The 46,838-nt window shown below is 42.6% G+C and carries 42 protein-coding genes and 8 tRNA genes (1 of these 50 cut by a window edge); 19 read left to right on the forward strand and 31 right to left on the reverse strand.

Annotation, left to right across the window (positions count from 1 at the left end):
* From apt to dusC, 3 genes are all read right to left on the reverse strand, one after another.
* Positions 1–520 carry the 5' portion of an adenine phosphoribosyltransferase gene (gene apt / locus K6Y31_RS12915; protein ID WP_233053385.1) on the reverse strand. It extends 26 nt beyond the left edge of the window, so the window shows 520 of its 546 coding nt (coding positions 1–520); its start codon is at positions 518–520; its stop codon lies off the left edge, out of view.
* 90 nt (positions 521–610) lie between these two features.
* Entirely contained in the window at positions 611–946 is a 336-nt protein-coding gene (locus K6Y31_RS12920) for a YbaN family protein (protein ID WP_233053423.1), read from the reverse strand.
* A gap of 202 nt (positions 947–1,148) precedes the next feature.
* A complete protein-coding gene (dusC, locus tag K6Y31_RS12925) occupies positions 1,149–2,096 on the reverse strand; it encodes a tRNA dihydrouridine(16) synthase DusC (protein ID WP_233053386.1) in 948 nt (315 codons plus the stop codon).
* A gap of 305 nt (positions 2,097–2,401) precedes the next feature.
* On the opposite strand from dusC, the gene K6Y31_RS12930 reads away from it, so the two are divergent.
* Entirely contained in the window at positions 2,402–2,791 is a 390-nt protein-coding gene (locus K6Y31_RS12930) for a TraR/DksA family transcriptional regulator (protein WP_233053387.1), read from the forward strand.
* A 171-nt stretch (positions 2,792–2,962) separates the two neighbouring features.
* Here K6Y31_RS12930 and K6Y31_RS12935 read toward each other — a convergent pair whose 3' ends face one another.
* Together K6Y31_RS12935 and K6Y31_RS12940 are read right to left on the reverse strand one after the other, a co-directional pair.
* Entirely contained in the window at positions 2,963–3,661 is a 699-nt protein-coding gene (locus K6Y31_RS12935; protein WP_233053388.1) for a YccT family protein, read from the reverse strand.
* A 78-nt stretch (positions 3,662–3,739) separates the two neighbouring features.
* Positions 3,740–4,816 (reverse strand): porin, encoded by a 1,077-nt coding sequence (locus K6Y31_RS12940; RefSeq protein WP_233053389.1) that lies wholly within the window; start codon positions 4,814–4,816, stop codon positions 3,740–3,742.
* Between the two features lie 566 nt (positions 4,817–5,382).
* Between K6Y31_RS12940 and dinG the strand changes: the two genes are divergently transcribed.
* Genes dinG through K6Y31_RS12965 form a run of 5 tightly spaced genes read left to right on the forward strand, consistent with a single transcriptional unit; the run spans position 5,383 to position 9,549 of the window.
* Positions 5,383–7,449, forward strand: a complete 2,067-nt coding sequence (gene dinG, locus K6Y31_RS12945) for an ATP-dependent DNA helicase DinG (RefSeq protein ID WP_233053390.1) — start codon at positions 5,383–5,385, stop codon at positions 7,447–7,449.
* Entirely contained in the window at positions 7,449–8,234 is a 786-nt protein-coding gene (locus K6Y31_RS12950; protein WP_233053391.1) for a sulfite exporter TauE/SafE family protein, read from the forward strand. The genes dinG and K6Y31_RS12950 overlap by 1 nt, the downstream gene beginning before the upstream one ends.
* Positions 8,228–8,794 (forward strand): primosomal replication protein PriC, encoded by a 567-nt coding sequence (gene priC / locus K6Y31_RS12955; RefSeq protein ID WP_233053392.1) that lies wholly within the window; start codon positions 8,228–8,230, stop codon positions 8,792–8,794. Before K6Y31_RS12950 ends, priC begins: the two co-directional genes overlap by 7 nt.
* Positions 8,795–8,800: 6 nt before the next feature.
* Entirely contained in the window at positions 8,801–9,385 is a 585-nt protein-coding gene (locus K6Y31_RS12960; protein WP_282560175.1) for a DUF2057 family protein, read from the forward strand.
* Positions 9,382–9,549: a YbaM family protein gene (locus tag K6Y31_RS12965; protein WP_233053394.1), complete on the forward strand. Its 168-nt coding sequence runs from the start codon at positions 9,382–9,384 to the stop codon at positions 9,547–9,549. The genes K6Y31_RS12960 and K6Y31_RS12965 overlap by 4 nt, the downstream gene beginning before the upstream one ends.
* Before the next feature lie 97 nt (positions 9,550–9,646).
* Here K6Y31_RS12965 and K6Y31_RS12970 read toward each other — a convergent pair whose 3' ends face one another.
* The 3 genes from K6Y31_RS12970 to K6Y31_RS22175 form a co-directional block, all read right to left on the reverse strand.
* Positions 9,647–10,147, reverse strand: a complete 501-nt coding sequence (locus K6Y31_RS12970) for a DUF6622 family protein (protein ID WP_345790261.1) — start codon at positions 10,145–10,147, stop codon at positions 9,647–9,649.
* 110 nt (positions 10,148–10,257) lie between these two features.
* Positions 10,258–10,545 carry a type 2 periplasmic-binding domain-containing protein gene (locus K6Y31_RS22170; protein ID WP_251080843.1) on the reverse strand — a complete coding sequence of 96 codons (288 nt, stop codon included), beginning with the start codon at positions 10,543–10,545 and terminating at the stop codon, positions 10,258–10,260.
* A complete protein-coding gene (locus K6Y31_RS22175) occupies positions 10,536–11,039 on the reverse strand; it encodes a substrate-binding periplasmic protein (RefSeq protein ID WP_251080844.1) in 504 nt (167 codons plus the stop codon). Before K6Y31_RS22175 ends, K6Y31_RS22170 begins: the two co-directional genes overlap by 10 nt.
* A gap of 305 nt (positions 11,040–11,344) precedes the next feature.
* Between K6Y31_RS22175 and K6Y31_RS12980 the strand changes: the two genes are divergently transcribed.
* On the forward strand, positions 11,345–12,166 hold the full coding sequence (locus tag K6Y31_RS12980; RefSeq protein ID WP_233053396.1) for an arylamine N-acetyltransferase family protein: 822 nt from the start codon (positions 11,345–11,347) through the stop codon (positions 12,164–12,166).
* A gap of 56 nt (positions 12,167–12,222) precedes the next feature.
* On the opposite strand, the gene rluF is transcribed toward K6Y31_RS12980, so the two are convergent.
* The 4 genes from rluF to K6Y31_RS13000 all read right to left on the reverse strand — a co-directional run bounded on the left by rluF (position 12,223) and on the right by K6Y31_RS13000 (position 15,017).
* The gene (rluF, locus tag K6Y31_RS12985) at positions 12,223–13,206 is read right to left on the reverse strand and encodes a 23S rRNA pseudouridine(2604) synthase RluF (protein ID WP_233053397.1); all 984 of its coding nucleotides are present in this window, start codon (positions 13,204–13,206) and stop codon (positions 12,223–12,225) included.
* Positions 13,207–13,289: 83 nt separating this feature from the next.
* Entirely contained in the window at positions 13,290–14,201 is a 912-nt protein-coding gene (locus K6Y31_RS12990; RefSeq protein ID WP_233053398.1) for a pyridoxal-phosphate dependent enzyme, read from the reverse strand.
* Positions 14,202–14,212: 11 nt separating this feature from the next.
* Entirely contained in the window at positions 14,213–14,512 is a 300-nt protein-coding gene (locus tag K6Y31_RS12995) for a BolA family protein (RefSeq protein ID WP_232800586.1), read from the reverse strand.
* Positions 14,513–14,558: 46 nt separating this feature from the next.
* Positions 14,559–15,017 carry a methyltransferase family protein gene (locus tag K6Y31_RS13000; protein WP_233053399.1) on the reverse strand — a complete coding sequence of 153 codons (459 nt, stop codon included), beginning with the start codon at positions 15,015–15,017 and terminating at the stop codon, positions 14,559–14,561.
* Between the two features lie 323 nt (positions 15,018–15,340).
* Between K6Y31_RS13000 and purE the strand changes: the two genes are divergently transcribed.
* From purE to pyk, 4 genes are all read left to right on the forward strand, one after another.
* Positions 15,341–15,826, forward strand: coding sequence for a 5-(carboxyamino)imidazole ribonucleotide mutase (purE, locus tag K6Y31_RS13005; protein ID WP_232800508.1), 486 nt, complete (start codon positions 15,341–15,343; stop codon positions 15,824–15,826).
* A 1-nt stretch (position 15,827) separates the two neighbouring features.
* Positions 15,828–16,967, forward strand: a complete 1,140-nt coding sequence (locus K6Y31_RS13010) for a 5-(carboxyamino)imidazole ribonucleotide synthase (protein ID WP_233053400.1) — start codon at positions 15,828–15,830, stop codon at positions 16,965–16,967.
* A 455-nt stretch (positions 16,968–17,422) separates the two neighbouring features.
* The gene (locus K6Y31_RS13015; protein ID WP_233053401.1) at positions 17,423–18,274 is read left to right on the forward strand and encodes a MurR/RpiR family transcriptional regulator; all 852 of its coding nucleotides are present in this window, start codon (positions 17,423–17,425) and stop codon (positions 18,272–18,274) included.
* 95 nt (positions 18,275–18,369) lie between these two features.
* The gene (gene pyk, locus K6Y31_RS13020) at positions 18,370–19,806 is read left to right on the forward strand and encodes a pyruvate kinase (RefSeq protein WP_233053402.1); all 1,437 of its coding nucleotides are present in this window, start codon (positions 18,370–18,372) and stop codon (positions 19,804–19,806) included.
* A 99-nt stretch (positions 19,807–19,905) separates the two neighbouring features.
* Here pyk and K6Y31_RS13025 read toward each other — a convergent pair whose 3' ends face one another.
* From K6Y31_RS13025 to topA, 4 genes are all read right to left on the reverse strand, one after another.
* Positions 19,906–22,179, reverse strand: coding sequence for an acyl-CoA dehydrogenase (locus K6Y31_RS13025; RefSeq protein WP_233053403.1), 2,274 nt, complete (start codon positions 22,177–22,179; stop codon positions 19,906–19,908).
* A 236-nt stretch (positions 22,180–22,415) separates the two neighbouring features.
* Complete coding sequence (glgC, locus tag K6Y31_RS13030; protein ID WP_233053404.1) at positions 22,416–23,735, reverse strand: glucose-1-phosphate adenylyltransferase; 1,320 nt, start codon at positions 23,733–23,735, stop codon at positions 22,416–22,418.
* A gap of 228 nt (positions 23,736–23,963) precedes the next feature.
* Positions 23,964–24,428 carry a hypothetical protein gene (locus tag K6Y31_RS13035; protein WP_233053405.1) on the reverse strand — a complete coding sequence of 155 codons (465 nt, stop codon included), beginning with the start codon at positions 24,426–24,428 and terminating at the stop codon, positions 23,964–23,966.
* Positions 24,429–24,650: 222 nt separating this feature from the next.
* A complete protein-coding gene (gene topA, locus K6Y31_RS13040) occupies positions 24,651–27,296 on the reverse strand; it encodes a type I DNA topoisomerase (protein ID WP_233053406.1) in 2,646 nt (881 codons plus the stop codon).
* Positions 27,297–27,597: 301 nt separating this feature from the next.
* On the opposite strand from topA, the gene astB reads away from it, so the two are divergent.
* Entirely contained in the window at positions 27,598–28,923 is a 1,326-nt protein-coding gene (gene astB, locus K6Y31_RS13045) for an N-succinylarginine dihydrolase (protein WP_233053407.1), read from the forward strand.
* 7 nt (positions 28,924–28,930) lie between these two features.
* On the opposite strand, the gene K6Y31_RS13050 is transcribed toward astB, so the two are convergent.
* The 3 genes from K6Y31_RS13050 to K6Y31_RS13060 all read right to left on the reverse strand — a co-directional run bounded on the left by K6Y31_RS13050 (position 28,931) and on the right by K6Y31_RS13060 (position 32,945).
* The gene (locus K6Y31_RS13050; protein WP_233053408.1) at positions 28,931–30,112 is read right to left on the reverse strand and encodes a methyltransferase; all 1,182 of its coding nucleotides are present in this window, start codon (positions 30,110–30,112) and stop codon (positions 28,931–28,933) included.
* 91 nt (positions 30,113–30,203) lie between these two features.
* Positions 30,204–31,166, reverse strand: coding sequence for a 6-phosphofructokinase (gene pfkA / locus K6Y31_RS13055; RefSeq protein WP_233053409.1), 963 nt, complete (start codon positions 31,164–31,166; stop codon positions 30,204–30,206).
* Between the two features lie 912 nt (positions 31,167–32,078).
* Positions 32,079–32,945, reverse strand: a complete 867-nt coding sequence (locus K6Y31_RS13060; RefSeq protein WP_233053410.1) for an META domain-containing protein — start codon at positions 32,943–32,945, stop codon at positions 32,079–32,081.
* A gap of 190 nt (positions 32,946–33,135) precedes the next feature.
* Between K6Y31_RS13060 and K6Y31_RS13065 the strand changes: the two genes are divergently transcribed.
* Positions 33,136–33,780 (forward strand): hypothetical protein, encoded by a 645-nt coding sequence (locus K6Y31_RS13065; protein WP_233053411.1) that lies wholly within the window; start codon positions 33,136–33,138, stop codon positions 33,778–33,780.
* 129 nt (positions 33,781–33,909) lie between these two features.
* On the opposite strand, the gene K6Y31_RS13070 is transcribed toward K6Y31_RS13065, so the two are convergent.
* The 7 genes from K6Y31_RS13070 to K6Y31_RS13100 form a co-directional block, all read right to left on the reverse strand.
* Positions 33,910–34,590: a DNA-3-methyladenine glycosylase I gene (locus tag K6Y31_RS13070; RefSeq protein WP_233053412.1), complete on the reverse strand. Its 681-nt coding sequence runs from the start codon at positions 34,588–34,590 to the stop codon at positions 33,910–33,912.
* Between the two features lie 403 nt (positions 34,591–34,993).
* Positions 34,994–35,069 (reverse strand) — tRNA-Val (locus tag K6Y31_RS13075).
* Between the two features lie 33 nt (positions 35,070–35,102).
* A tRNA-Val gene (locus K6Y31_RS13080) sits at positions 35,103–35,178 on the reverse strand.
* A 165-nt stretch (positions 35,179–35,343) separates the two neighbouring features.
* A tRNA-Val gene (locus K6Y31_RS13085) sits at positions 35,344–35,419 on the reverse strand.
* Positions 35,420–35,452: 33 nt separating this feature from the next.
* Positions 35,453–35,528, reverse strand: a tRNA-Val gene (locus tag K6Y31_RS13090).
* A gap of 43 nt (positions 35,529–35,571) precedes the next feature.
* Positions 35,572–35,647: transfer RNA gene (locus K6Y31_RS13095), tRNA-Val, on the reverse strand.
* A gap of 47 nt (positions 35,648–35,694) precedes the next feature.
* Positions 35,695–35,770 (reverse strand) — tRNA-Val (locus tag K6Y31_RS13100).
* Between the two features lie 263 nt (positions 35,771–36,033).
* Between K6Y31_RS13100 and gltX the strand changes: the two genes are divergently transcribed.
* From gltX to K6Y31_RS13115, 3 genes are all read left to right on the forward strand, one after another.
* Positions 36,034–37,446 (forward strand): glutamate--tRNA ligase, encoded by a 1,413-nt coding sequence (gltX, locus tag K6Y31_RS13105; protein ID WP_233053413.1) that lies wholly within the window; start codon positions 36,034–36,036, stop codon positions 37,444–37,446.
* Positions 37,447–37,689: 243 nt separating this feature from the next.
* Positions 37,690–37,765 (forward strand) — tRNA-Ala (locus K6Y31_RS13110).
* 24 nt (positions 37,766–37,789) lie between these two features.
* Positions 37,790–37,865 (forward strand) — tRNA-Ala (locus K6Y31_RS13115).
* Positions 37,866–37,896: 31 nt separating this feature from the next.
* On the opposite strand, the gene K6Y31_RS13120 is transcribed toward K6Y31_RS13115, so the two are convergent.
* Entirely contained in the window at positions 37,897–38,958 is a 1,062-nt protein-coding gene (locus K6Y31_RS13120) for an HD-GYP domain-containing protein (RefSeq protein WP_233053414.1), read from the reverse strand.
* 272 nt (positions 38,959–39,230) lie between these two features.
* On the opposite strand from K6Y31_RS13120, the gene K6Y31_RS13125 reads away from it, so the two are divergent.
* Genes K6Y31_RS13125 through K6Y31_RS13135 form a run of 3 tightly spaced genes read left to right on the forward strand, consistent with a single transcriptional unit; the run spans position 39,231 to position 41,600 of the window.
* A complete protein-coding gene (locus K6Y31_RS13125; protein WP_233053415.1) occupies positions 39,231–39,710 on the forward strand; it encodes an NfeD family protein in 480 nt (159 codons plus the stop codon).
* 10 nt (positions 39,711–39,720) lie between these two features.
* Complete coding sequence (locus K6Y31_RS13130) at positions 39,721–40,641, forward strand: SPFH domain-containing protein (RefSeq protein WP_233053416.1); 921 nt, start codon at positions 39,721–39,723, stop codon at positions 40,639–40,641.
* A complete protein-coding gene (locus K6Y31_RS13135; RefSeq protein ID WP_233053417.1) occupies positions 40,641–41,600 on the forward strand; it encodes an SPFH domain-containing protein in 960 nt (319 codons plus the stop codon). The genes K6Y31_RS13130 and K6Y31_RS13135 overlap by 1 nt, the downstream gene beginning before the upstream one ends.
* Positions 41,601–41,917: 317 nt before the next feature.
* Here the strand turns inward: K6Y31_RS13135 and K6Y31_RS13140 are convergent, their stop codons facing one another.
* From K6Y31_RS13140 to K6Y31_RS13155, 4 genes are all read right to left on the reverse strand, one after another.
* A complete protein-coding gene (locus K6Y31_RS13140) occupies positions 41,918–44,362 on the reverse strand; it encodes an AAA family ATPase (RefSeq protein ID WP_233053418.1) in 2,445 nt (814 codons plus the stop codon).
* Entirely contained in the window at positions 44,355–45,227 is an 873-nt protein-coding gene (locus K6Y31_RS13145) for an ABC-three component system middle component 1 (protein WP_233053419.1), read from the reverse strand. The genes K6Y31_RS13140 and K6Y31_RS13145 overlap by 8 nt, the downstream gene beginning before the upstream one ends.
* Entirely contained in the window at positions 45,220–46,077 is an 858-nt protein-coding gene (locus K6Y31_RS13150; RefSeq protein ID WP_233053420.1) for a hypothetical protein, read from the reverse strand. Before K6Y31_RS13150 ends, K6Y31_RS13145 begins: the two co-directional genes overlap by 8 nt.
* 93 nt (positions 46,078–46,170) lie before the next feature.
* A complete protein-coding gene (locus tag K6Y31_RS13155) occupies positions 46,171–46,728 on the reverse strand; it encodes a hypothetical protein (RefSeq protein WP_233053421.1) in 558 nt (185 codons plus the stop codon).
* Between the last annotated feature and the right edge of the window lie 110 nt (positions 46,729–46,838).

The raw sequence follows: 46,838 nt of genomic DNA on the forward strand, positions 1-46,838 counted from the left end.
TAAATAGCTCTACATTTTGAGCATCTAGTTTGGCTTTGCCGTTTAATTCTGGTAGTTCAATCACCACGCCAGCACCCACCACATCGCCTTTAAGCTCATGGATCAATTTTATGGTGGCTTCTAAGGTGCCACCCGTTGCTAACAAGTCATCAATCACCACCACTTTTTCGCCCGGTAAAATGGAATCCTTATGAATTTGCAGCATGTCGGTGCCGTATTCTAAGTCATACACCTGCACCACGGTGGCTCGAGGTAATTTGCCCGGCTTACGCGCGGGCACAAAGCCTGCACCAATGGCGGCAGCCACTGGCGCACCAAAAATAAAACCGCGCGCTTCGGTGCCCACTACTTTATCAATACCCTTGCCTTTATAGTGCTCAGCTAATAACTCAACCGTTTTAGCAAAAGCCGCCGCGTTTTCAATCAAACTCGTGATATCGCGAAAGGTGATCCCCGCCTTTGGGTAATCTTCGATAGATTTTATGCTATCAGTGAGAAGCTTGAGCGTGGCTGAGTCCATGATGGGTCCTATTTGAAGAGTGAATTTAACAAGCCGTAAGCTTATTCACTTGGCCTGCCCCTTTCAAGAGATTGCCAAGCAATTTGCGGCTTAAGTTTCTTTTAACCTGAGCATCCAGAAAAACAAGCATAAAAAACAAACCAGTAATAATGCTTTTATCCATAAAAGTGGCGCCCAATATATTGAAATACAGAAAGCACAGCTCATCATCAGCAGTGCTTTTTGTTTAGTAGGTTTGGCAATTGAGCGATTTTTTTGCCAATTGTGGATCATTGGGCCAAACCATTGATGATTTAACAGCGCTTGATGAAAGCGTGGTGAGCTTTTGGCAAAGCAAAATGCGGCTAATAAAATAAAAGGGGTGGTTGGCAACACTGGCAAAGGAATACCAATCAGCCCAAGAACAAAAGCCAGGCTGCCAAGCACAAAGTAAAATGGCCGTTTTAGCAATTTGATATGTCCTTAGTCACGCTATATTAACCTCAGTTCTGTTTAAGCCTAGCCAGATAGAGTATGTGTTATGGCAAAATTACGTTTTCAGAGATGAAAGCGCAAAGCGTATAGAGGTATATTTACAGCGTTTTTGCCGGAAAGCATACTATTTTGCTTATCTTGCATTCGGGTTATATTAACCCGCCCACTGATGTTGATGGCGGTCTAAAATCGCCAAGATCTCGTCAGCTTTACGGCATGGACGAATATCTGAAAACAACACGTCAGCCTCCGGGTAGCTGTACACCACGTACTTTAGCCATTGTTTAATTCGATTACTAAAATACAAGTGTTTATCACCACGACACTCTAAACCGGAATAACGAATTAATAAATCAAGCACCTCTCGCCAAGGCATCGGCGCTTCTTTTAGTTTAATCACATTGGCTAAGTTTGGCATCGCCAATGCGCCACGCCCTAGCATTAAATCGTCACAACCACTTAAGGCTAAGCAACGCTCGGCGTCAGCAAGTTGCCAAATCTCACCATTAGCAATCACCGGAATAGCAATCGCTTGGTTCATATCACTGATCGCAGGCCAATCAATGCGATCAGCGCGATAACCGTCGGCGCGGGTACGCCCATGCACGGTTAATTCACTGGCACCGCCTTGGTACGCGGCATCGGCAATTTCTAATCGCTGTGATTTACACTCCCAACCTAATCGCACTTTTACCGACACGGGTTTGTCTGGCACTGCCCCTCGCATCCCCTTGACCGCTTGATAAATCACTTCCGGCTCTTTTAATAGTGCCGCGCCTCCATTCGATCCATTGACCGTTTTCGACGGGCAGCCGCAATTTAAATCAATACCCGACGAGCCGAGTTCAACCGCACGATAAGCGTTTTCTGCTAGCCATTGCGGTGCTTGTCCAAGCAGCTGTACTCGTACATCAGTACCCGAGTCGGTTTTGCCACCTTGATGCAATTCAGGACATAAGCGATAAAACACTTTTTTCGGTAACAGCATGTCAACCACACGAATAAATTCGGTGACGCATAAATCATACTGATTAATGCCCGTTAATACTTGCCGCATTAAGGGATCAACGACCCCTTCCATCGGGGCTAACACAATACGCATAGCTTGCCTCATTATAATAGAGCGCGAATTTTAGGGACTTATAACGACTTTGTCACTCACTTGCGGAAATCTTAACCTTTGCGAAATTGGCAGCACTGGTTCCGCTTTGTGGCATCGCGCATCTGCGCCTGTCACATTCCCCTTTATTGCCGTCCAGCTACAGTCTCAAAACGTCCCACAATAGATCTAAATCAATCTAAGTTAATTTGTTGATGTAAATGATTTTAACTTTGACCTATATCAGCACCGAAATCAGATAAGGCCACTATGCTTTAGCCCTAAATTATCATTTGCAAGAGCAAACAATGACAGAGAATGAATTAGCAGATGTGACGGGGTTTCAAACCTTACTCACGCAAAAACTCATGGACTACAAGCATCAAGTTTTAGCCATATTAAATAATGCTCAGCAATCGAGTCACCAATTAGCGGCGTCTCAACTATTAAAGTTGAGTAATAATGACTTTATTGAGGCCGTTGTGCGGTTAGAAATGCCACAAATAAGCGATAAAGTTCGCCTTATTAAGCGCATTGACGCGGCTCTTTGCCAAATTGAATTTGGTCTTTATGGTGTTTGCTCCGATTGCGAAGAAGCCATTGAGCCAGAGCTATTAGCGAGCGACCCCACTGAGCAACGCTGTATCTGCTGTAAAACTAAATTTGAGAAACGCAAAAAAGGCTTTATCGCGCTCTAACATAACCGCATTCGTCTCCCCTTTATTTTACGCGGGTAAAGCCTGCGGGCACAGGCTCAATCATTTCTTCTACTCATTAAGCAACCCGTTAATTCAAGGATGAATAAGCGAGTAACGAGCTGCCGTTAACTCTCCGTTATCGCTATTCTTACTGCTCTCGCTGATGCGCAATTACATCTGCCCCACCGCCCATTGCAAAAAGGCTTTTTTCTCTGCATCCGAGAGTTGAGTAAATGTTTGCTGCGTCATTTCAAATATTGAGCTTGTCGTTGTAGCAGATGACGGCGTTGAAGGTGCGGGTGAAGCGGCTGCTTCAGTAGGTTCAGTCACCATCGGGGCCTTAGGTGGCTCAATTACAGCTTCGCTCATTACCAGCGCGGCAATACCGTTACTTTGATTATAGGCTTTTACTTCTTGTTCATAATCGCGGGTTAATTGCACACCTTCTTTAAACAGCTCATCTTGCACTAAAGGAACAGATTTTCCATCTTGATCGACCAACGTGAAAACTGGATTTTTAGCGTACTTATCAACCGATCTTGCGGTATATAGGTGCGGCTTTTCAACACTCACTTGGCTTAAGCCATCAGTAGAAAACGTCAGAACGATGGGTTGAGATTTAGCAATGCCACGCATATCTTCTGTGTTCACCACCCCACGCTGCGCAGCAAAACGTAATACCACTTGTTGCTTGCCTTCATCTGCTAGGGTAATACTACGATCATTTTTAAAAAATGCATTACCCGATTCTTGGCCATTAACCACCAAAATTTCATAAATGTTCGGCACTTTAAATTCAGTGGCAGATGCCAAAAATGCGCTACAGCTTATAACAATAAAAACCATCGCTTGTTTAAATCGTTTCATCATAAGATCCCAAACCGCAAAGTTAAAAAACATAAAAGCCAGCACTAGGCTGGCTTAACTAATAATATTATTTACCAGTGATTACCACTCGTAACGTAGACCTAAAGAAGCAACACCGCCTTCTTTTCTTGCTAAGCTACCTGCTGCATTAACAAGGTCTGCGCCGGTCACGCCATGGCCTTCATTGTAGCTGTAGTTAGCGAAAATTGAAGATTGTGCTGTTAATTTGTATTGGCCTTCAATAGTCCAACGATCTTGGATTTTCTTATTTGAAGATGGTGCATCTTTAAGATCTTGGTAACGATAGCCTGCACGCGTCACAAATTGACCGAAGTCATAAGCCACGACGGCATCGGTACCTTTCGTTTTATCGTTGCCACCCGCAAATGCATCAAACTTCTCTTCTACGTAAGTCGCACCTGCGTAAAAGTCGCCGTAAAAGTACTGTGCACCAATACCGTATGTTTGGTATTCCTTCACAGAAGAAACCGCTTTTGACTGCGTATCCGCTTTATTGAATTGGTACATAGCAACCGGTGCTAACATGCCCATGTCGCCTAGTTCAATGTTGTAACGAGCCGCGGTGTTAAAACCGTAGTCGATTGAGCTATTCGTAATATAAGCCGCTGAGAAGTCTAAACCGCCAACACTATTACGGTATTGGAAAGTACCATCTTGGCGAAATACTAATGCTGCGCCAGAATCAACGGTGTTTACGTTAGCACCCGCAACCACGTCACCACCTGCGTAGAAAATATCACCGATGTCTGTGAACATGATAAGGCCCGATGCAACACGGCCTGCTTCAACGCGACCCGCATCAGCCATGTCTAAACCAGCCCAAACATAACGAGCATTCCAGTTAGTGTCTGATGAACCAGGCTCTTGGCTTAGTTGGTATTGCGCTTGGCCGATAACCGCCATGTTTTCGTTAACGACTTGACGACCATTAAAGCCTAAACGAGCGTAAACTGAACCATCGGTATCACTGTCTTTATGGCCAGCAGCGTCGTAAGTGTCTTTGTTAACGAAGTTGGCTTCAACACGTCCATACATATTAAGTACTGAACCGTCTTCAGCTTTGTAGATTTCAGCTGCGTTGGCCGCACCCGTTGCAAGAAGGGTGGGAACGATTACTGCAAGAATTGTTTTTTTCATTGTTTCACTGCCTGTATATTAATTGAATGCTATCGAGTTAAAACACTCGATTGGATTGTCCGTTTTAAGTGCAGTGCTTCCTTTGCGGGACGCATCATTACAAACAAATAAAAATCGGTCAATACAGTAATAGCGACACAAACACCTGTTAAGCGGCACAAAATCAATATTAAAAACTCAAAAGGGACCAAGAAATCACCCAATTACCCGGTATAAAAATAACGATTACATCGTTTATCAAACACTCACCAGACAATTGAAAAATAAGGAAATTAGTCACTCGTGCGAGTTAACGCATCGCCCTGTCACACTGCGGCTAGCAGATTAACAATATGATTTTTTATTTACAATAATATATTTAACGAAAAAAAATTTTAACAGCTCAAAATATAAGCAAGCAACTTAGCATAAAGCCAATGTATATTTACAACGCAAACATTAACCCCTTGCTTTATTTACCAAATTTTCAGTCATGCCACAGGGTTTTAACGATTGCTATCCGAACATCCTTGGGCAAAACCAGATAAGTTGTTACAATCACGCTACTTTCATTTATCGATTTCGCCATGCTAAAACCACAAGTAAAACAGCTCATTCGTGAGACCTATCAGGCAATCAGCCAATCCTTGCCCGACTATCAGGTACGTAAAGAGCAAAACTACTTGGTCGCCGAAATCGCAAAAACCTTGGCAGGGGAATACGACCCACAACGTCGTATCTTGGTGGCAGAAGCCGGTACAGGTATCGGTAAATCATTAGCCTATCTACTCGGCGGCTTAGCCGTAGCGCAAAACCAAAACAAAAAATTGGTTATTTCCACCGCGACAGTGACGCTGCAAGAACAGCTCATCAATAAAGATTTACCGTTCTTTTTGCAGCACAGTAGCCTGAAATTTACTTTTACCTTAGTCAAAGGGCGTGGCCGCTATTGCTGCGAGCACAAGTTACGCGAGCATGCCGATCCACAAGACGGACAGCAGGCGCTATGGGATGAAAAACCTAAAAAGTCCGATATTGATTTAATTAAGCGACTATTTAAGGCCTACCAAGAAGGTAAATGGCAAGGTGACCGTGACACATGGCCGATGCCTATTGCGGATCATGTTTGGCAGCAAATTGTGGCTGATAAACACAGCTGTAGCCGTGCCCTGTCTCATCATCACCAATGCCCGTTTCATCGTGCCCGTGACGAGTTAGAAAAAGCCGACGTATTAATCGTTAACCACGCATTGTTATTAGCAGATACCGAACTCGGCGGAGGCATTATCTTACCCGATCCAGATAGCTGCTTTTATGTGATGGACGAAGCGCACCACTTACCCAGTATCGCGCGCGATTTCGCCAGCGCCAATATCGCCATTAATGCCAGCATTAACTGGCTCGGCAAGTTGGAGTTACTGAACCGAAAAATAGCGCAACAAGTCAGCGGACAATCGACCATGGCCCCGGGCAGTGAAATGGTGAGTAGTGCGCTCAGTATTAAACAAGAGCTTGGCCATGTTGCCACTTTTTTTAATGCCAATACCAGTCTGTTTCAAAATGAGTCAACCTACCGTTTTGCCATGGGCGAATTACCCGAGCCTCTCACGGTACATGCCTGCGCGATCCGTGATGAAACGAAAACGTGTTTAAAAGCACTTAACAAGTTACTCAGTATTATCGCCGAGCAACTCAAAGACGGCGACATCAAAACAAAGGTTGCCGAGCCATTGATGGCCGACGTAGGCAGTAATGTGCAGCGTTTAGAAAACTTTTTTCAACTTTGGTTTATGCTCGCCAAAGAGCCAACTGGTAAGCATGCGCCACTCGCTTGCTGGGCCAAGCGGTTAGAGCAAACCGATGCTGACATTATGCTCGCAGCCTCTCCCATTGAAGTGGGAGGATTACTGGAAAATCAACTGTGGTCACGCGCAGCAGGTGTGTTTTTATGCTCAGCAACCTTAACCGCTTTAAACAGCTTTGATTTTTTTCGCCATCAAAGTGGCTTGAAAGAGCAAGACGGCACCCAATACTTGCGGCTTCGGTCTCCCTTTGATTACGACAAAATTACCTTGCAAATCCCCCCCATGCGCCATGAACCAGGTAATGACGCCTATGATAAAGAATTATGTGAGTTGATTCCGGCGCTGTTAGCGGAAAAGCAAGGCAACTTAGTGTTATTTGCTTCGTACTGGCAAATGCGTCTAGTGGCTGAAAAAATTAAGAGTAAAGTTAAAGCGCCACTGTTACTACAAGGTGAATTGTCGCGTTCGCAAATGCTCGAACAATACAAAAGCCGTTGTGATAAAGGTGAAACCGCCATTATGTTTGGTACCGGCAGCCTCTCAGAAGGGTTAGACTTACCGGGGCACTACCTGACCAACCTCATTATTACTAAACTGCCTTTTGCGGTGCCGACCTCTCCCGTAGAAGAAGCACACGCAGAATGGATAGAAAGCAAAGGCGGCAATGCTTTTTTGCAAATCACCATTCCAGAGGCCAGTAAAAAACTGATTCAATCTTGTGGACGATTAGTGAGAAAAGAGAACGACTGGGGCAAAATAACCATTCTAGATCGCCGCTTAGTTACCCGTCGCTACGGTAAAGGGTTGCTTGATGCCCTGCCGCCCTTTAAAAGAGATATTCAATATTAATGTTTGAACTTAGCTTTACTTTGCCCGTTGAACCCAGCTTGCTACTGCTGCTATGTGGTGTTGGACTGATCGCCGGTTTTATTGATGCAGTCGTCGGCGGTGGTGGTATGCTGACCATTCCTGCGCTATTAAGCGCCGGGTTACCGCCTCATGTCGCACTGGGAACCAATAAATTAGCCGCCACATTTGCTTCTTCTACCGCGGCATGGACTTACTATAAAAAACAGTTATTTGATCCCATTTTTTGGCGCCAATCATTTCTGGCCACTGGGATAGGTGCCATTTGCGGTACCTTAGCAGTTAACTTCGTGAGCACTGAATTACTAGAAAAAGCCCTGCCGTTGGTCATACTGGCTACCGCTATTTACACTATATTTAGTCGATTCCCCAGTGAGAAGAGCCTTTCACTGCCAAAAAGCGGTCCGAAACTGGTAAAAAAACAATGGCTACAAGGCGGTATTTTGGGCTTCTATGATGGCATTGCCGGTCCAGGCACGGGAGCATTTTGGACGGTATCAAGTATGGCACTCTATAAAGTGAATATTCTATTGTCGTCTGGCTTAGCTAAGTCAATGAACTTTACTAGCAATTTCTTGTCTTTAATTACATTCGTCATGCTTGGCCACATCAATTGGATGTTAGGGTTGAGTATGGGCGCGTGTTTAATGATAGGCGCTTACTTGGGCGCACATTCTGCGATCCGCTTTGGTGGCAAGTTTATCCGCCCTATTTTTGTTTGTGTGGTGATTGTAATGGCAATTAAATTGGCAATTGAAGCATGGTAGATATTTCACAATTATCGACCCGTTTAGCGCAGCTTACTCAGCAGTGTCAAACCCTAGACAACCAGTTAACTGCGCAGCAGCGGGAAAACTTTCATTTCAATAAAAGCTTGTTTGCCAAGCCAGAGAAAAGTTTAACAGGCTATTGCAATCAGGTCGGTAAAAGGATTAAAGATCTTGAGCAAGCATTAACCGAAGGGGTGTCAAACCAGTTGATAGCACATCGCTGTGAAGCACTAGCTGATCAGTTTGCTGGATTATTAAAATTAGTCGCTCAGGCGCAAAAAGGTAACGGGCAGCTGTTTAGTCATCACCCCGCTCCTGAAGAAAAAAAACTCTATCAAAAACTGCAAAAACAATATGAATACGAACGACGATTAGAGCAAATGTTGGCACATAGTAAACAGCAAGGAGCAAGACTCGTTGGCGCAGAAAAACGCAGTGCTCAACAAGCAACAAAAACCTTAGAAGGGCGGCTAGAGCGTTGTAAAACAGCAACCTTTGCTGTTGAATTGGCGATCAGAGAATTCGAAAGCTCCAGTGCATTTATCGGGAATTTTTAAATCATGATGTTGCGTGTTATCACTTTTCTCAGCTGTTTATTGAGCTGCACTAGCGCCTTTGCCGGCAGCCAAATTCAGATACCATCAATGTTTAAATTGCTTTATCACAACGGCGAGAAAACCCAGCTCACCTTTTACAATAAAGCGCCACTGCAACTCACTGCCGGTAGGCAACAACTGGTATTGCAATATCAACAGGCCTTTGATGGTGAAGCAGACAGCGCCTTTATTTCTGTGCCTATCGTTTTATACTTTTTTGCCAAGCCGCAGCAACAATTACGTATTGTAGCCAGTAAGCCTAGAAATAAATCAGAAGCACAAAGCTTTGCAACTACACCAGAGTTTACGTTGGTGGATCTCAGTAGAGGCTCGGAGGTTGGCTTTGACACCATTTTAACGCCGCGCTTTGGCTGGCAAAATGGCCCTAACATTGCGTTACTTGATGAAATCAAAAAAGGCCAACAGCAACCCGACCAGCAACGTATTTTGAACCAACTAAAACTGCTCTACCAAAATGCGAACGCCGAAAAGCAGACACAATTCCTGCAATGGTTAAAACAAGAAAAGCAGCTTCGAAAGGACACACCATGAGTTTAAACAACGCCCCAAAACACATCCAATTAGCCGTTGACCTGATACAGTTACTAGAAGAAAACCAAATCGACACTGCCACAGCGGTCGCGGCTTTAGAAGTCGTATTAACTGATTGTAAACAAAAACAGTCCTTTGAAAATAACACGAGCAATGCCAGTTAACGGTCAAGCTGAGTCAGGTAAAAACAATGCTGGCAAGATCAATAACCCCAATAACTAATCAATAACTAATCAATAACCAAATAGACTGTTTTCTCGGTTACTTAGCGGCCACCGAATCAATCGCGCGCCACATGCTAAAAGCCCTTGCGACAAATAGCCCGCTAAATGAGCCATATATTATACTGCAGACAACAATGAAAGTTGGATCAGATACAATGGTAGGCTGCAGAGCATTTAACACTCCAACAAAATATTTTGTAAAAAATATTGCCATCATTAATACAAGAGGAATCCAGCTGCCGGGAATAATAAAACTCGCTAAGTCGGCGTTGAACTGAACTTTTTTTACCGGAAAATATTTTGCCACGCTATAAGCTATTAACACCAAGGCCAAAAACCATAGCCCCACCGGGAGCCAAGCTAAACCAAAACTCGACTGCACGCCAAGATAGGATAGTAACGCCATGCCAATTGGCAGTGGTAAAATCAGATACTTTCTTACTTTTCTATCCTTAGATTGTTGAATACCAAGAACAATTAAAAACAACAATAACCCAAACACCCATTTTGGCGTGTGCGCCAATATTTGCAACATCATGCATTAAGACCCACAATTAACTGATTGTTAAATCACTATAACCTACTGTTTAATAAGCTGTACTAGCTCAGACTTGATCTGACACTTACTTGTGTACATTACCTGCAGCACTACTCTGTATTTTTCGCCTTGCCTAACGCTTCAAAGTAGGACGCAATGATATTCTCCACTCTGCCTTCTTGAACCATGTAACCAAGGGTAATGTTAAACTGTGTCAGTTGATCAATATAAGGTGATTTTTTCGAAAGAGCTAAATAGATATCTCGCTGTTGCTCATAGCGCAAGGATGCTTTTTTAAACTGCCCTTGAAAGCCTTCTGTGGCGATCAAATAATCCATCTGGATCTCATCTGCGATAATGGCATCATTGCGTCCTCCAGCTAATTGCCTTAATAGCAAAACGTCTCTGCTGACTTCTTTTTCGTAATGTTGAGGTCACTGTCAAATTCAGGTGAATGCTTGGCACCACGAACAACGCCGATGTTTAATGAATAAAGATCCTGCTGGGTTTCGATGTGCACTTTAGCGCCCCGCTTAAGATAAATGACATTTGCACTGTTAAGATAATACGCAGGTTTTAGAAATTGCATGTAAGACTCTCGATCGGGTGATTTAATCACGGTGCTGAGAATGTCGACGCCACCCCATTCCATCATGTTGAGGCAACGTTGCCAAGGGCACTGATAAAACGTCAGTGTCAACCCTAGCCTCTGAGCCAGCTCTTTCACTAATTCAACATCAATTCCGCTGTACTCACTATCTTGAATACTCACCCACGGAGGAAAATGAGTCACGGCATACACCAGCTCTTTACTCTGGCTTGAAACAGGGAATAAGAGCAGCACACATGGCAGTAACATACGCCACATATGATTAACCCAATTCTTCATCATATGCCTACCTCTATTTTGTCATTAGCTCTTACTGTCGGTGCCATGGCGTGATTACCTCACTTCGAATTTAGCATCGAGAACGCTTACTTTTACGAGATCGGTTAAGTATGGGCTGTTTTCAGCCTAGTCGCAGGATAAGTAGATTAAATTTAACACTACTTACCCTACCAGCTTAGTCGGAATGAAAAATAATGACCGAAGGCTGAATTTGACATGAAAAAAATGATCCTCAACATAGGTTGATTACAAATACGCGGTGCCACATTATCATCAAAGTCTTTTGAAGCGCCCTAATCAAAGGAACAATGATGACCCTGACGGATATTGCTAACGACTATGTTGATAACTTAAGCCTGCGCCCCGTTACATTAGATTTGGATTTTTTACAGCGTCTTAACCGTGCTCATCTTACTCATTACACATTTAATAGTTTGTCGGTGGTTCTGGGTGAGGATATGCCGTTAGATATAGTGCATTTACACAACAAAATTGTTACCCGTCGCCGCGGTGGCTATTGTTTTGAACATAATAAATTGGCGTTACATGTATTGTCGAAACTGGGTTTTGATGTGCGCTTAGTACTCGCCAAGGTAGTTTATAATCGCGATATTGATGTGCCTCGCACCCATCGCATTAGTTTAGTGACCCTTGATGGCGATGATTACTTATTAGATGTGGGATTTGGTCCACTTGGTCCACGCCACCCGGTTAAGTTATCAACGCCCGGTATTCAAACTCAAGGCAATGAACAATTCAGAGTGATCAAAGGTGAACATGGCGAATTAGGCTTACAGGTACACAAAGATGGCGATTTTTCGACCCTTTATACTTTTAATACACATAACTACTCAGAAGCGGAATGTACGCCGCCGCACTTTTATTCCCATAAATCGCCAGAGGCGGCATTTGTGAATAATTTAGTGATCGCTAAAAAGTCGGATAATCATATCGAATCGCTACGTAATGGGACTTGGCATCGCACTCATGATGGCGTACTGACCGAGCATACCATCACCAGCGCCGAACATTTGAGCACAGTAATGAATGAAGTGTTTGATTTAGATATCGACTTAGCCAGCGCGACGTATTTATTCAATCGATTTGTGCTGCCAGCCGTTAGCCAGTAACTGATTGAGGTGATGACGGATGATGACCGCACGTGGAGTGCGGTCATTTATGTTGGTTACTTTTTGTTATTTTTGCTTTTAAAGCCCGCATAAGGATTTTTGCTATCAGTTGATCCTTGAGCGCGCTTTTGCTCATTGCTACGTTGATTGTTGCCATTACGCTGTTCACTACTGTATTGGCTGCCCAATGCATCTTGACGCTTGATTGAATCAACGCCGCGCGTCGAAAAATGGCGCTTGTGACCAATTTTAACCGTCCCTAATTTCGCGGCTTTTTCTTGTTGCGCTTGTGACACTTTGGTTGAAGCATCTTCGGTCTTACTCGACCCCGCTAGCATGTTGGTAATATCTTGCATTTCGCTGTCGGTCAACTCACGCCATTCGCCTTTACGGATGTTTTCTAACGTCACATTCATAATACGAATGCGTTTTAACTTAGTGACGTTGTAACCCAAATATTCACACATACGACGAATTTGCTGGTTCAAACCTTGGGTTAGAGTGATGTGAAAAATAAATTGGCTTTTCTTTTTCACCGTACAACGCTGGGTAATAGTGCCGAGGATCGGAACCCCTTGCGCCATACGACGCAAAAATTCATCGGTGATCGGCTTATCAACAGTGACCACGTATTCTTTCTCGTGCTGGTTACCGGCGCGTAAGATTTTATTCACAATATCGCCATCACTGGTTAAAAAAATCAACCCTTCTGATGGTTTATCCAAGCGACCAATAGGGAAAATACGCAGCGGATGGTTAATCGCATCAATTACATTGCCATGAACGTGACGCTCAGTGGTGCAAGTAATGCCTTCTGGCTTGTAATAGGCTAAGTAAACCGCTTTTTGTTTCGGCTTAACTGGTTTGCCATTAACCAGCACGGTATCTTGCTCGGTTACTTTAACGCCAACACCAGCCACACTGCCGTTTACGTTAACTTTACCGGCTTCAATTAACTTGTCGGCTTCGCGGCGCGAGCAGTATCCCGTTTCACTAATGTATTTGTTTAGCCGTTTTGGCTCACTTGCTGGGTTACTCATCACCTGACTCCGAGAGAAAATGCGAATTTTAGGGGGATAAGGCCACGACTGCAAATAAAACCCTTGTTTTAGTGCAAACGAGCCTAACCAAATAAAGCTGGAAACTTGCGTTGATAGCGCGCCAGCATGCTGATATTGCCCAATACACCGCCTTGATGCAGGTATAACATCGGTACTTTGGGTTCACGTTTAATCAATTCAGGCACCACATAAAGCCAAGCAAGGGGGTCGTACAACAACTCAAATTCCACTTTAGTTTGCGCGAACAGTTGTTGCCATATGGAAATAAATTCAACGTACAGTTTACCAAAGTGATGCTTCTGTATTGGTGAAATAATCTCGGGGTAGCGCGCTAACTCAGGCGCAAGAGCTTCAAACTGCTGACGCAAATAATCACGGTCGCCGACACAAGGACATGTCACCACATTAAACGGTAAGTGTTTTTGTAAAAATAGCGCCGTGGTGCCGGTTCCTGAAGGGAGCACTAGATTGAGTTGCTTTATGCCTTGTTGGTTTGCCCACGCCATTATTTCTTGTGCCAATTGCGCAATGCCCCACTCAGCTTCTTGCATCCGGCCTCCCTCAGCGATAAACACAGCATTAGGTTGATGTTGCAGCTGCCATTGCTGCAAATACGGATCTACTTGCGCGCCTTTTACATGCGGCGGCAAGCAAATGATATTCGCGCCCAGCGCCAGCGCTTTAGCATAGTTGCCACTAGGGTGTTGTTTTAAAAATTGCGGCAAGTGCTGCACATAATAGTCAAGTGTAGCCCCTTTAAGTTTGGCCAGTGCCGCCAAACTTAATAGTGAATTAGCTTGCGCTGAACCATTACCAATCAGTGTTTTACCTGCCAGGTCTGTTTGCGCTAAAAGGTAGGCAAATTTGCGCGCCTTGTTACCTGAAAAATCAGGATGGAGCAGATCGTCGCGCTTTAACCAAATAGAGTGCCCAGCAAAATGAATTGTTTGAACAGGGCTAGGCTGCAATTGCATCGCAGATGTCATTAACGACAAGCAGGTGAACGGTTGGCTTGTTGGCCTTTTGCTTCCCACTCTTGTGGGGTAAATGTATGTAGCGCTAAGGCGTGAATGTCATTGGCGAGCTCTTGCGCGAGTAATTCATTGATGGCGCGATGGCGAGCAATTAAGCGTAAGCCTGTAAATGCTTCACTCACTAACACCACGCGAAAATGACTTTCAGCGCCGTGATCGGAGCGATGCTTGTGACTTTCATTTTCCACTTCAAGTACCACAGGGGTAAAGGCTTCGGTTAATTTAGCGGTAATTTGCTCTTGAATCACTATCTTTCCTTAAAGAGAATAAAGCACTATTTTAACGTGCTTACTATCATTAAAGCCAGCGCCGAACGCGTTGGCAGTATTGGGTAAACTCATCACCAAATAGTCGTGTAAGAGCCATTTCCTCGGGTTTTATCTGAAACTGGTTCATATACAGCACAAATAAGGGTACGGCAAAAAAACCGCTGAGGGTTTGTAAATAAAAAGCCCAAGTAAGCAAACAAGCCAATAAACCTAAGTACATGGGGTTACGACTGTATTGGTAAACCCCCGTTGTGACTAACTTTGTCGCCTGCTCTGGGTGCATCGGATTAACGGTTGTATCTGAGCGGCGAAATAATTGCACCCCAGCCAGACCAAATATCAACCCGATGATTAACGTTACACCTCCCCCCAACATAGACACCAGTGCCGGTAAGCTAGCAATAGGTAACCAAAGTGATACTAATTTAGCGATCACCATCGCCACCAAAAATACGCCAACAGGTAATACTTTAAGGGATAAGGTCATAGCTGCACCTTTGTAAATAAATAATGGTTATTCTATCGTCTGCTTTCTTTTATGGCTAAACTTTGTTCGGACCACACAGAGTAATAGACCCTCGCACTGGTAAAAATATTTTTGTGTATACTAACACGCTGTTTTTAATAACACTTAGTCCATTTTAGTGATACTGAAGCCATGGCTTATATTTGACTATTGATGAGCCATTGTAGTATTAATGGCCGCAATTTTCCCACCTGACCAATAATTAAACCTGATGCCTTTGGCTCAGGTTCAAAAATAGTTGGTTTTAGGTGGCTTTGGATGTAACAAGGTTGGAAGGAAGTAACATGAAAGTTGGCATCATCATGGGGTCTAAATCAGATTGGCCTACAATGAAAAACGCAGCAGATATGCTAGATCATTTCGGCATAGCCTATGAAACCAAAGTCGTTTCGGCACACCGTACTCCGCAGCTTCTGGCTGATTATGCTGGCGCTGCTGCTTCTCGCGGCCTAAAAGTAATTATCGCTGGCGCAGGTGGTGCTGCTCACTTGCCTGGTATGGCTGCTGCATTTACTAGCTTGCCGGTACTGGGCGTACCCGTTAAGTCTAAAGCCCTTAATGGCGTAGATTCATTACTTTCAATTGCACAAATGCCCAAAGGCGTTGCTGTCGGCACATTAGCGATTGGCGATCCGGGCGCAGCAAACGCAGGTCTATTGGCGGCACAAATTCTTGCCACTAGCGATGCTGAGCTAATGAGCAAAATCGATACCTTTAGAAAAAACCAAACCGAGACAGTATTAGCTAACCCAGATCCATCTGAGGACTAAAATGAAAGTCTTAGTATTAGGTTCAGGCCAACTTGCACGTATGATGTGTTTGGCAGCAGAGCCCCTTAACATTCGCACCCTAGCCTATGATGTGAATCAAGATTTGGTGGTCCATCCGATCACTCAATTACCGGTAGATATGTCTTATGCTGACGCCATCAGCGCAGTAGATGTGATCACCGCTGAGTTTGAGCACATTCCTGCGCCCATTTTATCCCTAGCAGAACAAAGTGGTAAATTAAAGCCTGGTGCCAATGCCATTCAAGCAGGCGGCGATCGCCGAATTGAAAAAGCTTTGCTAGGTCAAGCTAAAGTGAACAATGCTAAGCATCATCTCGTCAGTGATGAAGCAAGCTTTAATCAAGCGATCACAGAGCTCGGCTTACCCATCGTATTTAAAACCGCGAAAGAAGGTTACGACGGCAAAGGGCAATGGCGCTTAAAAGAAGCAGCCCAGGCCCAAGCGGTGTGGCAGCAAATGGCATCGGTATTGGCCAGCAGTGATAAAAGCCAAGCCATTGTTGCCGAGCAATTTGTGCCTTTTCAACGTGAAGTGTCGATGATCGGCGCGCGTAATGCTCAAGGTGAAATAAAAACCTATCCGTTAACGGAAAACCATCACGAAAACGGCGTGTTAAGTGTCTCATTAGCTCTTGGCGAAAATGATGTGCTACAGCAGCAAGCCGATCAGATGTTTACCGCGATTGCCCAAGCGTTAGATTATGTTGGCGTATTAGCCGTTGAATTTTTTGATTTAAATGGTGAGCTGTTGGTTAACGAGATAGCACCACGAGTGCATAATTCAGGCCATTGGACCCAGCAAGGTTGCTATTCAAGTCAGTTTGAAAATCACATTCGCGCAGTGTGCGGTTTACCACTGGGTGATACGCAGCTTATTCAGCCTAGCCTGATGGTGAACCTATTAGGTGAAGCTGAAGTGGATAACCAAGTTTTCGCTCTGCCGAGTGTCGGTGTACATTGGTACAATAAAGAAAATAAACCTGGGCGTAAAATGGGCCATATTAATGTGAGCGCAGCAGATAAAGCCACATTAACCAGCAAACTATCACAGCTTAAAAATCTGTTACCCATCAGTACTCATCAAGGTATAGAAGCGGTGTTAGTCAAACTTACCGCTTAACTAATCGTTCTAAAAAATAGAAGTTCGTATATAAAAAAACCAGCTTCGGCTGGTTTTTTTGTCAGTTTTCATCACTAAATACGGTGTGATATCAATTTTACCCAAGTAAATTAGTTATAAAGTTACAACACTTTCGATCGATAATTAATTAACCCAACAAACTCACTCAAGCGTCTAAATACTGGGCTTAAATCTGGTAAATATGTAGAAAGTGGTAACCCTTACACTCCATTTTTGTAACAAAACAACAATTTGGAGGGTGAAAATGGTTTTTAGAGCTGAAAATTGTAGCCTTATTACAGTATTTCTGAAATTTTTTTAGACTCGTATCATAGTTTTGCGAGATAAGAAACGTATTAAGAACACCTTTTCAGTATAGTTGAGCGATAAACTTTAAGTGCTTGTGCAACGTATCCGTTGATTCAAGTTAGTATGGTAGCAGCAGGTAAAGAGCAATGAACACACTCGAAAAGATCCAAAAAAGTCTCGATAGCTTCAGTAAATCTGAACGCAAAGTTGCTGAAGTGATCTTGGCATCGCCCCAAACCGCCATTCACTCAAGCATTGCTGCTTTAGCAAAAATGGCTGATGTTAGTGAGCCAACTGTAAACCGTTTTTGTCGCCGTTTAGACACCAAAGGCTTTCCTGATTTTAAATTACATTTAGCGCAAAGTTTGGCAAATGGCACGCCTTACGTGAACCGTCACGTTGATGAAGACGATGGCCCAGATGCGTACACATCGAAAATTTTTGAATCATCAATGGCCTGTTTAGACGCAGCAAAAAGCTCTTTAGACATTGCCACGGTTAATCGAGCGGTTGACGTGTTGACTCAGGCTAATAAAATTTCCTTCTTTGGTTTGGGCGCATCTTCTTCTGTTGCTCACGATGCCTTGAACAAATTTTTCCGCTTTAACATTCCCGTGCAGTGCTTTGACGATATCTTAATGCAACGCATGAGCTGTATTAACAGTGGCGAGGGCGACGTCATAGTGTTGATCTCGCACACAGGCCGCACAAAATCATTGGTAGAAATCGCCAGCTTAGCCCGTGAAAATGATGCTACAGTCATCAGTTTAACGGCTAAAGACTCTCCCCTTGCACGTGAATCAAACCTTGTGTTATCAATGGATGTGCCTGAAGACACCGATATTTACATGCCGATGGCGTCACGCTTGGCGCAGTTAGTACTGGTCGATGTATTAGCGACTGGCTTCACTTTGCGTCGTGGCATTAAATTCAGAGAGAACTTAAAGAAAGTAAAAGAGAGTATTAAAGATTCTCGCTTTGAAAAACCAAGTTTTTAACTAAGGGCTCTGATGAGCCCTTTTTTTTGCTTTCAATTTGTCATTTGCTACCCAGCAAGCTGGCGTAGCCTAAGTTTAAAACATGGAGTTATAACATGACCAGACGTACCAAAATTGTCACCACTCTTGGCCCAGCAACCGACAGAGATAATAATTTAGAAAAAATTATTGTCGCTGGCGCAAATGTGGTGCGCATGAACTTTTCCCATGGCAGTCCAGAAGACCATGTTAAGCGCGCGAAAGAAGTGCGTGATATTGCGAAAAAGTATCAAAAGCAGGTGGCAATTTTGGGCGACTTACAGGGTCCTAAAATCCGCATATCTACCTTTAAAGACAAAAAAATCAACTTGGCTGTCGGCGATTTATTTTGCTTAGACAGTGACTTTCCTAAAGGTGAAGGTAATCAAGAGAAAGTCGGTTTAGATTATAAACAGCTACCAAAAGACGTGGTACCTGGTGATATTTTGCTGCTTGACGATGGCCGGGTGCAGTTGCAAGTAGTGAGTGTGGACGGTAACTGTGTCAATACTAAGGTAACGATTGGCGGCGCATTATCAAATAATAAAGGCATCAACAAAAAAGGAGGCGGATTAAGTGCTGCCGCCTTAACAGAAAAAGATAAAGAAGACATTAAAACGGCTGCGATGATTAATGTTGATTACTTAGCAGTGTCTTTCCCGCGTAACGGTGAAGACATGCGCTATGCTCGCCAATTAGCTAAAGAAGCGGGTTGTAATGCCAAACTAGTCGCCAAAGTTGAGCGCGCAGAAGCCGTTGCCACAGATGAAGCACTTGAAGACATCATTATGGCCTCAGACGCAGTAATGGTTGCCCGCGGTGATTTAGGGGTTGAAATTGGTGATGCGAATCTGGTTGGTGTACAGAAAAAAATGATCCGCATGACGCGAAAACTAAACCGAGTGGTGATCACGGCAACGCAAATGATGGAGTCAATGATCAGTGCACCAATGCCCACTCGTGCTGAAGTAATGGACGTAGCCAACGCGGTATTAGATGGTACCGATGCGGTGATGCTATCTGGTGAAACCGCCGCGGGGGATTTCCCTGTTGAAACAGTGAAAGCCATGGCAGAAGTCTGTATCGGCGCAGAAGCTCATCCAAGTATTAATGTGTCAAATCATCGCATGAATTACACGTTCTCCTCCATTGAGGAAACCATTGCGATGTCGACTATGTATGCAGCTAACCATATGAAAGGAGTTAAAGCGATTGTGGCATTAACTGAATCAGGTTCAACGCCGCGCTTAATGTCACGAATCAGCTCAGGCTTACCGATTTACGCACTATCGCGCAATCAAAAAACACTCAGTTTATGTGCTTTGTACCGCGGTGTAACGCCGTTTGAATTCTGTAGCGGCGACACCGTTGCCAGCATTGAGATTAACAAACAAGCCATTGATAAGTTAAAAGCCGAAGGCTACCTGGCCACAGGCGATCAAGTGTTGTTTACTCACGGTGATCAATACAACAAAGGCTGTACCAACACCTGTAAGATTTTAACAGTAGAGTAATACTGAATTAAATTAACTTGCTGGCCCACTCAGTTTTTAACTAAGTGGGCTTTTTTTGTTTCATGATATTAAACTTGTCGTTTTATTTGCCAATAAAAATTACAGCTTATCAAACACATCAACGGCAACAGCTTTGTCTGTTAAGGCTAGTGACGTTAGTAATAATGTCCGCTCGTGCGCATTAATAATTCCTAACTTAAGCCCCTGTTCAATTTTTTCTACCATCGTCTCACCGACGATAGTTTTATCTTTAATTGCCCTAACAAGTTTGCGCTCTGCATCTAATGCAGCCAAGCGCGCTTTAAAACTGCGTTCGACAATGCCAGTCGCATCATTCTCACCGTCACCGATATAACACAAATGGGTAATCGCATCACGCAGCTCACAATCGGTCATCATGGTTTGGCATATCTCTTGCGCAAGTTGATCCGATGGTAAGCGATAATTAATACCCCAAGGAAACAATACTGTTTTTAAAATACGGCTGATCCAAGGCTGACTAAAATTGTCAAAAAAGCCATCAAACGCCTGACCGATTTGGTACAAGTTATATTGTATATTGTAGTGTACAAATGAAGCATCGCTGTCTGGCGAGCCACGATCATGAAACCACTTCAAGCTCGCAGAGGCCAAATATAAATGACTTAATACGTCGCCTAAACGAGCCGAAATCATTTCCTTGCGCTTTAAGTCTCCGCCCAACACCAACATGGAAACATCCGCCGTTAAGGCAAGAGCTCGGCTCATCCTCGTTAACTGGCGATAATAGGTAGCCATTTCATTGCTAACAGGCACTCCAATTAGCTTGCCCGCAGTTAAACCTTGCCAAGCCCCCATCAGGCTATTACTGATAGCAAAACCAATGTGCTTTATTAACACTTGATCAAACTTGGCTAATCCAACTTGGGGATCAGGCTCTGCCGCAGCGGCTAGTTCTGATAAAACATATGGATGACAGCGAGTGGCACCTTGGCCAAAAATCATTAAACTGCGCGTTAAGATATTCGCGCCCTCTACCGTGATCGCTATTGGGATCCCTAAGTATGCATGGCCTAAGTAATTTTGTGGCCCAAGTTGAATTGCCTTACCGGCGTGTATATCCATTGCATCGCTGAGTAATGTTCGGCCCATTTCTGTCATATGGTATTTTGCAATAGCGGTAACAATGGCAGGTCGCTGTCCCATGTCGAGCGCAGTGGTCGTTAAGGTACGAGCTGCTTCCAATTGATAGGTAAACGCACCAATACGCGCCATATTCCCTTGTACGCCTTCAAACTTACCAATAGGCAAACCGAATTGGTGCCTAACAAGTGCGTAAGCACCAGTCATACGCGTGGACAAATGACCACAGGCCGCGCCTAAAGCGGGTAATGAAATCCCCCGCCCTGCCGACAAACATTCCACCAACATACGCCAGCCTTTACCGGCATATTGCTGGCCACCAATGATCCAATCCATTGGTATGAACACATCGTTACCTTGAGTGGTGCCATTTTGAAAAGCCAGCCCCATTGGGTAATGACGTTGACCAATAATCACGCCTGGGTGGGCTGTTGGGATCAATGCACAGGTGATTCCTAGTGCTTTGGTTTCACCTATCAAGCCATCAGGATCGAATAGTTTGAACGCTAAACCGAGCACGCTGGCAACAGGGGCTAACGTAATATAGCGCTTGTCCCAGGTTAAGCTAATGCCCAACACACGCTCTCCCTGATAATCGCCATAGCAGATAATGCCTTTGTCAGGAATGCTACCCGCATCAGATCCCGCATTTGGGCCAGTTAGCGCAAAACAAGGTACCTCTTCACCCTTGGCTAACCGTGGTAGCCAATATTCTTTTTGTTCGGTCGTGCCATAGTGACTTAACAACTCACCCGGACCGAGAGAATTAGGCACCATTACCGTCACGGCTACCGACAAGCTTCGACTAGCAATTTTACTGACGATGGTTGAATTGGCTAATGCTGAAAACCCTTTACCGCCAAATTCTGGATCGATGATTAGCGCAAAGAAGCCTTCTTTGCGAAGATATTGCCAAACGGCTTCTGGTAGTTTGTGGTCTTGCTGCACTATTTTGTAATCATCAACCATAGCAAGCAGGGTATTCACTTGGTTGTCGATGAAACTTTGTTCTTGTTCGGTTAATTTTGCCTGTGTGTAGCCATGTAAGCGCTGCCAGTCAGGTTTTCCGGCAAACAATTCACCATCCCACCACACGCTGCCCGCTTTCATTGCCTCTTGCTCGGTCGCAGAAAGAGGGGGCAAAATTTGTTTAAAATAGCCAAATATGGGCCCCGAGATGAGCACTCGACGCACAGGTGTGACAGCAAAAATAATGACTAAGCAGATAAATAAGAGTAACAAGATTTCCATACAACCCCCTGGCCAATGCAAATGGCAATTGCGACGATTACCTAATCGCGTTAGGTGTGTTCTATCAAGGCTAGATAATAATCTCTACACTATAAATATACGCTAGTGGTACTAAATGAGTGCAGATGACAGTGGAAATGATTAATTAATGCTGAGATGTCAGCGAGTTATTAATAAGCCACCTAAGGTCGATTGACCTTTTTTAAAGTATAGGAGGCTTATTCTAGCTTGCTTAATTAATGTGTAAGTTGTGATGAAGCGAGCCAAGTGGTGTTTAAGTGATTATTCAAACTTGACTGTAACGCTTCAGGCTTCCCCGTGAGCATTTCAGGCGTAATAAGCAGAATACCTTTGTCTGATACACAATACTTCTTCTGGTCTTGAACCGGATCATAGCCGATGACGGTACCAGACGGTACTTGGCAACCTTCCGCTAAGATGGCGCCCTTAATTTTACAATCACGGCCAACATTAACCGATGGCAATAAAATGCAACCGTCAAGCTGACTTCTTTTTTCCACTCTAACGCGTGAAAACAATAAAGAATTCTTAACTTGAGCTCCCGATATAATACAACCAGCTGACACCACTGAGTCCACAGCCTCGCCGCGACAACCTTCATCATCAAATACAAACTTAGCGCCAGGTAATTGTTCTTGGCAAGTAAAAATGGGCCAGCGCTCATCATACAAATTCAGCTCTGGACTGACACTGACTAAATCCATATTGGCTTGATAGTATTCATCAAGATTGCCAACATCTTTCCAATAGTGTTGAATACCATCAGAAACCGAGTTAAATACATAGGCATAGACGTTGTGATGTTTTATCGCTTCAGGAATAATGTCATAGCCAAAATCGTGTTTTGAACTTTCGTTGTTTGCATCCGTAATCAACATTCGCTCTAGTACATCAATATCAAATATATAAATCCCCATGGAGCAAAGTGCGTGCTCATCATCACCAGGAATAAGAAATGGCGAAGCAGGTTTTTCTTCAAAAGCGGTGATCCGCTGTGCTTCATTAATTTGACAAACGCCAAAGGATTTAGCGCGCTCAACATCGGAACAAATCGTTGCTACAGTAAGCTCTGCACCTCGCCTTACATGCTCTGCAAGCATCAAGCTATAGTCCATTTTATAGATATGATCGCCTCCTAAAATCAATACATGTTTACAGCCCTGTCGACGTAACAAATCTAGATTTTGGAAAACCGCGTCGGCCGTACCTTTGTACCAATCATCGCCCTTTTGCTGCTGGGCAGGCACGATCCCAACATATTCGCCAAGCTCCCAGCGCATATGGCCCCAAGCGCGTTGTAAGTGAAAAACTAAGTCACATGCTTTGTATTGGGTTAATACATCCACACGACGAATACCAGAGTTAATACAATTAGAAAGCGTAAAATCAATAATGCGATATTTGCCGCCAAAAGGAATTCCGGGTTTGGCACGATTATGAGTAAGGTGTTTTAGCCGCTTGCCTTTACCTCCTGCAAGGACAATCGCGACAGTATCTCTTAGTTGGGCACTCGCTGCATAGGTAGCATTAAACATGACGCACAATCTCCTAGAATACAGTTTTACTGAATTTACATTTATTTTACATTACACCTATTAGGTATGAGTGACGGCTTAGATCCTGTCAAATTATTAGAAGGTTATTTAGCTAAAAAGTGAGTGTTTATTGACCGTAATCAAGGAGTGTTTTTTATTGTATTTTCACGCTAGCGTTAATTGAAAATTAGCACTAACGAGCAAAATTATGAGGGCAAACATGGTGGGTTAGCTCAGACGAAATAGCTTCAGATAACTACTTAAAACACCGTCTTCAAATTCAACGGCAGAATGAATACCATTGTCATCACTACCGACAATATCAAATTCGTAGAGGTGCTTATCAGCTTGAATGGCAACGTTGACGACACCTTTGTTTAAGGTCCAGCGACCCGTTAACGTTGCGCGATCAAATAGTGCAATATCTCGCAGTGTACCATTGGCATAAAAATGCATTTCGGTGGTGTAACCACTGGGGTTGGTTTTAACCCAGACGGTATTAACGATCTCTTGTTCGACCAGAGGCCGCTTACTTTGCAGCCAGAGAACATATTCTCCCTTGGTTGAAACATAACTTTTTAATTCTTCATCAAAAGGCGAGCAAGTATTCCAAAAAGGCGAGGTATGCCCTTCCACTTCCCGTGAATACAGTAAAATTTTCTTATCTAATTCAGACCATTGCTGCGCTAACATTAATGCATTCTCTCTACTTTAAACCAGTGAAGGGAGCGTATACACGCCTACTTATCTCTAACGCTTACCTTTCGGTTTGGCTAGCAAGACCTATTCATTAGAATAGAAAACAAGGAAAATACTGCTGGTGAAGATAAATAAACTGAGAGCCACTACAAAAAAAAAGCAGCCTATTTGGCTGCTTTTTCGATCTATATCGGGTTTTTTATTCAGAGCAGTGAATTAATCATCTGCCTTTTTAGCTGCCGCCTTTTTCTTCGTCATCTCTTCAACCCATTTACCATCAATGTACTTGGCCACCCAGCCAGTAGGCTTCTTATCAACTTCTGTCATCACGTACTGCTCCTTGGTTTTACGGCTGTAGCGTACAACAGCGGGTAAACCATCCGGATCAGCTTGTGGGGCATGAGTTAGGTACTCAAACTTAGGTGACAATCTGTCTTTAAATTGCACAAGCTCAGAGACTAAAGGAGCACGGGTTTCACGAGATTTAGGGAATGTACTTGCCGCTAAGAAAATACCTGACGCACCATCACGCAAAATAAAATAGGCATCGCTGTTCACACAAGGCAGTTCTGGTAAGTGCACTGGATCTTCTTTTGGCGGCGCAACTTCACCACTTTTTAAGATCTTACGGGTGTTTTTACATTCTTCATTAGTACAGCCCATGTATTTACCAAAACGGCCATTTTTCAACTGCATATCTGAGCCACACTTGTCACACTCAACAATCGGGCCGTCGTAGCCTTTTATCTTGAACTTGCCTTGCTCAACCTGATAGCCATCACATGATGGGTTATTACCACAAACATGTAACTTACGGGTTTCATCGATGAGGTAACTGTCCATTGCCGTACCGCATTTATCACAACGACGTTTAGCCATGAGCGCTTCAGTTTCAGCATCCTCACCTTCAGCAATAGCTTCTTCACCTGGAGTCAGGTTTATGGTGGTTTTACACCTTTCTTTTGGCGGTAAATTATAACCCGAGCAACCCAAGAAAACACCGGTACTGGCGGTGCGAATACCCATTTCACGGGAACAGGTTGGGCAGCTAATGTCGGTGATCACCATTTCATTCGGTGGCATACCACCTTCTTCTTCTGGCTGCTCTGCGAGGGCTAATTTTTGGCTAAAGTCGCCATAAAATGAATCTAATAAATCTTTCCAATTTTCATCACCGTTAGCGACTTTGTCTAAATCACCTTCCATTTCAGCGGTAAAATCATAGCTCATCAATTTTTCAAAACTACCCACCAAACGGTCAGCAACGATTTCACCCATTTTTTCGGCGTAAAAACGGCGGCTTTCAACCTTAACGTAACCACGATCTTGGATCGTCGAGATAATGCTGGCGTAAGTAGATGGACGCCCGATGCCACGTTTTTCCAGCTCTTTTACAAGAGAGGCTTCGCTATAACGCGCTGGCGGCTTGGTGAAGTGCTGCAGTGGATCAAGCTTCAATAAATTGAGTATTTCACCTTTGCTAAGGTCTGGCAGGTGCACGTCTTCACTGTTTTTACGCACCGCCGTTTGTACCCGAGTCCAACCATCAAAACGTAAGATGCGGCCCTTGGCTTTTAAGTGGTAATCACCCGCTGCCACGGTCAAGGTAGACGAATCGTATTTTGCCGGTACCATTTGACATGATACAAACTGACGCCAAATTAACTCATATAAGCGCTGTGCGTCACGGTCAAGGCCCTGAATATCATTTTGGGACACTGACACATCTGAAGGACGAATCGCTTCATGGGCCTCTTGAGCGCCTTCTTTGCTGCCATACTTATTTGGCTGCTCCGGCAGGTATTTCTTACCGTAATTGTCTTCTATATATTCACGCGCAGCATCAACGGCATCTTTACTTAAATTGGTTGAGTCGGTACGCATGTAAGTGATGTAACCCGCTTCGTATAAACGCTGGGCTAACATCATGGTTTTCTTTACGCCAAAGCTCAGGCGAGTGCTCGCCGCTTGTTGCAATGTCGAGGTAATAAATGGCGCTGAAGGCTTACTAGTTGTAGGCCTATCTTCACGGCTCAGCAGGCTAAATTGGCTGCCTTGCAATTCATTCACCGCCGACATTGCTTGGGCTTCGTTAGTTGGTTTAAATGCCGCTCCTTGGTATTTAGCCACTTCCATGCGTAACTCGTCACCTTTAGGGGTAGTTAGGTCAGCATGTAAATCCCAAAACTCTTCCGGGTTAAAGGCCTTAATTTCGCGCTCTTTGTCTACTACAAGGCGCACAGCAACAGATTGCACTCGGCCTGCGGATAAACCTCGCGCGACTTTTTTCCATAGCAGAGGCGATGCCATGTAACCCACTACACGGTCAAGAAAGCGACGTGTTTGCTGGGCATTTACACGGTCGATGTTCAGCTCGCTTGGTTGGCTAAATGCTTCTTGAATTGCAGATTTAGTGATTTCGTTAAACACAACGCGTTGATATCTGTCGTCTTCGCCGCCGAGAACTTCGCGCAGATGCCACGCTATTGCTTCTCCTTCGCGGTCCAAATCCGTTGCGAGATAAACCATATCGGCTTTATCTGCGAGCGATTTCAACTCGTTAACTACTTTTTCTTTGCCCGGTAGGATTTCGTAGTGGGCTTCCCAATTTTTATTCGGGTCAATCCCCATGCGGGCAACTAATGCTGCGTAATCTTTGGTTTTTTTCAGTGCAGCCTTTTCTTCAGCTGACAAACCTGCCGTAGAGGTTTTAGCTTTAGCGGTCGTTTTTTTGGCGCTGCCACTGGTTGGCAGATCTCGAATATGCCCGACGCTCGACTTAACAACAAAATCCTTCCCTAGGTATTTGTTGATCGTTTTCGCTTTGGCTGGTGATTCTACAATAACTAGCGATTTGCCCATAAATTCAGCTTAACTCTGGTAATGAAAATTAAAAAATGGCCGCAAGTACTCTACCTGTACTTCGTTCGACACTTATATAGATTGCCTATAACTGCTGTAAGATCAACTGTCATTTCTATTTATAATTCAGCAGCGGATTGTAGCCACGAGACTACGCATTGCAACCCTCTAAATATGAAAATGCGTTGGAATACCGCTTTCTGTCAAGAAAAAAATATTTTTTCTTTTATCAATCGGTTCGTAATTTCTTCCTTTATTACACTAAATTTAGAACTAAGACGAGCCAGCAAAGCGATGCCTAATGAAGACAATTGAAATGAATTTTGATGGCCTAATTGGGCCAACCCACAACTATGCCGGACTGGCTTTTGGCAACCTAGCCTCAACAGCAGCGGCGCACCATACTTCAAGCCCAAAACAAGGGGCATTACAAGGCTTAGAAAAAATGCGGTTGCTGCATCAACTGGGGGTGCCACAAGGCATTTTACCGCCCTTGCAGCGGCCTCATTTTCCAACCTTAAAACAGCTCGGCTTTAGTGGCTCAAAATCAAATATAATCAAACAGGTAGCCAACATGAACCCCGCATTACTGGCAAGCTGTTATTCCGCCTCAAGCATGTGGGTTGCCAACGCCGCCACCGTGTCTGCCAGTCAGGATTGTCAAGATGGCAAGCTGCACTTTACACCCGCGAATCTAATCAGCCAATTTCATCGCTCAATCGAGCCTAATGACACAGCTGCGATGCTAAAAGCAGTCTTTCCCAACTCAGAGTATTTTATCCATCACCCGCCCCTACCGTCGCACCCAGAATGGGCCGACGAAGGGGCTGCAAATCACACTCGATTAAGTTTGAATAATCACCAAATGGGACTCAACATTTTTGTCTATGGCCAAGCAAAGGCCACGACATTAACCCCACGTTTTTTTCCAGCACGGCAACGGTTAGAAGCCAGCCAAATGATTGCTTGGTCGCACGGATTAACGCCCCTTCACACGTTGTTTTTGCAACAATCACCTCAAGCCATCGACCAAGGCGTATTTCATAATGATGTTATTTGTGTCGGCCACAACAATTGCTTGTTTTATCATCAACACGCATTCGCCGATGAAACGCAATTATTGCCCTTTTTAACCAAGCACTCAGCGCAACAAAACTGGCAACTTATCAGGGTACTAGAGTCTGAAGTCCGCATGAAAAATGCAGTCGAAAGTTATTTATTTAATAGCCAAATTGTGACGACAAAAGACAATAAAAAAGCATTGATCGCACCGCAGAACTGCGCAAGAAATCAACAAGTTTCACAGTATTTAGTGACCTTAGCGCAATCTGATAATGCCATTGATGAGGTCCACTTTGTCGATTTGGACCAGAGCATGAACAACGGAGGTGGGCCTGCTTGCTTACGCTTAAGAGTATGTGTAACAGAAGATGAATTAGTCGCCATCAACCCTGCTTGCAGCTTTAATTTAAATCAATATGAGGCGCTAAAAGACTGTATTGAGCGTACTTATCCAGACCGTCTTACTCCTCGCGACTTAGGCGATCCAGCACTACTTAAAACCACGCAAGCCGCACTAACCGAAGTAGGTAAAATATTAGGCGTGTCAGAACTTTACCAATTTTAAATGAATATTAATTGGCCAAGTGCGCTTTTATTAGCAAGTTTCTAGGAGTGACTGAAAAATCACAAAAGCGCATAACTTCAACCTGATAACCAGCTTCTTCAAGATACAAAGCGCGGTCTAAAATAAGCCAATGTTCGAGTGGTTTACGAAACCGTTGCCGCACTAACTCCATTCGCGCTAAATCGTACTGCTGCTGTTCGCCTAAGGCGAGTGAATCCAGCAACAAATTTGCCACAAAAGGTATCGATTTCTCTGCACATGCCCAGCGACAAAAATCTTCATAGCTATCTGTTAGCAAAGACTTCGCAAAATTTGGCAATGGCGTATATACCGGTTCACCTGTAAGTAAACTCACATAATGAGAAAAACTTAAACGCCAAAGCAGCTCAGTGTCACGCAGCCGCTGCCCTCTTAAACCCGTGGTAACGAGCTGTTGCAGCGGGAGCTTTAAGTCTAATTTGTTTAACGTTATTGATTGCCGCTGCGCGACTTGGCTCATGCCGGTGTATTGTTCACCTTGGATCAAATGATAACAACAAGGGGACACCATCACAGCTGGCACTCTCTGCTGTTTAGCTAAGGATAACAATTGCATATGTAGCTGGCCGCACGCATGTAAGGCCATCACACCGCACTGTTGATTGATACAATCACTAACATCATCTCGTAGCACATCTGCGTGAATAAAGTGTTGTTGGTAATGGTGTTGATCAGCCAGACGCTGACCACTTTGACAAAGGCTCTGTTGCCATTCAATTGAGGTAACTTGGTGCGCTGAGCCAAACAATGCCGCTCGCCCTAGATGCCCTTTACCTGCGCACCACTCAACCCAATGCTTAGGTGACGACGGCAACTGAGCTGTAAACGCAGTAATTTGCGATAGCTTGCGCCCCTTAATACCATTGGTAAGCCAAAAAGGCAGTTGCTCAGTGTCAGCTGTGGCAGAGGACAACCAGTCATCCTGCAGCGCCACAAGATCAGGCAAAAACGGAGCAATCCATTTTTGCGCTTGCTCATCATTATTGAGCAGTTTTGTTAAACTTGCTGACGGCAGCGCATACAAAGCATCACCTAAATCGCTGTATGCTGGCAGCCAAGGCGGTGTTGAGTGTGCAAAAGGAGTAAACTGCCATAGTACGCGATAGCGTTGTATAACAGCGCTGAGCTGCTCAAAATGGTCACGAAGCAAAAGGATCACCAAGATAAAATGACAAACACAAAAAAGCCAGTAATCAGAACATGATTACTGGCTTATGATCAAACGCTGTTTACATTATCAATTAGAATAAACGATTCGATAAATCATACAGGTCTTGGCGGAATGGACGACGCATTGTTGTCAAACATTCAATGATGTTGTGGTGTACCAGCTGGCCTTTTTGAATGCCAACACAACGAGCGCTCTCGCCTTTAAGTAATAGTTCAACCGCAAAGCTGCCCATGCGACTCGCTTGTACACGATCCCAAGCGTTTGGCGCGCCACCACGTTGAATGTGACCTAAAATAGTTGCACGCGTTTCACGGCCAGTTGCGCTTTCGATACGCTTAGCCATCGCATTAACGTCGGTCATTAACTCAGTAATGGCAATAATTGCATGTTTCTTGCCTTTTGCTTCACCGTCTTCAATTTGTTTTAGCAACTCTGACTCATCAAAATCAACCTCTGGCACGATAATGTACTCAGAGCCACCGGCTACTGATGCCCATAGTGCTAAGTCACCACAATGACGCCCCATGATTTCAACGATTGAAATACGGTTGTGAGAAGAAGACGTATCACGTAGTCGATCAATCGCATCAACGACTGTATCTAAAGCTGTCATGAAGCCAAGTGTGTAGTCAGTACCCGAAATATCATTATCGATCGTGCCCGGTAACCCGATACATGGAAAGCCCATTTCACTTAATTTCATTGCGCCCATGTAAGAGCCGTCGCCACCGATGACCACTAGTGCGTCGATGCCATGTTTTTTTAAATTCTCAATGGCTTCTTGACGAATGCTTTCTTCTTTAAATTCTGGGAAACGTGCTGAGCCTAGGATTGTGCCACCGCGATTAATAACATCTGACACATCATGGCGGCCCATAGGCTTAATGTTGCCGTGATATAATCCGTAATAGCCACCGTAAATACCAAACACTTCCAAGCCTTCTGACAAGCCTGCTCTTACTACCGCGCGAATGGCCGCATTCATACCCGGAGCATCGCCACCACTGGTTAGTACGCCTATTTTTTTAATCACTTGCTACCTCGCCAATTTAAATCAAACTTTTCCTAACAGCCCGGTAAATCGACCCAGCTGTTACCTGCATGCTTGGAGCTTAGCGCTCTCTTAAGTTCACATCTGGAGAAAACCCCATTAGTGTACCTATTTTTTTTGTTTATTGTAGTTAGTAGATCAATATAAATTTCAGTTATGAGCAATTTTATGGCCAATCAAACCGAAATAGTTGTAAAGAATCTACTCATACTGAACTTTGGCTTATTATGATGTAATAAATCCACCTTTTCTTTGTTCTTTCGCAAAAACCGCGCGTCATATTTGGCATTTTCAGTGCTACTCATAAAATAATGGTAAAAAATAACCACATGATGAGTCGACAGGGCCTTTACCCAGCAGAGCGCCTCATTTCAAGAGCTGGCGCACACTCTATCGTGGAAAATACAATTAATAAGTGAAAACCCTACTTGCGCACGGAACTAATAAAGCCGATAGTTGTCTTACTCATTGGATCTAGCATTAAACTCCGTCTGATTGAGATTGTAATGCGGACTAATTTGTATATTCACTAGATTGTCATTTTTTTGCCCCACAATCGTCATTTTTTCAGGGCAAGTTAAAGAAGATAAATTAAACAAACAATAAAGAAAGAAGAGAGAGAATTATATTATGCAAAACAAAAAACGAAACCTACGTAACCGACATCTTTGGTTTAGCCTATGGAATCCAAAGCAACAAGATTTGCCACATTTATGTGACGGTCAACTCAAACCTATTCGTAACAGCGGTCGCTAAGACCACTGCCCTCCTAAATACTGATTAACTTAATAATAATCAACACTTATCACCCGCCGCATGGCAATATTAGCAGTAACGGTTAATCAATAAAAAAGCCCAACGGTCAACCCGCTGGGCTTTTTAGTTTGAAGCTGCTTAGTTCATATAACGCGATTCAAAGGATGCGACCACTTCACCGCTGGCATTATGCAACGTTAGGGTTTCACCAGCGATACCATAGCTAGCCACATCAGCCATTGCATTTAAGTAAGCTTGCTCCTGCTCCATACCGTTAACACACATTTTACGAGTGCCCGCCAACGGTGTCAGTGAAACTTGATTGCCGTTTACTTCATAGTTACCCATGAAGTTGTTGCAACCCGAAAACCCCCGAACTTGATTTTCCTGGCTCATAAACTGTACAAACATCTCGCGAGCACCTTCAAAGGAAGGCACATGGTGATCGCCTATTTTCATCAGCTTCCAATAAGTATTGGTAAACTCAGCGGTCACTGGCGTTTGCGCTACTTGCTTCACTATTATCTCAAAAGGCTGCTTGGCATCGTTAGCGAAAGGGTCTAGATGCTCCGTTGATGTATAAAGCAAAGCATCATTCAATTTGATCGTTGCGCGCAGGCTATAGCGATGGTTAGCTTTGATTTCGTTAACGTCATAATCAAGGGTTAGCGCAAAAGGCGGCCCTCCCTGCACTTTAATTGACTGCTGCCCCAATAAGTCTGCTTTGGTATCAGTTTTAGACACATCCAACAGGCTAACCTCTACCACAGACCCCGGGGTTAAGCTACTTCGGTCTAAATAAAGGACTTGAGTGTCGAGTTGTTTCATTTGGTTAGTCTCTGTTGGAGTACCTTGCTTGGTTGTGCTTTGTGGTATTTCGGTTGTTGTTACGTTTACGGCTGGCGCGTCTGGCGTATTAGGCTCGATTTTTTCGTTACATCCTTGCAATAAACTCGCTGCCAGTAAAACCGATGACGCAACAGTAATGGTTTTGGCTCTTTTCATAGACACACCTTCAAAGGGAAATAGGTAACACTGGGTTATGGCACTTATCATGATGATTTAGCATCAGTAAGTGAAATAAATAATTGTCATAGTGATTATGAATAGCAAGGTAAGTCTATTTTTACTTTGCATCAGTAGTAAAAAATGCTGTACTTGCGCCGCCATTTTAATTCGACCAATGAGATCTTAATTGATGACTGACCATGCTGCTATTGACGTGCCTTTTTCCTTTCGCCATCAATGTTGGTTTTGCGCTGAGCCGAGTAAACAAAGTTTAGACTTCCCGCTGCATGATGATGAAATATCCCTGTGCGAGCACATACCGCTACAGCTACCTTGCTGCCCAGAGTGCCTGAGCATCGCCAAGCAACATAAATTGTCCGCAACCCATATCGACACGTTCAGAGCCAAGCTAAAAAAAGCCTTAGCCCTACGCTATAAAAAACACTTAGATATAGGTAACAATTGGACCAAAGAAGAGCTAGCGCAAAGTGAGTTTAACGGTAAAGCGTTTGAAGGATTTAAAAAGAGCGCTTGGATGATGTTTGAGATTGCCCAAGGGAGAATGGAGTTTCAAGGCTGGCCGATTATCGTCAATGGCCTTGAGATCAGTGCATTCGCCCAACCAAGCTTTAGCTTTGATGGAGAAGAGTTTCCTCATTTAGAAGCAGCGGTACAAGAATATGCCAAACGCTTCCAAATCAATCCTGCCTATCTCTCTGCTGTGGTTGATAAAATTGGCTCTACGCGGTTTTCAGCTGCAATCCGACATTGCCGAATTAACCCCCTCGACGAACCCGAAGATTTAGCTTTATTAGTCAGCTTAGTGAATTAATCGCGCGCATTGTAAAGCCTTACTTGGCGTCAAACTTCGTTGCTTATGAATTATAACGAGAGGTTTAGTCTCTCGTTATCACTTTTCTGCACGCAATAGCAAAGATAGACAATCCCATAGAAAGCTTACTTATTGATAATTGTCGCCCACTGAATTGGCTATAATTTGGCTGAGATGAGTATAAGACAAGCCACTTTGCTGTTGTAGCTCGTTAAACGCCTGCTGACATTGTTGCAGCCCTTTTTTGCTTGTCGTACCAACGTCTAACGCACCTTGGGCTCGCAAATAGCCTTCAACATCTTTGGTAAGAATAAAAGTATCTACGCCAAGCTTACGCAGACTATAAGCCGCAATATTGCCACCAAGCCGGGCGCCATGTTGCTTTAAATAAAGCCAAAGCCCAGTAACATCATCGCTTGGCCACTGCGCAATAAAATGTGCAAATGTGCCGTGCTCCCGCGCCAGCTCTAAAATCATTTGCGCATTGTGTGGCACGGTTACAATTTTTTGTCGTGCTCTGACTATACGGGTATCTTGGCATAGTTTTTCAATATGCTGATCACTAAGAAGTACCATTTTCTCCGGCGCAAAGCCAAAGAACGCATCCTCAAAACCAGGCCATTTGTTACGTACAACCGACCAAACAAAGCCAGATTGAAAAATAGTTTGCGTAAATGCCGCAAGATAACGGTCATCAGAAATCTGGGCAACGTCTTGGGATGACAAAACCGGTGAAAGCAACGCACTTAAAGCTGCCTCGCCGCCTTTACGCTGGCAAGCGCGCTGATAGATTTGATCAAATTTTTCCAAAATATTCCCTTTAAATTCAATATTCAGTTATTCGCAACAAGAGGCTATCAGTTAGCCAAATAAATTGCACTGAATCATCAATCGATACATATCAAACTCTATACTGCATCTATCAGATTGATCGAATTGAAGGAACTTGAATAATAGCTAGGAAGTCGAAAGGAAAAATTTAAGGGTAAAGGTTATGCAATTGCACTAATCTGCTTGATGATTTTTTAACTGGAGGTTGTTGTATGTTGGAGCGGTACTGCTTTCTCTGAAGGTTAATCTCTCTATCGGCACTTCGTATCAATCGAAGTGGTGGGCGATACTGGACTATTAATCTGTCCCCGCATTATAAATGGTGCGGTGCTCTCCCTGTAGAGTCTTCATTTTCTCTATCGGCACTTCGTATGAATCGAAGTGGTGGGCGATACTGGGCTTGAACCAGTGACCCCCGCCTTGTAAGGGCGGTGCTCTCCCAACTGAGCTAATCGCCCGATAGAGTATAAAGTTGGCACTTCGCGTTGAAGTGGTGGGCGATACTGGGCTTGAACCAGTGACCCCCGCCTTGTAAGGGCGGTGCTCTCCCAACTGAGCTAATCGCCCAACTTTATTTTTTACTTCAAATTTTGTTGTTCTCTACCGCCACTTTGTATGAATCGAAGTGGTGGGCGATACTGGACTATTAATCTGTCCCCGCATTATAAAATAGTGCGGTGCTCTCCCTGTAGAGTCTTCATTTTCTCTATCGGCACTTCGCATGAATCGAAGTGGTGGGCGATACTGGGCTTGAACCAGTGACCCCCGCCTTGTAAGGGCGGTGCTCTCCCAACTGAGCTAATCGCCCAATAGAGTATAAAGTTGGCACTTCGCATTGAAGTGGTGGGCGATACTGGGCTTGAACCAGTGACCCCCGCCTTGTAAGGGCGGTGCTCTCCCAACTGAGCTAATCGCCCAACTTTATATTGTTACTTCAAATTTTTTATCTGAGTATTTCGTTGGTGGGCGATACTGGGCTTGAACCAGTGACCCCCGCCTTGTAAGGGCGGTGCTCTCCCAACTGAGCTAATCGCCCAACGAAATAAACTTCAAATTTTTACTCACACTACTTTAACAAAGTAGTGGTGGGCGATACTGGGCTTGAACCAGTGACCCCCGCCTTGTAAGGGCGGTGCTCTCCCAACTGAGCTAATCGCCCTTTCCAAATCAACGCTTGCCTTGTTGCGACATCCGCTGTGTTTGTGAGGGCGTATTATAGGGAGCTAACTCTTATCGTCAACACCTTTTTTTTCAATTTTTATCGACTGCGCATTTTTTAAGTCATTTGAATAAAAACAAGGCTAGTTTTGCTAAAAAAAGCGCCAAGTGGTGTTTTAAGCTCAGACAAAAATTGAGCTTGAGCTGCTGGAAGGATAAAATGACACCAATTTTTCTATTCAAAATAAAGGACACAAGTCTGTTATGACTATAAAAACGCGTTTTGCCCCAAGTCCAACTGGCTACTTACACATTGGTGGTGCACGCACCGCATTATATTCTTGGTTATATGCCAAGGCCAACCAAGGTGAATTCGTACTAAGAATAGAAGACACAGACCTTGAGCGCTCTACCCAACCGGCTGTTGACGCCATTTTAGAAGGCATGACGTGGTTAGGTTTAACTTGGGATGAAGGCCCTTATTATCAAACTAAACGTTTCGATCGCTATAAAGAGCTGATCCAAAAATTAGTTGATGAAGGTAAAGCTTACCGTTGTTATTGCACTCCAGCTGAATTAGAAGCCATGCGTGAAGCGCAAATGGCAAAGGGCGAAAGCGCAAGATATAACGGTGAATGGCGTGACCGAACCGATTACCCAACCGATAAGCCTTATGTCATTCGTTTCAAAAACCCGCAACAAGGCAGCGTTATTTTTGACGACCAAGTGCGCGGTCCTATCGAATTTAAAAACACAGAACTAGACGACCTAATCATTTTACGCAGTGATGGTGCGCCCACTTATAACTTCTGTGTTGTTGTTGATGACTGGGACATGGGCATTACCCACGTCATTCGCGGTGAAGACCACATCAATAACACCCCTCGTCAAATCAACATACTTAAAGCATTAGGTGCACCAGTGCCTGTGTATGCCCATGTATCAATGATTTTAGGTGATGATGGCGCCAAATTGTCTAAGCGTCATGGCGCAGTCGGTGTGATGCAGTACCGCGATGACGGCTACCTTCCTGAAGCTATCCTAAATTACTTAGTACGTTTAGGTTGGTCTCATGGCGATCAAGAAATATTTTCCATGCAAGAAATGCAAGACCTGTTCAAATTAACCGACATTAACAAAGCCGCGTCTGCATTTAATACCGAAAAACTGAACTGGTTAAACCAACATTACATTAAAACCGGCGATCCGGCCCACGTTGCTAGTTTCCTTGAATGGCACATGCAAGACCAAGGCATTGATATCGCTAACGGCCCCGCCCTAACAGATATCGTGCCAGCATTATCAGAGCGCGCCAAAACCTTAAAAGAATTAGCTGCATCAAGCCGTTATTTTTACGAAGACTTCAGTGAGTTTGACGAAGCTGCGGCGAAAAAGCACTTACGCCCTGTTGCCGCCGAGCCGCTGCAAAAAGTACAAGAAAAACTAGAAGCCATTAGCGACTGGAATGATGAAGCCATATTACATCAAGCCATTCAAGCTGCCGCAGATGAACTTGAAGTAGGAATGGGTAAAGTCGGTATGCCGCTACGCGTTGCAATCACCGGCGCAGGTCAATCACCTTCATTAGACATTACTTTAAAGCTGATTGGCAAAGCCCGCAGTATTGCAAGAATAAGCAAGGCATTAGAATTTATCGCAAACAGAGCCACAAATTAACGTCAACCGCTTTGAAGCTCTGTTACCAAGGAAGCACTTATGCTGCATTGCATTTAGTAACTTGGAAACGAACTAAATTGTTGAAAGAATAAGCAAAGCGCTGAAATTTATAGCAAACAGAGCCACGAATGAATTTTAGCTGCTTTTTAGTGTTGACAGCACACAGTGAGGTGCATAAAATGCGCCTCACTTAATGCAAATCAGACGGCGTTAAGTAATTAGTTTGTAACAAGTAAAAGTTAAGGGGCCATAGCTCAGCTGGGAGAGCGCAACGCTGGCAGCGTTGAGGTCTGCGGTTCGATCCCGCATGGCTCCACCACTTTTATCTTGCTATTAAATTATCGGGGCCATAGCTCAGCTGGGAGAGCGCAACGCTGGCAGCGTTGAGGTCTGCGGTTCGATCCCGCATGGCTCCACCAATTCATGAACACCTTCCTAAAATACTCATTTCTAATCATCGAATGTGGCTTTAATTTCAAGAAAATCATTTAAATTATCAACTAAAATAGCCACTAAATTTGGATCAAACTGTTTGCCTGATTGCGCCAAAATATAACCAATAGCATCATCTACAGGCCAAGCGGGCTTATAAGGTCGCACTGTGGTTAATGCATCAAACACATCCACTAAACAAACAATTCTGCCTTCAATCGGAATAGATTGCCCACGTAGCCCTTCGCTATAGCCGGTACCATCCCACTTCTCATGATGATGCTTAGCTATCGATTTCGCCATTTGAATCAACACCGAAGGATGATCAATAAAAAACTCATCTACCACATCCACATGGGTTTTCATGATTTCAAATTCTTCATCGGTTAACTTGCCAGGTTTAAAAAGAATTTCATCTGGAATGTGTAACTTGCCGATGTCATGCATTGGCGCAGCTTTCTCAACTAAACGTACTATGTGCTCAGGTAAACCATACTTTCGCGCTAATAAGCCGGAAAATTTACCCACTCGCATAATATGTCGCCCGGTATTTTTATCATGCATTTCTGCCAGATTCGCTAAGTTCATAATCAAACACTCCGTGGCTTCTTCCAGCTCTTTCGTGCGCTGTTGGATAACTTTTTCAAGCTGGACGTTAGAGCGCTTTTGTTGCTTGAATGCATGAATGAGTTTTAACTGATTCATCACTCGTAATTTCAGTTCATATTCATCGTATGGCTTTTTAATAAAATCATTTGCACCCACTTTTAACGCTTTAATATGACTGTTTTGCTCACTTGAACCACTGACGACAATCACGGATACCTGCTCAGAAGTAAAACGTTGGCGCACTTGCATAAGAATGTCGTAACCCGTATAAAACGGCATCTCTATATCGAGGATCAATAAGGATGTTGACTCATCCACATAAGACATCACTTTTCGTGAATCAGTCAACGCAATCAGCTCAAGCGGATTCATTAGCTGATTGAGCATTTCTGTCATGACGAGTACATTAGTGATGGAATCATCACATATAATGACTTTCTCTTGATACATCTGCTGCACGTTAATGCCCATAACAGCCCACTTCAATCGAAAATTAATAATTTAAATAATAGTAAAGAGCTCCAAAAAATTCATTAAAATCGATAAAATCGTCTAATTAAATCGTTAAGTTGATAAACCTTGAGGTTTGTGGGGAAAAACCAAAAAACAAATTGACATAATATGTCGAAAGCACTAACGTTTATCCTAAACATAAACTCAAAATAAACTCAGATTATATTAACTGGCTCAATCCATTTAGAGCATGTACCTGTTACTATGATTGCTGAAATCAAGGAGTCAACATGAATGCATTAACCCACCCTCTTTACTGGGCTGTTGCTGGTGCGCTATTAATGGCAGCTGAAGCTATTATTCCCGGCGGCATTGTTGTGTTTATTGGTATCGGTTCAATGATAGTCGCCGCCAGCCTGCAATTTGGCTTAATCTCCACTTGGGTCGGCGCGTTAACATTGTGGTTCATTTCTTCGTTAATTCTACTGTTGGCATTTCGTAATGTTGCACAAAACATGGTAGGCGGAGACAGCCATATTGATGACACTGATGAAGATGCTTACCTTTATGGCAAAGAAGCGACTGTAGTCGAAACCATCGGTCCCGCCACCCATGTTGGCCGCGTGTCTTGTTTAGACTCGACTTGGCCTGCCATTGCCGATGGTTCGACACTGACACCTGGCACCAAAGTACGGATCATATGCCGAGACAATATTTCACTCGTGGTTGAAAAAGTTAAAGACGATTTACGAGCCAAATTCAAACTATAGGAGAGTCAATATGCTAGCGTTTTTTACCATCGCGTTATTAGTCCTGCTACTTGTCATATACAAATTGATATTGATAGTAGAAATGCGCGAAATCTGTGTCATTGAGCGATTAGGAAAATACCGCGCGGTGCTACAGCCCGGTGTCCATTTCTTAATCCCATTCTTCGACAGTGTTGCGTATCGCCATGAAACCCGTGAGCAGGTATTAGATATTCCATCGCAAAACTGTATTTCTCGCGATAATATTCAAATCCAAGTAGATGGCTTGGTTTATATCAAAGTAATGGACGCGAAAAAAGCCAGCTATGGTATTGAAGATTACCGTCGCGCCAGCGTTAACTTAGCTCAAACCACCATGCGCTCTGAAATTGGTAAATTAACCTTAGGCCAAACCTTTTCTGAACGAGACAGCTTAAACGAAATCATCGTGCGAGAAATAGACAAAGCATCGGATTCTTGGGGCATTAAAGTCTTACGATACGAAATTAAAAACATCGTCCCTTCTGCTAACGTGGTACATACCTTAGAAAAACAAATGGAAGCCGAGCGCAGCAAGCGCGCTGAAATCACCTTAGCCGAAGCAGGCAAGGAATCCACCATCAATCTATCAGAAGGTGAGCGCCAAGAAGCTATCAACATCTCTGAAGGTGACAAACAAAAACAAATCAATGAAGCCGAAGGTAAAGCGCAAGAAATTGAAATTATCGCCAACGCACGCGCCCAAGGCGTCACCATGGTCACTCAAGCTCTAGCCAAACCCGGTGGCGATCAAGCGATGAAAATGCGCCTATTAGAAGACTTTATAAAACAGACGGGTGACATTCTAGAAACTGCAGAAATATCCGTCGTACCCGCAGAACTGGCTAAATTAGAAGGCTTTTTTGAAGGCATGGATAAAGTCACTCACAATATTCAAGGAGTAACCAAGTAATGGAACAGTTCTTTGGCTCAGAAATCTCCCCCATGGACATCTTTGTCATGCTGGTTTGGGGCGCGCTATTTCTTGTATTAATAGTAAAATTTTTCCAATCGATCCGCTTAGTGCCAACACAAAAAGCTTACGTAGTCGAGCGTCTAGGCCGATACAGCAAAACGCTAGATGCGGGCTTCCACGCCTTGATACCATTTTTTGATCGCGTTGCCAGTATTCAAGATCTCAAAGAAGAAACCATCGACGTACCGCCTCAAGAATGTTTCTCAAAAGATGAAGTTAACGTTGAAGTAGATGGCGTCATTTACATTTCGGTAATGGATCCCGTTAAAGCCAGCTATGGCGTAACTGACTATCGCTACGCGGCGATGCAATTAGCGCAAACCACCACTCGCTCAGTGATCGGTACGCTAGATTTAGATCGCACCTTTGAAGAGCGTGACTTAATCAGTGCTAAGGTTGTAGAAGTGCTAGAAAAAGCCGGCGAAGGCTGGGGCATAAAAGTACACCGCTATGAAATTAAAAACATTACCCCACCGCGCACTGTACGTGATGCAATGGAAATGCAAGTAAACGCTGAACGTGAGCGCCGCGCTATCATGGCCCGTAGTGAAGGAGATAAACAAAGTCGCATCAACCGCTCACTCGGCATGAAAACCGAGATGATCAACCGATCTGAAGGTGAAAAACAACGCCGTATTAATGCCGCCGAAGGTAAAGCGCAAGAAATTATTTCTATTGCGCGAGCCACTGCAGCATCGATTGAGACCATGGCGGACGTATTGTCACTGCCAGGCGGCGAGAATGCGATGAAAATGCAACTCAGTGAGCAATACATGAAACAAATGCAAGGTTTGGCAAATCCATCTCGCAAGATCATCTTGCCAGCCAATCTTCTTGATTACGACGCTTGGATGAATACCGTTGGCCTAACGCCAAGTAAAAATAAACCAAGTTAAGCTCAAAGCCCAATGCGTCGCTATGATTTTTAGCGGCACTGTATGGCGTGATTATTTTCAAACGCATTTTTGGACAGAAACAATTTAGAGCCGTAAGACGGCTCTGTGCCACCAAGCAGAGGCTGGTTTATCAAATTTGAACGTTGGCTGTCAAGTGATAAGCAGCCGTTTATATGACTCAAATTTTTGCATGTTTGATTGGGTAAGCCTGAGGCGACCCAACATTTTGATAGGCAAAATATATTGTTGGGACTTACTTCGTTCAAATCAATCTACACAGACTAAACACAAAAGTGGTAGACCCTCGCCAATCACTGTTAAATTAAGTCTTTATTTTTCTTCTGATTTTTTAAATTGATAGCTAAAGGAGTTAAACCAGATGTTTGATATTTATAGGATACATAATTTGCGATTCTACTCTCATGGGTAGACATTATAATTTGATAATCCTTAAACTCTTCCCTCAACAATTGAATAAATGATGCCATATTTATGTCATCCATACTTTGAATTGGGTCATCAATTAATAACGTTTTTAACCCTGTCGGAAACACTTTATTCATCGCCAGCATAAAAGCAATAATTACTCCAGCTAGTTGGCCTGAACTCATTGTACTCCAAGCGTCATGTTCAGATCCGATACTTGAACAAAAACGATAATAACCATTATTGTTAACTTTATCAGGTGCTTCCAAAATAACACCACTCGCCGGCATCCCTGATTCAAGTCTTGTTTGTAAGATTTTACTGCTAATATTGTAAAAAGGTATTTGAATTTTTTTGGCTATCTCTTTTTCATATCGAGTAATATTAGTTTTATATATTTTATACCCGTCATTTAATGCGTTTAGTATACTGTTATAGTTTGATATACCTGTGTCATACTCTGTTATTTCATCTGTTAACTTATTGTATTGATTATTATTTAATAGTTTAATTTGCTTTTCTAAGTACTGAATATCGTTTGTAACATTTTCTAATGAAAAAGGCCAATCTTTAACTTCTGTACTCGCATCTACACCAATATCATCTAATTTAGCTTTAATTGGCTCAAATTCGCCTTCAACTTTGACTGAAAGCTTACTGTCTAAAGTTTCCAATAGAGTCTTAATTTCAGTATATTTTTCTTCTACAGAATAATCTGCTGAGAATAAGCTAGGGCAAGCGTGTTCACTGTATTGCGGGAGGTTTTCATCGAACCAAGTTTTAAATTTTATAATCTCATCAAATCTATCTTTACTAACCTGACGGGTTCTCAATATTTCTTTGTAGTTATCATCAAAATGGCTGTATCTAGCATAGCGATCTTTACTTCGTTGGATAGCAGGTGATATTAACTCATCTATTAGCTTGTTATAAGCTAGCTTTAGCTTTTTACCTGAATCTGTTTGAAATTTTTCAAAAGCTACCTTTTGTTCTTTATATGCTTTATTAAGTTCGATTAAATCGTCATATGGTTGCCCGCATAATGGGCAATCAACACCTTCTTTATTATCCGAATGTTCAATGATCTCTTCTTCTTCGCCGCAGAATTTATTTAACTTTTTAATTAGCGTTTCACTGGAATTGGTTATGCTAGTTAAAAGTTTCTCGGCTGTGCTTTGAGTATTTACAAGAGCTTCATAGCTATTGATATCGGATTTGTTTACTTCGTATAATTTTTTGAAATGTTTTTGTATTTTATTCAATAAAACATCTGTAATCTTAATTTCTTTAGTAATATCTAAATCTTTTAGTTCAATATAATCTGCACATTTTTCAATAGTCTTAGTAATCCACAAGATATGTTTGCTTAGTGATTCAATGCGGGAATAGTATGAGATGGTACTAAAAATAAGTAGGTTTTTTATTAAATTTTGATTCTCAATTTTAAGCCATTCTTTAACTTCATGTCTTTGTTTGATAAGTGACCAATTATTTTTCCCGTCTTCGCTTAATATCCGCTTGCATTCCTCAAGCGCGGCTTTATATTTTTCTAGTTTTTCAATAGATTTTGTTTTTGTATCTAGCTGCTCTATTATATTCCCAGATAAGCTAATTTCATCAGGTTCACCTTCTTCAGTTAGAAGTTCTTCACGTTCTGCTGTTTTATCTCTTTTTTGTTCTTCCAAGCCTGTTATTTTATCTGAAACTACATTTTTTAATTTTTCTAATTGATTGAACGCGTTTTTTTCATCACCGATACCAAAGAGGTGATCTATTTGTTTAAATCTAGATTTTTCATCAAGTTTAAGAAAATGCAAAGTTTCTTCTTGCTGTATGTAATTTAATAAATTAAACATTTTGTTAAATTCTTTAAAATTTAATTCTTCCTGTAATTCTTCAATTACATTCCTATTTCCTTCTCCAATTTCAATAGATATATCATCAACATCATCTGGCCAGCTCTTTAAGATTCCGCGGTAAATATGATTAGCCCATTCTTTATTTTTTCCTTTTCTAGCTTCTATGTAAGTGCCGATAATCAATGAGTTATTATTAGAGATTAATTCTAAAACCACGAAAGCCGGAGCTCCATCGACTCCATTGGTTGATATCAACATATTTTTATTTCGTTGCTTGGTATCAATTATTTTAGAGTTTTTAAACCGACTGACTGTACCTGTAAGGGCTATTTCAATTGCATCGAATATTGTTGTTTTACCAAATCCATTTGGTCCATCTAGAATAATTAAATCTTTATTTTCGAAGTTATATGAAAACTCTTCCGTGTAAGATTTGAAATTTTTAACGAGCAAGCGACCAATTCTATAATTACTCATTGAACCCATTTCCTTTTAAATTAGTTAGCAGTGCTTCTGCATCTAAGTCGGTATCGGACTCTTCCATTTTTGAGGCATATTTCATCGCTACTACATAAATTTCCTCTAGGTTTTTATCTAAGATGGTAAATTTACTATTTCCCTCTTCTTCGTCCGTGTCGGTGTTGATCGTAATACTGTATTTTATTGTATTTTTCGCGATTTCATTGTCGATCATATTCTGTAAGGAATTAGATTCGGAGCTTTCTACGTTTAAATGTAAAAATGGCAACTTTTCAAAAAATTGGGCGCATCCCGCATAATCAGAGTCTTCGTTTGTCTTGCTCATGAATTGTTTAAACTTTTTAGTGTCATTCATACAATCTTGCAAATATCTGGTTATTTCAAAATCCGTAGAGCTGGATATTTTATTTCCCAAATTATCTAAAAACTTGGTTGGGAGCAGTAAAACTTGTTTTTTAAAAAAATACTCATTTTCTTCTATTTCAGTAATTTGGGTAAGTAGATTAGTAATATCACCAATTTTATTCGTGAATAGCAATAACGTGGTGTTTTTCTCAAAGCTATTATCTAACGCTAAAAATGGAACTCCATTTAATGGTCGCAAATCATTAACACCCGCATCAGTCGTTAAGTGGTTTAAATATGACATAAGACTGATTTGCAAATCACGATTGACTAAATTTAATTCGGATATTTGAATTTCGGCCAATAAAAAATAATCACCAACTTTATTGTTTCTTACGAGGATAAAGTCTTGTGTCTCTAGAGTTATTGTGTCGTCATCAACTAAATTAAAAATACCAGCAGACAAGCCTAACTCACCTAATAATTTAGTAATGGTATTTAGAAAATCCTTATTCATTTAATTTTTCCTGTGCTAATTCATAATGAACAAAAGTGAGATCTTTGGTTGAGGTTATATGTTCTTTATCTGCTACTTCATAGTCTAACACGTTAGGTACTTCTACAAACTTTTCAAGACGACCTGAAAACTCAGTGTTACTGGGTGAATCGATAACAATAAAGTCAGTATCTTTATTTAAATATATGAATCGATCTTTAAAATCTATTTTTAGAGTATCAATAGCATTTTTGGCATGACGGGGGTTTGAGCGATTTACGCTAATAGTACTTGCATGAAAATGTTTACCATTTTTTGGGAACAAGAAACAGTCGTCGTGCTCTATGTTCAGATTTTCAAGAAAACTTAAATAAGCTATGCTGATATCATTCTCGTCGGCAATATACTGATGATAGTAATTACTTTTACTGGGCTTGTCGCAAACAGATATATGTGGTTTTAATGCTTTCAACAGAAATGATAACTTACCTTGTTTTATATATTTATCATAAGTCGTTTTATACTGCCTATAGAGGTTTCTGCGCTCTACTAAGTTTTCTTCATCTAAAAAATCAATTTGCTTTTGGAATGCATTCTCAAAGTTTTCACGACAAATTAGTTCCCAGTATACATCGTTTGATTCATCGATTAGCTCCGTTCTTAGACATGTTAAAATCTCAGTAAACGTTAATTTTCGTTTAACTATTTCACTCAGCCTAATCGTTTCATCCTTTCTTAGGTCTTCATGTCTCTGTTCTACATACTTATCAATACGGTCTTTTATTGATGCAACGTAGATAGTTAATATTTCAGGAGTGATAACAGGAGTTGGATTTTGATGTTGCAAAATAGATTCAGCTAAACAAATCAATTTCTTCGTTAATTCTGCATCATCAAATGCTAGTTCGTAGTCGGAGTTGCTGTCAAACGAGCATATAACATTATGATTTTTAAGTGTTCTTTTTTAACCGTATTTCAAACTGACGTTTGATTTTTTTATGTCTTTGTAACCTGATAGGTCTTGATGAGGAATTTTTATTTTTTTTGATGTATGAACGTAAACACACCCATTTAAATATTGATCTTTTATAGTTATAAAATCATCTAAGTAATTATTAACCGCAGTTACTACATTATCATTGTAACCATCTAGGTTTGAGATTTTATTTACTTTTATAAATCGGCTTTGGTCGACAACGTTTTCTTTAATTAATCTACTAACTAATGTTTCAATGTATTTATTTTTATTAAAATCTTTGGAATTAATATGAGCATAATAACCAATATATTTAAACAGATCATTTTCAGATATTCGACCTTGTTGTCTTGATAAAATAGTAACAATGGCGTCAATATAACTACTAAATTTATCATCATTGTAATGTTTAACTTGATGATGGCTTATGTACTGATTATTTTGGAGTATAGAAAAATCCTCCAACCATTCGAATTCAATACTATACTGCTCACAAAATTCATCTATATCTTCATTACGAAGCAATGCACTGAAGGATCCCCTCATAAATCCCCCAGCGCACAGCCATATTTTCTCAGCTGTTGGGCAAAAATAATGCCCGCAGCTAGTAGTTCTTGCGTACTGACCTCGTAATCAGGCCGCCTCATAACCTCTAG

The sequence above is a fragment of the Motilimonas cestriensis genome (assembly GCF_021295315.1).
GTDB lineage: Bacteria > Pseudomonadota > Gammaproteobacteria > Enterobacterales > CBDFNC01 > Motilimonas > Motilimonas cestriensis.

Bases quoted from the DNA above. Each gene is read 5' to 3' on its own strand.
- K6Y31_RS13140 (WP_233053418.1), bottom strand. From the start codon at position 44,362: ATGAGTAATTATAGAATTGGTCGCTTGCTCGTTAAAAATTTCAAATCT.
- dinG (WP_233053390.1), top strand. From the start codon at position 5,383: ATGCTAAAACCACAAGTAAAACAGCTCATTCGTGAGACCTATCAGGCA.
- K6Y31_RS13155 (WP_233053421.1), bottom strand. From the start codon at position 46,728: ATGAGGGGATCCTTCAGTGCATTGCTTCGTAATGAAGATATAGATGAA.
- rluF (WP_233053397.1), bottom strand. From the start codon at position 13,206: ATGAGTAACCCAGCAAGTGAGCCAAAACGGCTAAACAAATACATTAGT.
- K6Y31_RS13120 (WP_233053414.1), bottom strand. From the start codon at position 38,958: ATGGGCATTAACGTGCAGCAGATGTATCAAGAGAAAGTCATTATATGT.
- glgC (WP_233053404.1), bottom strand. From the start codon at position 23,735: ATGTTTAATGCTACCTATGCAGCGAGTGCCCAACTAAGAGATACTGTC.
- K6Y31_RS12940 (WP_233053389.1), bottom strand. From the start codon at position 4,816: ATGAAAAAAACAATTCTTGCAGTAATCGTTCCCACCCTTCTTGCAACG.
- K6Y31_RS13145 (WP_233053419.1), bottom strand. From the start codon at position 45,227: ATGAATAAGGATTTTCTAAATACCATTACTAAATTATTAGGTGAGTTA.
- K6Y31_RS12950 (WP_233053391.1), top strand. From the start codon at position 7,449: ATGTTTGAACTTAGCTTTACTTTGCCCGTTGAACCCAGCTTGCTACTG.
- priC (WP_233053392.1), top strand. From the start codon at position 8,228: ATGGTAGATATTTCACAATTATCGACCCGTTTAGCGCAGCTTACTCAG.
- K6Y31_RS12935 (WP_233053388.1), bottom strand. From the start codon at position 3,661: ATGATGAAACGATTTAAACAAGCGATGGTTTTTATTGTTATAAGCTGT.
- K6Y31_RS13035 (WP_233053405.1), bottom strand. From the start codon at position 24,428: ATGTTAGCGCAGCAATGGTCTGAATTAGATAAGAAAATTTTACTGTAT.
- K6Y31_RS13000 (WP_233053399.1), bottom strand. From the start codon at position 15,017: ATGACCTTATCCCTTAAAGTATTACCTGTTGGCGTATTTTTGGTGGCG.
- topA (WP_233053406.1), bottom strand. From the start codon at position 27,296: ATGGGCAAATCGCTAGTTATTGTAGAATCACCAGCCAAAGCGAAAACG.
- K6Y31_RS13125 (WP_233053415.1), top strand. From the start codon at position 39,231: ATGAATGCATTAACCCACCCTCTTTACTGGGCTGTTGCTGGTGCGCTA.
- K6Y31_RS12930 (WP_233053387.1), top strand. From the start codon at position 2,402: ATGACAGAGAATGAATTAGCAGATGTGACGGGGTTTCAAACCTTACTC.
- K6Y31_RS13135 (WP_233053417.1), top strand. From the start codon at position 40,641: ATGGAACAGTTCTTTGGCTCAGAAATCTCCCCCATGGACATCTTTGTC.
- K6Y31_RS12990 (WP_233053398.1), bottom strand. From the start codon at position 14,201: ATGCAATTGCAGCCTAGCCCTGTTCAAACAATTCATTTTGCTGGGCAC.
- K6Y31_RS13025 (WP_233053403.1), bottom strand. From the start codon at position 22,179: ATGGAAATCTTGTTACTCTTATTTATCTGCTTAGTCATTATTTTTGCT.
- K6Y31_RS12980 (WP_233053396.1), top strand. From the start codon at position 11,345: ATGATGACCCTGACGGATATTGCTAACGACTATGTTGATAACTTAAGC.
- K6Y31_RS12960 (WP_282560175.1), top strand. From the start codon at position 8,801: ATGTTGCGTGTTATCACTTTTCTCAGCTGTTTATTGAGCTGCACTAGC.
- pyk (WP_233053402.1), top strand. From the start codon at position 18,370: ATGACCAGACGTACCAAAATTGTCACCACTCTTGGCCCAGCAACCGAC.
- dusC (WP_233053386.1), bottom strand. From the start codon at position 2,096: ATGCGTATTGTGTTAGCCCCGATGGAAGGGGTCGTTGATCCCTTAATG.
- gltX (WP_233053413.1), top strand. From the start codon at position 36,034: ATGACTATAAAAACGCGTTTTGCCCCAAGTCCAACTGGCTACTTACAC.
- K6Y31_RS13015 (WP_233053401.1), top strand. From the start codon at position 17,423: ATGAACACACTCGAAAAGATCCAAAAAAGTCTCGATAGCTTCAGTAAA.
- K6Y31_RS13010 (WP_233053400.1), top strand. From the start codon at position 15,828: ATGAAAGTCTTAGTATTAGGTTCAGGCCAACTTGCACGTATGATGTGT.
- K6Y31_RS22175 (WP_251080844.1), bottom strand. From the start codon at position 11,039: ATGATGAAGAATTGGGTTAATCATATGTGGCGTATGTTACTGCCATGT.
- K6Y31_RS13060 (WP_233053410.1), bottom strand. From the start codon at position 32,945: ATGAAAAGAGCCAAAACCATTACTGTTGCGTCATCGGTTTTACTGGCA.
- K6Y31_RS12965 (WP_233053394.1), top strand. From the start codon at position 9,382: ATGAGTTTAAACAACGCCCCAAAACACATCCAATTAGCCGTTGACCTG.
- K6Y31_RS12970 (WP_345790261.1), bottom strand. From the start codon at position 10,147: ATGATGTTGCAAATATTGGCGCACACGCCAAAATGGGTGTTTGGGTTA.
- K6Y31_RS13130 (WP_233053416.1), top strand. From the start codon at position 39,721: ATGCTAGCGTTTTTTACCATCGCGTTATTAGTCCTGCTACTTGTCATA.
- astB (WP_233053407.1), top strand. From the start codon at position 27,598: ATGAAGACAATTGAAATGAATTTTGATGGCCTAATTGGGCCAACCCAC.
- purE (WP_232800508.1), top strand. From the start codon at position 15,341: ATGAAAGTTGGCATCATCATGGGGTCTAAATCAGATTGGCCTACAATG.